General features: G+C 69.4%; 49 protein-coding genes and 3 pseudogenes (1 of these 52 only partly in view). 22 read left to right on the forward strand and 30 right to left on the reverse strand.

What is annotated here, in order from left to right; genetic code table 11:
- Positions 1–26: 26 nt before the first annotated feature.
- The 9 genes from HCN08_RS07475 to HCN08_RS07515 form a co-directional block, all read right to left on the reverse strand.
- Positions 27–710 carry a restriction endonuclease gene (locus tag HCN08_RS07475; RefSeq protein ID WP_167982121.1) on the reverse strand — a complete coding sequence of 228 codons (684 nt, stop codon included), beginning with the start codon at positions 708–710 and terminating at the stop codon, positions 27–29.
- Positions 711–1,150: 440 nt separating this feature from the next.
- Positions 1,151–2,179 (reverse strand): hypothetical protein, encoded by a 1,029-nt coding sequence (locus HCN08_RS07480; RefSeq protein WP_240969876.1) that lies wholly within the window; start codon positions 2,177–2,179, stop codon positions 1,151–1,153.
- The gene (locus HCN08_RS36445) at positions 2,173–3,195 is read right to left on the reverse strand and encodes a glycosyltransferase (protein ID WP_167982122.1); all 1,023 of its coding nucleotides are present in this window, start codon (positions 3,193–3,195) and stop codon (positions 2,173–2,175) included. The genes HCN08_RS07480 and HCN08_RS36445 overlap by 7 nt, the downstream gene beginning before the upstream one ends.
- On the reverse strand, positions 3,196–4,491 hold the full coding sequence (serS, locus tag HCN08_RS07490; RefSeq protein ID WP_167982123.1) for a serine--tRNA ligase: 1,296 nt from the start codon (positions 4,489–4,491) through the stop codon (positions 3,196–3,198).
- Positions 4,484–5,191: a histidine phosphatase family protein gene (locus HCN08_RS07495; protein WP_167982124.1), complete on the reverse strand. Its 708-nt coding sequence runs from the start codon at positions 5,189–5,191 to the stop codon at positions 4,484–4,486. Before HCN08_RS07495 ends, serS begins: the two co-directional genes overlap by 8 nt.
- Positions 5,188–6,111: an aminoglycoside phosphotransferase family protein gene (locus HCN08_RS07500; protein ID WP_167982125.1), complete on the reverse strand. Its 924-nt coding sequence runs from the start codon at positions 6,109–6,111 to the stop codon at positions 5,188–5,190. Before HCN08_RS07500 ends, HCN08_RS07495 begins: the two co-directional genes overlap by 4 nt.
- Positions 6,108–7,358, reverse strand: a complete 1,251-nt coding sequence (locus HCN08_RS07505; RefSeq protein WP_167982126.1) for a methionine adenosyltransferase — start codon at positions 7,356–7,358, stop codon at positions 6,108–6,110. Before HCN08_RS07505 ends, HCN08_RS07500 begins: the two co-directional genes overlap by 4 nt.
- Before the next feature lie 45 nt (positions 7,359–7,403).
- Positions 7,404–8,285, reverse strand: a complete 882-nt coding sequence (locus tag HCN08_RS07510) for a phosphotransferase (protein WP_167982127.1) — start codon at positions 8,283–8,285, stop codon at positions 7,404–7,406.
- Positions 8,282–8,743 carry an ATP-binding protein gene (locus HCN08_RS07515; protein WP_167982128.1) on the reverse strand — a complete coding sequence of 154 codons (462 nt, stop codon included), beginning with the start codon at positions 8,741–8,743 and terminating at the stop codon, positions 8,282–8,284. Before HCN08_RS07515 ends, HCN08_RS07510 begins: the two co-directional genes overlap by 4 nt.
- Positions 8,744–8,986: 243 nt before the next feature.
- Between HCN08_RS07515 and HCN08_RS07520 the strand changes: the two genes are divergently transcribed.
- Together HCN08_RS07520 and HCN08_RS07525 are read left to right on the forward strand one after the other, a co-directional pair.
- Positions 8,987–10,432, forward strand: coding sequence for a carph-isopro domain-containing protein (locus HCN08_RS07520; RefSeq protein WP_167982129.1), 1,446 nt, complete (start codon positions 8,987–8,989; stop codon positions 10,430–10,432).
- Positions 10,433–10,442: 10 nt separating this feature from the next.
- Positions 10,443–11,396, forward strand: coding sequence for an FAD-dependent oxidoreductase (locus tag HCN08_RS07525; RefSeq protein ID WP_167982130.1), 954 nt, complete (start codon positions 10,443–10,445; stop codon positions 11,394–11,396).
- 160 nt (positions 11,397–11,556) lie between these two features.
- Here HCN08_RS07525 and HCN08_RS07530 read toward each other — a convergent pair whose 3' ends face one another.
- Positions 11,557–11,967, reverse strand: a complete 411-nt coding sequence (locus tag HCN08_RS07530) for a hypothetical protein (RefSeq protein ID WP_167982131.1) — start codon at positions 11,965–11,967, stop codon at positions 11,557–11,559.
- A gap of 361 nt (positions 11,968–12,328) precedes the next feature.
- Here HCN08_RS07530 and HCN08_RS07535 point away from each other — a divergent pair, with 361 nt between their 5' ends.
- The 6 genes from HCN08_RS07535 to HCN08_RS07560 all read left to right on the forward strand — a co-directional run bounded on the left by HCN08_RS07535 (position 12,329) and on the right by HCN08_RS07560 (position 22,523).
- Positions 12,329–13,873, forward strand: a complete 1,545-nt coding sequence (locus HCN08_RS07535) for a type I restriction-modification system subunit M (RefSeq protein ID WP_206318511.1) — start codon at positions 12,329–12,331, stop codon at positions 13,871–13,873.
- Positions 13,870–15,480, forward strand: coding sequence for a type I restriction-modification system subunit M (locus tag HCN08_RS07540; RefSeq protein WP_167982132.1), 1,611 nt, complete (start codon positions 13,870–13,872; stop codon positions 15,478–15,480). Before HCN08_RS07535 ends, HCN08_RS07540 begins: the two co-directional genes overlap by 4 nt.
- The gene (locus tag HCN08_RS07545) at positions 15,477–16,643 is read left to right on the forward strand and encodes a restriction endonuclease subunit S (RefSeq protein ID WP_167982133.1); all 1,167 of its coding nucleotides are present in this window, start codon (positions 15,477–15,479) and stop codon (positions 16,641–16,643) included. Before HCN08_RS07540 ends, HCN08_RS07545 begins: the two co-directional genes overlap by 4 nt.
- A gap of 23 nt (positions 16,644–16,666) precedes the next feature.
- Positions 16,667–19,756, forward strand: a complete 3,090-nt coding sequence (locus HCN08_RS07550; RefSeq protein ID WP_167982134.1) for a type I restriction endonuclease subunit R — start codon at positions 16,667–16,669, stop codon at positions 19,754–19,756.
- 314 nt (positions 19,757–20,070) lie between these two features.
- Entirely contained in the window at positions 20,071–21,081 is a 1,011-nt protein-coding gene (locus HCN08_RS07555; protein WP_167982135.1) for a hypothetical protein, read from the forward strand.
- A 179-nt stretch (positions 21,082–21,260) separates the two neighbouring features.
- Positions 21,261–22,523 (forward strand): AAA family ATPase, encoded by a 1,263-nt coding sequence (locus HCN08_RS07560; protein ID WP_456319005.1) that lies wholly within the window; start codon positions 21,261–21,263, stop codon positions 22,521–22,523.
- 136 nt (positions 22,524–22,659) lie between these two features.
- Here the strand turns inward: HCN08_RS07560 and HCN08_RS07565 are convergent.
- Positions 22,660–23,747 (reverse strand): annotated as a pseudogene (locus HCN08_RS07565) (IS630 family transposase).
- Between the two features lie 330 nt (positions 23,748–24,077).
- Here HCN08_RS07565 and HCN08_RS36870 point away from each other — a divergent pair.
- On the forward strand, positions 24,078–24,596 hold the full coding sequence (locus tag HCN08_RS36870; protein WP_407648709.1) for a putative antirestriction adenine methyltransferase: 519 nt from the start codon (positions 24,078–24,080) through the stop codon (positions 24,594–24,596).
- 504 nt (positions 24,597–25,100) lie between these two features.
- Positions 25,101–25,730, forward strand: coding sequence for a hypothetical protein (locus HCN08_RS07570; protein ID WP_167982137.1), 630 nt, complete (start codon positions 25,101–25,103; stop codon positions 25,728–25,730).
- Between the two features lie 51 nt (positions 25,731–25,781).
- On the opposite strand, the gene HCN08_RS07575 is transcribed toward HCN08_RS07570, so the two are convergent.
- From HCN08_RS07575 to HCN08_RS07585, 3 genes are read right to left on the reverse strand one after another with little or no spacing between them, the layout of a single operon-like run.
- Positions 25,782–26,156, reverse strand: coding sequence for a fluoride efflux transporter FluC (locus HCN08_RS07575; protein WP_167982138.1), 375 nt, complete (start codon positions 26,154–26,156; stop codon positions 25,782–25,784).
- Positions 26,153–26,404, reverse strand: a complete 252-nt coding sequence (locus HCN08_RS07580; protein WP_167982317.1) for a fluoride efflux transporter FluC — start codon at positions 26,402–26,404, stop codon at positions 26,153–26,155. Before HCN08_RS07580 ends, HCN08_RS07575 begins: the two co-directional genes overlap by 4 nt.
- Complete coding sequence (locus tag HCN08_RS07585; protein ID WP_167982139.1) at positions 26,401–26,979, reverse strand: hypothetical protein; 579 nt, start codon at positions 26,977–26,979, stop codon at positions 26,401–26,403. Before HCN08_RS07585 ends, HCN08_RS07580 begins: the two co-directional genes overlap by 4 nt.
- Before the next feature lie 202 nt (positions 26,980–27,181).
- Between HCN08_RS07585 and HCN08_RS07590 the strand changes: the two genes are divergently transcribed.
- On the forward strand, positions 27,182–28,477 hold the full coding sequence (locus tag HCN08_RS07590) for an MFS transporter (protein ID WP_167982140.1): 1,296 nt from the start codon (positions 27,182–27,184) through the stop codon (positions 28,475–28,477).
- Positions 28,478–29,022: 545 nt separating this feature from the next.
- On the opposite strand, the pseudogene HCN08_RS07595 reads toward HCN08_RS07590, so the two are convergent.
- Positions 29,023–29,286 (reverse strand): annotated as a pseudogene (locus tag HCN08_RS07595) (hypothetical protein); the annotation flags it as partial.
- A 206-nt stretch (positions 29,287–29,492) separates the two neighbouring features.
- On the opposite strand from HCN08_RS07595, the gene HCN08_RS07600 reads away from it, so the two are divergent.
- From HCN08_RS07600 to HCN08_RS07620, 5 genes and pseudogenes are all read left to right on the forward strand, one after another.
- The gene (locus HCN08_RS07600) at positions 29,493–30,176 is read left to right on the forward strand and encodes a Type 1 glutamine amidotransferase-like domain-containing protein (RefSeq protein ID WP_167982318.1); all 684 of its coding nucleotides are present in this window, start codon (positions 29,493–29,495) and stop codon (positions 30,174–30,176) included.
- Between the two features lie 1,363 nt (positions 30,177–31,539).
- Positions 31,540–31,737: pseudogene (locus HCN08_RS07605) on the forward strand (CPCC family cysteine-rich protein); the annotation flags it as partial.
- A gap of 738 nt (positions 31,738–32,475) precedes the next feature.
- Complete coding sequence (locus HCN08_RS35125) at positions 32,476–33,678, forward strand: non-ribosomal peptide synthetase family protein (protein WP_240969877.1); 1,203 nt, start codon at positions 32,476–32,478, stop codon at positions 33,676–33,678.
- A gap of 73 nt (positions 33,679–33,751) precedes the next feature.
- Positions 33,752–35,137: a cytochrome P450 gene (locus HCN08_RS07615; RefSeq protein WP_167982141.1), complete on the forward strand. Its 1,386-nt coding sequence runs from the start codon at positions 33,752–33,754 to the stop codon at positions 35,135–35,137.
- A 16-nt stretch (positions 35,138–35,153) separates the two neighbouring features.
- Positions 35,154–36,323 (forward strand): polyprenyl synthetase family protein, encoded by a 1,170-nt coding sequence (locus tag HCN08_RS07620; RefSeq protein ID WP_167982142.1) that lies wholly within the window; start codon positions 35,154–35,156, stop codon positions 36,321–36,323.
- A 162-nt stretch (positions 36,324–36,485) separates the two neighbouring features.
- Here the strand turns inward: HCN08_RS07620 and HCN08_RS07625 are convergent, their stop codons facing one another.
- Complete coding sequence (locus tag HCN08_RS07625) at positions 36,486–37,286, reverse strand: hypothetical protein (RefSeq protein ID WP_167982143.1); 801 nt, start codon at positions 37,284–37,286, stop codon at positions 36,486–36,488.
- A gap of 218 nt (positions 37,287–37,504) precedes the next feature.
- On the opposite strand from HCN08_RS07625, the gene HCN08_RS07630 reads away from it, so the two are divergent.
- Genes HCN08_RS07630 through HCN08_RS07640 form a run of 3 tightly spaced genes read left to right on the forward strand, consistent with a single transcriptional unit; the run spans position 37,505 to position 39,720 of the window.
- Entirely contained in the window at positions 37,505–37,951 is a 447-nt protein-coding gene (locus HCN08_RS07630) for a hypothetical protein (protein ID WP_167982144.1), read from the forward strand.
- Between the two features lie 30 nt (positions 37,952–37,981).
- On the forward strand, positions 37,982–39,349 hold the full coding sequence (locus tag HCN08_RS07635; protein ID WP_167982145.1) for a DUF4331 domain-containing protein: 1,368 nt from the start codon (positions 37,982–37,984) through the stop codon (positions 39,347–39,349).
- A gap of 5 nt (positions 39,350–39,354) precedes the next feature.
- The gene (locus HCN08_RS07640; RefSeq protein WP_206318513.1) at positions 39,355–39,720 is read left to right on the forward strand and encodes a hypothetical protein; all 366 of its coding nucleotides are present in this window, start codon (positions 39,355–39,357) and stop codon (positions 39,718–39,720) included.
- A gap of 151 nt (positions 39,721–39,871) precedes the next feature.
- On the opposite strand, the gene HCN08_RS07645 is transcribed toward HCN08_RS07640, so the two are convergent.
- Complete coding sequence (locus HCN08_RS07645; RefSeq protein ID WP_167982146.1) at positions 39,872–40,825, reverse strand: anti-sigma factor; 954 nt, start codon at positions 40,823–40,825, stop codon at positions 39,872–39,874.
- A gap of 246 nt (positions 40,826–41,071) precedes the next feature.
- Here HCN08_RS07645 and HCN08_RS07650 point away from each other — a divergent pair, with 246 nt between their 5' ends.
- Together HCN08_RS07650 and HCN08_RS07655 are read left to right on the forward strand one after the other, a co-directional pair.
- Complete coding sequence (locus HCN08_RS07650; protein ID WP_167982147.1) at positions 41,072–41,647, forward strand: sigma-70 family RNA polymerase sigma factor; 576 nt, start codon at positions 41,072–41,074, stop codon at positions 41,645–41,647.
- Positions 41,644–42,609: a maleylpyruvate isomerase N-terminal domain-containing protein gene (locus HCN08_RS07655; protein ID WP_167982148.1), complete on the forward strand. Its 966-nt coding sequence runs from the start codon at positions 41,644–41,646 to the stop codon at positions 42,607–42,609. The genes HCN08_RS07650 and HCN08_RS07655 overlap by 4 nt, the downstream gene beginning before the upstream one ends.
- Positions 42,610–42,771: 162 nt before the next feature.
- Here HCN08_RS07655 and HCN08_RS07660 read toward each other — a convergent pair whose 3' ends face one another.
- From HCN08_RS07660 to HCN08_RS07715, 12 genes are all read right to left on the reverse strand, one after another.
- Positions 42,772–43,431 (reverse strand): double zinc ribbon domain-containing protein, encoded by a 660-nt coding sequence (locus tag HCN08_RS07660; protein WP_167982149.1) that lies wholly within the window; start codon positions 43,429–43,431, stop codon positions 42,772–42,774.
- A 106-nt stretch (positions 43,432–43,537) separates the two neighbouring features.
- A complete protein-coding gene (locus HCN08_RS07665) occupies positions 43,538–44,725 on the reverse strand; it encodes a coiled-coil domain-containing protein (RefSeq protein ID WP_167982150.1) in 1,188 nt (395 codons plus the stop codon).
- 19 nt (positions 44,726–44,744) lie between these two features.
- Positions 44,745–46,550, reverse strand: coding sequence for an Hsp70 family protein (locus HCN08_RS07670; protein ID WP_167982151.1), 1,806 nt, complete (start codon positions 46,548–46,550; stop codon positions 44,745–44,747).
- Positions 46,547–48,499, reverse strand: a complete 1,953-nt coding sequence (locus tag HCN08_RS07675; protein ID WP_167982152.1) for an AAA family ATPase — start codon at positions 48,497–48,499, stop codon at positions 46,547–46,549. The genes HCN08_RS07670 and HCN08_RS07675 overlap by 4 nt, the downstream gene beginning before the upstream one ends.
- Positions 48,496–49,725: a hypothetical protein gene (locus HCN08_RS07680; protein WP_167982153.1), complete on the reverse strand. Its 1,230-nt coding sequence runs from the start codon at positions 49,723–49,725 to the stop codon at positions 48,496–48,498. The genes HCN08_RS07675 and HCN08_RS07680 overlap by 4 nt, the downstream gene beginning before the upstream one ends.
- On the reverse strand, positions 49,715–50,308 hold the full coding sequence (locus tag HCN08_RS36080) for a 4Fe-4S single cluster domain-containing protein (RefSeq protein WP_322974295.1): 594 nt from the start codon (positions 50,306–50,308) through the stop codon (positions 49,715–49,717). Before HCN08_RS36080 ends, HCN08_RS07680 begins: the two co-directional genes overlap by 11 nt.
- Positions 50,309–50,543: 235 nt before the next feature.
- Positions 50,544–51,647 carry a hypothetical protein gene (locus HCN08_RS07690; protein WP_167982154.1) on the reverse strand — a complete coding sequence of 368 codons (1,104 nt, stop codon included), beginning with the start codon at positions 51,645–51,647 and terminating at the stop codon, positions 50,544–50,546.
- Positions 51,644–52,588, reverse strand: a complete 945-nt coding sequence (locus tag HCN08_RS36450; protein ID WP_167982155.1) for a protein phosphatase 2C domain-containing protein — start codon at positions 52,586–52,588, stop codon at positions 51,644–51,646. Before HCN08_RS36450 ends, HCN08_RS07690 begins: the two co-directional genes overlap by 4 nt.
- Positions 52,585–53,382 carry a vWA domain-containing protein gene (locus tag HCN08_RS36455; RefSeq protein WP_167982156.1) on the reverse strand — a complete coding sequence of 266 codons (798 nt, stop codon included), beginning with the start codon at positions 53,380–53,382 and terminating at the stop codon, positions 52,585–52,587. The genes HCN08_RS36450 and HCN08_RS36455 overlap by 4 nt, the downstream gene beginning before the upstream one ends.
- Before the next feature lie 612 nt (positions 53,383–53,994).
- On the reverse strand, positions 53,995–54,735 hold the full coding sequence (locus HCN08_RS07705) for a hypothetical protein (protein ID WP_167982157.1): 741 nt from the start codon (positions 54,733–54,735) through the stop codon (positions 53,995–53,997).
- A complete protein-coding gene (locus tag HCN08_RS07710) occupies positions 54,732–55,307 on the reverse strand; it encodes an RNA polymerase sigma factor (protein ID WP_322974296.1) in 576 nt (191 codons plus the stop codon). The genes HCN08_RS07705 and HCN08_RS07710 overlap by 4 nt, the downstream gene beginning before the upstream one ends.
- A complete protein-coding gene (locus HCN08_RS07715) occupies positions 55,304–55,471 on the reverse strand; it encodes a hypothetical protein (protein ID WP_167982079.1) in 168 nt (55 codons plus the stop codon). Before HCN08_RS07715 ends, HCN08_RS07710 begins: the two co-directional genes overlap by 4 nt.
- Positions 55,472–55,983: 512 nt before the next feature.
- On the opposite strand from HCN08_RS07715, the gene HCN08_RS07720 reads away from it, so the two are divergent.
- Positions 55,984–57,288: a hypothetical protein gene (locus tag HCN08_RS07720; RefSeq protein WP_167982158.1), complete on the forward strand. Its 1,305-nt coding sequence runs from the start codon at positions 55,984–55,986 to the stop codon at positions 57,286–57,288.
- 11 nt (positions 57,289–57,299) lie between these two features.
- On the opposite strand, the gene HCN08_RS07725 is transcribed toward HCN08_RS07720, so the two are convergent.
- Positions 57,300–57,671, reverse strand: partial view of a GTP-binding protein gene (locus HCN08_RS07725; protein ID WP_167982159.1) — the 3' portion only. 216 nt of this gene lie beyond the right edge of the window; only the last 372 of its 588 coding nucleotides appear in the window; the start codon falls outside the window, past its right edge; the stop codon is at positions 57,300–57,302.

A 57,671-nucleotide genomic window follows, 5' to 3' on the forward strand; every position in this document is an offset into this window, starting at 1 on the left:
CACAGCTGCGGCTGGCCCCGCCGCCGTCAGGAGAGCGTCGATGCCTTCCGAGGAGGCGGAAGCTCGCGGAGCACTTCCCATATGGGCTGTGATCCCGACGCCCACATTCCCAGCAGGCGCCGGTCGACCAGGTGGAGTCTCTGGGACTTGGCCAGGGGCGGGCAGTTGGCGGAGAAACGGCCGTTGGTGACCAGGACGACGACATCCGCGCCGTGCAACTGGCGGGCGGTGCCGTTCAGGACGTGCAAGTCCGGCGTCCCGACAGCGGATCCGCGGTCGCCGTCACGGCGATGCTTGCACTGGATCACCCACCGCCGCCCGAAGGGGTCGGTGGCCTTCACGTCTGCCCCGTTGTCGCCCGCGCCACCTACCTGCACCGCATCGCGGCACCCGTCCCTGCGCATGAGATCGCGTACGGCGTGTTCGAACTGCCGGTGATGCAGAACGTCGAGCTGGGAGAGGGCGTACCGCAGGCCCTGAGCGCGCACGGCCTCCCAACGGGTCTGCTGGATACGTTGGTACGCCCACGCTCTACCTGCGGCGCCCGCCAGGAGCAGCAGGAGTACGAGGATCCACACGTGGCTGAGCAGCCAACTGACCACCGTCACGACGATCGCGATCGCCACGACGGCGACTAAGAGGGCGAGGATCAGTGCGTCGTTGTTCTTCTTGCGCGTGCGCCGGCGCCTGGCCGGCTGCCTGCGGCTCATCGCTCGCTCCCCTTGGAGGGGAACCTGATCGGATAGGAGACAGTCGACCGCGGCACAGCATGCTGCGGGTGTCCCGCCACGGGCGCAAAGGTGATCGGATAGTGCACCCTGCGCGCTGGGGTAGGCCCGGTCTGTCCCGCGTCCGCGGGAGTGTGGCCGTGGTAACCCGCCGCCGCTAATAAGATCAGGCCGAAAACCAGCACCCCGGTCCCGGAACCTGCCGCAGAACGCCAGTGCGCCCGCACCTGCGTCCCATCTGCTTTCACGTACTCCTGTACCCAGGGCATGCGCCCCCCTTGTCTTGTCGCCCGCCCCCGCGCGCACTTCATGCTCGCACCCACCACTGACAATCAGTCCCGGCAAGGTCACGGGAAGTGATCAACAGGGGTGCGGGGTGCCTCCGACCTGGCATACCAGCGGACCGGGGCTTGGCGCCGACGTCACTCTCCGGTCGCCAGGGCGATCGCTCGCCGACTACCTCTTGAGACCCGGGTTCCGGCCCCGAGGAAGTCCTCCAACTGCGCTGCGATCTCTGGCCAGTTGACGGCGACGCCGCTGGTGTGTCGCCAGTACTGATGGAAATGGCGGACGGCTCGGCTCACCCCAAGGGCGGCCGCTTCCGAGGGAATGTGCTGCATGATCCGGCGCGTGATGTTGCCCGGGCCACGCGCCGAAGGGGCGATGCCACTGCCAAGCAGGAGCGTGGCCGTGCGAAGCGCGTCGAGAACGCCGAGAGGTGCTGCGTCGGCCAGGGCGCCGAAGACCAGATGGGTCCAGGAGGTTCGGCTACGGGTCCAGGCGAGGCGTTCGAGGGACGTGCCCAGGTCGAGGACGAGGCGGTCGGGGTGGGCGGCGTTCCAGAGGAGGACCACGTCGCCGAGGGGGAGGCCGGCGTGGTCGAAGCGCAGGGTGATGCCTTCGACTTGGCGGCGGCGCCAGATGGCGAGGTTGCCGCGGAAGGTGATGTGGCGAACGTGGAGGCTCAGGCGGGACAGGACCGTGAGGAGCTGATCGAAGGCGGTGGTGTAGGCGGGCAGGTCAGGGAGCAACTCGACGCGGGAAGTGTTGACGAAGGACGTCAGGAAGCCGTCCTGGAGGGTGCCGTCAGCATCACGTTTGGCAGTGAGACGTACGACGGGTTGGGGAAGGAAGCCATGGCGGTAGGGGACGGTGCCGCCGTCTTTGAGGACGGGGTCGAAGGCTTGGATGGCGGAGATCGTCAGTTCGGTCTCGCGGCCCCAGCGCAGGGGCAGGCAGGGGGCTCGGGGGATGCCCTGCTCGGCGAAGGCTGACTCCAGGCGCGCGAGCAGGTCTGGCCAGGGCAGGGTGCGGCGGGGTGGGCGGTAGGGCGTTCCGTGGTCCTGGTGGCGGATGTCGAGGTGCGGGCCGTCAAACGTGAAGTTCCAGCGGGGGCCAAGGGCCTTGCGGAGCAGGCCCGGTATGTCGGCCGCGTCGGCGGTGGTCAGCATGAGCGGCTGGCCAGGGCGTTGAAGTGGCGCTGCGGGTCGAAGCGGTCCTTGCCGATGGCCTGGATCGTGGCCGGGTCGAGGTCTTCTGTGCGGCGGATCGCTTCGGCGAGTGCCTGTGCTGCCCTCTCGTCGTCAGCCTCGGCCCCGAGGACGGTGACGGCACCGGTGTCTGGGCAGAGTGCCGCTTCGGCGCAGGTGCCTACACGCCAGGTCAGGGCAGCCACGGGTGTGCCGGCGCGTAGGGCTTCGCCGAAGACGGCCGCGCCGGCCTCTACGTAGTCGCGGGCGTAGGTGTAGACGAACGTGCCGGCGCTGTGAACGGCCGCGGTTTTGGCGGGGCCGCCGAGTTCGCCGACCCACTCGACGTGGTCGGCGGTGAGCAGCCGCTCGTGCCGCTGGACGTACTCGCGGTCGAAGACCGGGCCGACCAGCCGTACGCGGCGGCCGAGGAGCTGGGCGGCGCGGACGGCCAGGTGCGGGGCCTTCTCGCCGTCGATACGGCCCAGCCACACCAGATCGTCGCCCTTGATGGCGGGTGGTTCGGCTTCGTCCAGGCCGAGCTGGACGGCCAACTCCTGGCGGGGCCGCCAAGCCGCGTACCGCTCGATCATCTCCGGCGAGTAGCAGTACAGGCGGTGGCGTTTGCCGTCGAAGGCATCCGGGGCGTGGCGGAAGTCGGGGTTGTGCTGGAAGGTGGCGACGTCGCAGTCCAGCGTGTCCCGTATGCGACGCCAGGCGGGCAGCGTCGGGTACTCGTGACCGACGACCAGCAGGTCGTACCCACAAGCGGCGAGGTCGCGGGCCGCGGCCGACCCCCGCCCGACGTCCTCCAGCCTGACCGGCTTGCGGGTCCACCGCGTGCCGAGGTCGTCGCGCCAGGCGGGACCGAGGAGGTGTACGTCGGCGCCTGCGGCTTTCGCCCCTACTGCTACGGCCCACAGCCAGCGTTCGATCCCGCCATAGCCGGTCGGGGGGAACGCGTAGCTGCCGGGGAAGTCGCAGACGCCGACTAACACCTATGCCTCCGAGGGTTTGCCGTCCGCCGTGATGCGGCGGAAGCCGAGGTACGGGACAAGGGATTGCGGGAGCAGGACGGAGCCGTCGGGCTGCTGGTGCTGTTCCAGGACGGCGGCCAGGGTGCGGCCGACGGGCAGGCCGGAGCCGTTGACGGTGGCGGCCGGGGTGGACTTGCCGTGTTCGTCGCGGGTGCGGATGCCGGCGCGGCGGCCCTGGAAGGTGCCGAAGTCGGAGACCGAGGAGATCTCGCGGTAGGTGTTCTGGCTGGGCAGCCAGACCTCGATGTCGTAGGTGAGCCGGGCGGAGAACCCGGTGTCGCCGGCGGCGAGGGTGACGACGCGGTAGGCGAGGTCGAGTTCCTTCAGGCACGCCTCGGCGTGGCCGGTCATCTTCTCCATCTCGGCACGGGAGTCGCCCGGCGCGCAGATGCGGACCATCTCGACCTTGGAGAACTGGTGCTGGCGGATCAGCCCGCGGGTGTCGCGGCCGTACGAGCCGGCCTCGGAGCGGAAGCAGGGCGTCTGCGCGGTCAGGGCGATCGGCAGCTCGGCGGGCGGGATGATCTCGTCGGCGTACAGGTTCGTGAGTGGAACCTCGGCCGTCGGGATGAGGAACAGCTCGCGGTCCGCGACCCCTGTGGCGAACAGGTCTTCCTCGAACTTGGGAAGCTGGCCGGTGCCGGTCATGGTCTTGCGTGTGACCAGGAACGGCACGGAGTGCTCGGTGTAGCCGTGTCGGCGGGTGTGCAGGTCGAGGAAGAGCGTGGCCAGGGCGCGTTCCAGGGCCGCGCCGACACCGCGAAGGACGCTGAAGCGGGGGCCGGACAGCTTGGTAGCGCGGCCGAAGTCGAGGATGCCCATGGCCTCGCCGAGGTCGACGTGGTCCTTCGGCTCGAAGGAGAAGGACGGCGGGGTGCGGACGCGGCGCTGTTCGACGGCGAAGTCCTCCGAGTCGCCGTCAGGGGCTTCGTCGGCAGGCAGGTTCGGGACGGTGAGCAGGAGCTGGGTCAACTCCTCCTGAGCCCGCTCCTGCTCGGCCTCCGCCTCGCGGATCTGCTCCTTCAGCTTGCGTGCCTGGTCTTTCAGCGCGGACGTGTCCCCGCCGGACTTGGCGGCCTTCTGCACCTCGGCCGCGACCGTCTTGGACTCGGCGCGCAGCTCGTCGGCGATGCGGATGCTCTGGTTGCGGCGGGACTGGAGGGACTCCAGGGAGGAGAGGTCCAGGTCGTAGCCGCGACGGGCGAGGCGGCGTACCGCCTCGTCTCCCATGTCGATCAGAGCGCGTGCATCATGCATGAGGGGATCTCTCCTCGGGCGGGGTCCGTAGAGGATCGAAGTTAGCAAGGATGGGGACACCTGCTTGCGGCGATTCCGCCCGGCCACCCCCGGTCGGCGGTGCGTGAACCCCCTCGCTGGTGAGTCTGTCGATCAACCGGCTGGTGAGACCGTGCAGTCGAGTGTCGGTGACGACCAAAGGGTCCAAGCATCGGGCTTCCGGGAAGAAGAGCGGGAGCGGCTCGTCGGACGGCTCGGCCATCGTCCAGGTGAGCAGGGACAGCAACAAACCATGGGCCACGACGACCCGAGGGCCGGGATGCCGCAAGGCGTCCCTGACGGCGGCGAGCATGCGGATGACGGCTTCGTGCTGGGACTCGGCGGCCCCGGGCGGGCGGATGTACGGACCGTGCCGGCCGAGCCAGTCGGCGTAGTCGAGGAACGGCCCGCCCTCGAAGTCGCCGTAGTCGAGTTCGTTGAGGCGAGCGTCGATGCGCGGTTCCAGCTGGGCCGGACCGGCGAGGAGGATCGTGGTCTGCTGCGCCCGCGGGAAGGCGCTGGTGACCCAGGTGCGGGGGTGCCGCAGGGAGCCGGAGGCACGCAGGACGTGGCACGCGGCGACGCCCTCGGCGTCGAGCGGCAGCCGAACGCCCGGGTCCCCGTTGACCAGGTAGTGAGTGCTGTAGGAGGTGCTCGCGTGCCGGAGCAGGATCGTCGTCACGGTGTCGTCTCCTTCTCGGCGTACGAGAGCAGGACGGTCAGGACGTCGGCCATCTGCTGATGGCGAGGGTCTCGGGTGTCTTCGTAGTAGAGGAGGCCGTGCAGCCCGATGAGCAGGCACCAGGGCAGGATGCTGCTTCGTGCGACGCCCGAGCGGCGAGCGGCTTCGCGGAGCCGGTCGTCCGTGCCGTTGCCGAGCCGGTAGTAGAGCGTCCAGAACGCCCAGTCGAAGAGGGCGTCGCCCTGCATGGGCAGCGGGTCGAGCAGCATCGGGCGGCCTTGGCGGGTGAAGGCGACGTTCTCCCGGTAGAGGTCGGCGTGCAGCACCGTACGGCGGGCCGCATCGGCGGAAAGCCCGGCCAGATACGGGGTGATCTGCGCGATGTGCCGGCCGTAGCGGCTGGTGCGTCCGCGCTCCCGGATACGGGGCTCGATCTCGTTGCGGATGTGGTCGGCAAGCGGGGGAAACCTGCCGGGGCGGACGTTCCGGCCGATACCGTGGGCCTGCTGCACTGCTTCCGCGACACGGGCTGTCTCGTCGGACGGTGGCTTGTCACCGCCCGGTCGTCCGGCGATCATGCGCAGGACCGCCACGCGGTGTTCGTCATCCGCCGCCAGGAGCACGCGGTCCTGTCCCGGGCGCCAAAGGCGCAGGGCTGCGGTCTCGCGGGCGTAGCGGTCGGCGTCGAACCACATCTTCACCAGGACGGGGCTGCCCTCGCGGTCGTGAGCCGTGGCGAGAACGCTGGCGTGGCCGGCGTCGTGGTAGCCGGTGAGATTCAGGTTCCACCGGCGACCGGCGTTCGTGAGTAAGCCCGGAACTCCGTTGAGCCACGTCGTCGCCGCTGAACCGTAGTGGGCGAGCAGGCGGCTGCGGCACGTCTCCGGGAGGGGTGGCAGAGCACGGCAGGTCGTCGTCAACTGAGCAGCACCCCGTCCTGCACCAGCTCCTGGGTGAGGGCCGGGAATCCTGCGAGGGTCTCCAGGACGAGGGAGTGCACCGTCTCGACGTGGGCGTCCGGTCGCGAGAGGCGTACGAGGACGCGCCACGGCTGGTCCAGCGGTTCGCCCGTCGCGCTGACCATGTGCACCTCGGCGTGCCCGCCGGTCTCCTCGTGCAGGCGGTGGGCCAGGCGGGCGGCGGCCAAGTTGTAGAGCTTGCCGACGTGGTAGACGGGGTTCTTGCCGCTGGCGCCCTCCATGTTCATCGGCCGCAGCGGGGTGATGAGGCCGTTGACCCTGTTGCCGCGGCCGACCACGCCCTCGTCGCCGGACTCGATGGAGCTGCCGGTGTACGTCAGGTACAGCTCGTCCTTCTGCGGCACGTCGCGCACGTTCAGCCGGAAGTCGACGGGTGTGCCCGGCAGATGGTCGACCGCGATCCGGCGGCACTCGGCGAGAACCGCCTCCTTGTTCGCGAGGTAGGCAGCCCTGTCAGGTACGAACCGGCTCTTCTGCGGGACGCACAGGACGACGTCGGCGTGCTCGCCGTCGTAGTAACCCATGACCTTCACGTCGCTGCCGCACCACGGGTGCTCCCGCGTGAAGGGCGAGACGCCGGAGAAGCCGTCGGCCACCTCGCGCACGAACGCCTCGAAGGGACTGTGAGGAGCCCAACCGGTCCCTATCGAGGTGTCGTTGGCCATCAGTGCCCGCCGCTCCCGTAGGTCCTCCACCGACCGCGGCGCGAACCAACGCGTGCGTTCGGGTGCGCCGGCGTCGGTGATGACCGCGCCAGGGCTGGAGTTGGCGGTGATGTGGAAGCGGAGGTCGAGATGGTCGGCCAACTCCGGCAGCCTCTCGGCGAAGAACGCTCGCACCGTCTGCTCGGCCAGTTCCTGCACGGGGATCTCGCTGTCCCCACAGGTTCGGGCGGCCCGTCCGTTCACGAGCACGCGGACGGGCGCCTTCATCTCGCCGGCGCCGTACTCGACCCGGCTCGCGCCGCCCAGCAGCGCGAGCTTGTCGAAGTTGTGGTGGAGCACGGCCCCGAAGGTCTCCTGGGTGTAGCGGCTGTACGCCTGTGAGAGCCGTTCGGCCAAGTGGTCGGCGAGGGTGTCCGGGTGGCCGAGACCCTTGCGCTCGACGATGGTGGTGGCTTCGGGGCGCGGTGTACCGGTCTCGATGACGATTCGACTGCGTCCGGACGTGCTGACGGTGCGGTTCACGTGGGCTCCTTGAAGTCAGGGCTACGGGCAGGGGTGGTAGTGGCGCTACCGCGGAACTCGCGCTTCACGCGCGACGGTGACCAAGCGGCTGAGGCGACGAAGGACGTCGGCGGTGCTGGTGGCGCGGATCAGGCGGTTCACGTCGGCTGTGGTGAGGAGGGAGAGGTCGTCCGGTCGGCGGCGGTCCAGCCAGAGGACGAGGCGCCAAGCGGCGATCGGGCCGTTGACCGGCAGCAGGCCGATGCCGTCGAGGGGCAGTACCGACCTGTTCCCGTAGATCAGGTCGCGGATCAGGTGGAAGGCGGCGTCCGCGGTGTCCGACACGGCGGGGCCGCGTGCGGCTGCCTCCCAGTCGACGACGTGGACGGCGCTGCCGTCGTCCACGAAGTGCTCGGGCTTGATGTCGCCGTGTAGGTAGGCAATCGGTTCGCCGTTCAGGGAAGTCAGGGCGTTCGACAGCCGATGCCACCACGGCCGTTGCGCACACCGTGCGGAGAGTTGGGCGAGAAGCGCGTGGCTGTTGGTCGGGAAGCTGCTGCCGCTCGGCAGCCACCCGGGCCCGGGGTTGATCGGTGCGGGACGCTGCTGGAGGGCTTCCGTCAGCGTGAGGGTTCGCTGGACGAAGGCGCCTACCGGGTCGTCGGGGGGCGCCGTGGACCCGGCCGTGCCGACGGCGTCGAGCAACAGCCAGCAGCACCCGTCTTCGTCACCGCTGTCCCGTACCGCCGGCGCGGGCAGGCCCCAGCCGCGGGCCAGGCCGAGCGCCTGGGCCTCCCGGTTGCGCCGCTCGGCAGGCGCGATGCCTCGGTAGACTTTCAGCACGGCCTTGTCGCCGTACGCGCGCCACATCGCGGACAGGGGCTTGTCGTGAAGGGGAATGAGAGGCCCGAAGCGGTGGCTCAACGCTTCGCCGACGGTCGCCGTCACGCCAACCGCCCGGCGCAGGCGAGAAGTTCGGCGTCGACAGTCGCCGGCCCTTTGGGGACATCGTCGTCAGCCACGAGGAAGAAGACGGTCTTACCGGGGTCCCGCGGAACCCAGCCCCAGTCATGGGACAAGCACTCGACCAGAGCGAGACCCCTGCCGCCGGTGGCGTCGGGCAGCGCGGCGGACAGCACGGGCGGTCGCGGGGAACGGTCGGTGACCTCGATCTGAAGGAACCGCCCCGTCCATCGCGTACGCACCCAGCACTCGTCACCGGCGTGCGTGAGGGCGTTGGTGATCACTTCGCTCGCACACAACTCGACGTCGGACAGCGCCGAGTCCGAGAGGGGGACGCTCCAGCGCTGCGCAGTCCGGACGATTCTCTGCCGGGCTTCGCCGATGGCATCGGTGTCGGCCTGGACGTGGAACTCGTCCGGGGCCGGGAGCTGCTGGTGGTTCATGGGGAGCCTCTCCTCAGCCTGCGGGTGGGAGGTGACGGCCGATGCCTGACGGGGGAGGCAGGCACCGACCGTCGGTCTGGTTGCCCTCTGTCGCTGTCCCAGCACACCCGATAGCGTGCGGACCGCAGGAGCCCATCGAGCGGTCAACTCGGTCAACTTCGCTGCCGCATTGACCACCAGCCCTTTCGCGGCGGCATCATGGGATGGGCGAAGGCGCACAGCAACGCGGGGGTGGACCGCTGCATGAGCCGACGTCCCGAGGGACCGAACCTCCAACTCGCGACGTGCCTGGACGAATTGGGCTGGAGTCCCAAAGTCCTCGCACGGAAGATCAACCGGACGTTCGGCGACGGCACCGTCTCCGAGAGCGCGCCCTACCATTGGCGTGACCAGGGCGCACTTCCCCGGTCTCCGCTGCCGACCGCCGTGGCGCACGTGCTGTCACAGGAGCTGGGCCGGACCGTGACCGTCGAGTGGCTGTGGCAGGCGCGGTCGACGCCGTCGCCGGTCCTCGTGCCGGCCGACAGCGAGTTGGCGCGGCCATGGACCGCACGTGAGCTGGGAGGCATCGTGGAGGACTGGGTGGCCAGCGGGTTACGTGACCGCCGCCGCTTCCTCGCCGCTTCCGGTTCCGCGCTCCTCGCGCTCGTTTCGCAATACGTGGACGGTTCGGCCGGCCGCGGCGGGCTCACCGGTCGTGTCTCGCAGCCCACCGGCTCGGACCCGCTGATCGACCAGGTCGAGCAGAACCTTCCCCTGCTGCAACTCCTCGACGACGAGCACGGCGGCGCACGGCATCTGGCCTACGTGGGCGCGCAGTTCCGCGCCGTAGCGCTTCTGCTGCACGAAGGCGGACACTCGGCGTACGCCACCACCAGGCTCTTCCACGCGCTGGGCGAGGTAGGGCAGTTGGCCGGGTGGATGGCCTTCGACGCCGGAGACCACGGCTTGGCCCAGCGCTACCTCGTCACCGCTCTGCGCGCCGCGCATCAGGTCAACGACCGCCCGCTGGCCGCGCACATCCTCGCCGACCTCGCCTTCCAGGCTGCCGGCCGCGAACACCCGGCCGATGCCGTCGTTTTGGGCGAGGCTGCTGTGCGGACGAGCGAAGGCGCGCCGAACGGCGTGCGTGCATCGGTCCTGTCCCGGCTCGCCTATGCCTATGCCACCGCCGGCCGCACAACGGACTTCGACCGCACGCGGGAGACCGCCCGCGAACTGGTCGAATCCTCCGCCCCGGACGGCTCCGAACCCCACTGGATGTACTACCTGACCGGCAACCACCTGGACTGCCAAGCCGGTTACGCCCTCATCCATCTCGGTCGCGTGCGACGCGGCGAAGGCGCCACCGCACAGGGCCGCCGATTCGTCACCCGCGGAACGGCGCTGCTGGCCACCGGCGCACACGAAGTACCCCTCGACGACCCGAGCCAGCGGCGGGCCCTGTTCGAAGGAGCATGGCTCGCCCTCGGCTACACCAGCTCCGGCGAGACCGAGCTGGCGTGCCAGATCGCAGCAACGGCCACACAGCGGCTGGCCACCGTCCGCTCACCGCGCAGCACCGCGGTCCTCCAGCAACTCGCCGGGGATCTGCGGCGTCGGCAGCGCAACCCGCACGTCCGCGGCTTCCTCCCCGAACTCGAAAACCGCCTCGCTGAGCACCCGGCAGGTGCGATCGCCGGACGCTAGGGTCGCTCCCGTGGCTGCAACCGAGCAGGTGACCGTGATCGGGGCCGGCGTCTCCGGCCTCACCACTGCCGTCGTCCTCGCTGAGGCCGGACTGCGGGTGCGGGTGATCGCCGAGGACATCCCCGGGCGTACGTCGCTGGCCGCGGGGGCCATGTGGGGGCCGTACCTGGTCGAGCCCAAGGACAAGGTCGACGAGTGGAGCTGGCACTCGCTGGGGGTCTTCCGCTCGCTCGCTGGCGATCCGACGACCGGCGTACGCATCGCCTCCGGCATCGAAGCCTCCCGCCACGCCGACGCGCCGCCGGAGTGGGCCATGACGCTGCCGGGCTTCCAGCCCTGTCCCGTGAGTGCACTCCCACCCGGCTTCACCGCCGGCTACCGGTTCGAGGTCCCCCTGATCGACATGCCCGTCTACCTCGCCCACCTGCGGGACCGTCTTCTCGCTGCCGGCGCGACCATCGAGCAGGGCACGGTCACCGACCTGGATGACCCCGACCTCGGCCGCACGGTCGTCAACTGCACCGGCCTCGGCGCCCGCCACCTCGCCGCCGATCACGACCTCCGCCCGATCCGCGGCCAGCATGTCGTCGTCACCAACCCCGGCCTCACCGACTTCTTCTCCGAAGACACCGGCACCTCCCCCGACCTGCTCTGCATCTACCCCCACGGCAACACCGTCGTCCTCGGCGGCACCGCCATCGACGGCCAGGGCGACCTCGCCCCCGACCCGGCCGCCGCCGACGCGATCCTCCACCGCTGCACCGCGGTCGAGCCTCGCCTCGCACAAGCCCGCGTCCTGGCCCACCGCATCGGCACCCGCCCCACCCGCCCGGCAGTCCGCGTCGAAGCCGAGCCGCGCCACGACGGCCGGCTGGTCGTGCACAACTACGGCCACGGTGGCGCTGGCGTTACCCTCTCCTGGGGCTGCGCTCAAAAGATCGAAAAACGCTACCTTCGTATTTGAAATTCGGCGGGCGGGAGGGGCGAGTCCGCCCTTTGACCTGGGCAGACATGGGTGTGGCGCCTGGTGGGTGTTTCTCTCGGCGGTGGCGTTCATGTTGGTCAGCGGGTTGCGGGCTAGAGGGTGACGACCTGCTTGGGCGTGGCGATCTGCAGCCTCGGGATTAGGTCTCGCCGGGCTTGGTCAGTGCGGTGACCTGCTGAAAGGTTCCGGTGGGGCGGTGAAGATGGATTACAAGGAGATCATCACGGAGTTGTCCGACGGTCTGGCCCGGCCGAGCCGTTGAGATTCCGGCTGGGAGGTCACCGGCAGCGGCGCGGTCGCGCGGGCCCGGCAGCGTCTGGGCGATGCGGTGTTGGCTGACCTGTTCGACACCGTCGCGCGGCCGGTTGCAGAGCTGCTCACTCCCGGCGCATTCCTGGGCGGCTGGCGGCTGATGGCCGTCGACGGCTTCGAGCAGGACGCTCCCCACACGGCCGCCAACGCCGACGCCTTCGGCTACGCCGGCGGCAGCACACATCCCTCGGCGTTCCCCCAGGTGCGACTGGCCACGCTCTCGGAAGTCGGTACGCATGCCGAGACCGGGGCGGCGATGGGGCCGGTGACCGGCACCGGCTCGGCAGATCTTCGCTGCCTGCTAGAAGGACACCCCCGGCGACGACGTACGGGAGCCGGGCCCGGTCTTCGACCGGTGCGAGCAGGGGACCCTCATGTGACGGAACTGTTTCTCCAGGCAAGCGTCATTGCACGCGGCACGTTGCTTACCACCGCCTCACCAGGACCTCTTTGGTGGCGGGCTGGTCTGTGTTCGTTTGCCGACATGCCAGCCCGTGCAGAGCGGGGGCGAACGACTACACGACTGCTGCTGTCACTCAGCGCCCAGACGGTACGCTTGTCCGGCTAAGCAGCTGGAGTAGAGATCGGAGTCGGCGACTGTGACCCACGAGGACGTGGCCGAGCAGCTTGAACTGCTACCGAGGACGCCGGCCCCGCTCACTCTGGGGGAGCTCGAATCGCATCTGTGGGGTGCCGCCCAGATTCTTCGAGGGCTGATTGACCAGGCTGACTTCAAGAGTTATATTTTTCCGCTGCTCTTCTTCAAGCGGATCTGTGACGTATATCTGGAGGAGTTCCAGGAGGCCCTGGACGAGTCCGGAGGCAATACTACGTTCGCAAGTTATGCCGACCAACATCGCTTCGACATCCCCCACGAGCACATGTGGCACAAGGTTGTGGAAGCAAAAGATGAGGCACTCGGACAGGCTCTGGCCACGGCACTCCGAGAGATCGAAAAGGCAAATCCAGACACCCTCGCCGGGATCTTCGGCGACACCCCTTGGACGAACAAGGACCGGCTGCCTGCCAAGGTACTGCGCCAACTGCTCAACCATTTCTCAGGGCGCCATCTCGGCAACTCCGTCGTCGAAGCCGATCTGCTGGGTCAGGCATACGAGTACCTGATCAAGAAATTCGCCGACCTCTCGAACAAGAAGGCAGGGGAATTTTACACTCCTCGCGAGGTAGTGCGTCTCCTTGTCGACATCCTTGATCCGCAGAAAGGCGAGACTGTCTACGACCCGACCTGCGGGACGGGCGGGATGCTGATCGAGGTCGTTCATCACTTCGTTCGCCGTAAGGATGATCCAAAATACTTGAGGGCGAAGATGTTTGGTCAGGAGAAGAACCTGACCACCTCCGGTATCGCGAGGATGAATCTCTTCTTGCACGGTGTTGAGGATTTCTATATCGAACGCGGAGACACTCTGCGCGACCCGAAGTTCCTCGACCAGGACGCCCTGCGCCAGTTCAACTGCGTAATCGCCAATCCTCCTTTCTCTCTACAAGCCTGGGGGGAGGAGGATTGGGGCAACGATCTATTCCAGCGGGGCCTTACAGGCGTTCCCCCACGGCGCTCGGCCGACTTCGCCTGGGTTCAGCACATGATTGCCTCGATGTCCCGGGACGAGGGCAGGGCGGCAGTAGTACTCCCGCAGGGGGCGTTGTTCCGCGGCGGGGCTGAAGGAAAGATTCGCGACAAGATCGTGGAGTCCGACGTCATCGAAGCGGTCATCGGCCTGGGTACCAACCTTTTTTATGGCACTAGCCTCGCCGCGTGCATCTTGGTGCTTCGGCACGACAAGCCTGCCGGTCGAAAGCGCCAAGTTCTCTTCGTAAATGCAGCGGACCAGTTTCGTAAGGGGCGCAACCAGAACACCTTGGAAGACCAGCATGTGTCCCGCATCCACGGTTGGTACCGAGCCTTCGCCAATATTGCTGGTCGCAGTCGCCTCGTTGACCTGGCAGAGATTCACGATAACGGCGGAAGTCTCAATATTCCGTTGTATGTAGCCGAGGACACCCGCGCAAACTTCGCGCCCCTCGTTGAGGCAGTCGCCTCGTTGGAGGGGGCATTGGCCGACGTAGCCATGACCGAGGACGCTCTACGTAGGCAGCTCAAAGAATGGGAACTGCTCGGATGAATCACCAGGAGACCATCGTCGTTCCTCGCCAGAGCCAGTCAGACCAGGCGAATCACAAGAGCGGGGCAAAGCAGGCTGGTATCGATGTCCTGCCGGGGCTCGAACTGCGGGAACCGCAGCACCTCGAACAGCGTGAACTGGAAAGCTATCTCTGGGGAGCCGCGACCCTGCTGCGTGGGCTGATTGATGCCGGTGACTACAAGCAGTTCATCTTCCCGTTGCTATTCTTCAAGCGCATCAGTGATGTGTACGACGAGGAGCGGGAAGAGGCGATTGCCGCCTATGGTGATCACGATCTGGAGACCGTAGCCAAGAGAGAGAACTACCGTTTCCAGATTCCGGATGGAGCGCACTGGGAAGACGTACGATCAGCGAGTGCAGACCTCGGCAAGGCCCTCAAGCAAGCCATGCAGCAGATCGAGTCTGCCAATCCAGACCAGCTGACTGGTGTCTTCGGCGACGCGCAGTGGACCAACAAGGAGCGTCTTTCTGACGAGACTCTGCGGAACCTGCTGGAACACTTCTCGACGCAAGTGTTGTCGCTGTCCCGGGTACCGGAGGACGAACTAGGCCGGGCCTACGAGTTTCTGGTCAAGAAATTCGCCGACGACTCCGGGCACACGGCCCAGGAGTTCTATACCAACCGGACGCTCGTCCGGTTGATGGCGCGTATGTTGCGGCCACAGCCAGGCGAAAGCGTGTACGACCCGACCTGCGGCACGGGCGGCATGTTGGTTACCGCGGCAGCGGAAGTCAAGGACCAAGGTGAGGATCACCGACGGCTGGGGCTCTTTGGCCAGGAACTCAACGTCATGACCTCGTCGATTGCCCGCATGAACCTGTACCTCCACGGAATCGAAGAGTTCAGGATCGAGCGCGGCGATACGCTCGCCGATCCATTGTTCTTCGAAGGGGATAGGCTGCGCCGTTTCGACGTCATCCTGGCTAATCCTCCCTACTCCATCAAGCAATGGAACCGGGACCTTTTCACCGAGGACCCGTACAAGCGCAACATCTGGGGCGTCCCGCCACAGGGACGAGCGGACTACGCCTTCTTGCAGCACATTGCAACTTCTCTTAACCCGGACACAGGACGATGTGCGATCCTCCTCCCGCACGGCGTGCTCTTCCGCGCGGACGAGCGCAAAATGCGACAGAAACTCATCGAGTCCGATCTGCTTGAGTGCGTTCTGGGCCTTGGGCCGGGCCTATTTTACAACTCTCCAATGGAGGCGTGCGTCGTCATCTGTCGCACGCGGAAGCCGGCGAAACGTCGAAAAAAAGTCCTATTCATTGATGCGATGCACCTGATCGAGCGCACTCAAGGGCAGTCCTTCCTGAGCGAAGAGCACATCGCGGAGATCCTCGTGGCGTACGAGGGCTTTGCTGATATTCAGGGCTTGTCAGCAGTAGTGAGCTTGGAATCTCTTATCGCAGCAAAGGCTGACCTCGCAATCAGTCGGCATGTCGAAAAGATCCCCACTGGGGAAATGGTCGGCGATAGCATCCCGCTGCCGGAGGCCGTGTCACAGTGGGATGGTTCAATGCGTGACAATATGCAGGCCGCGAAACGGGCCATCGCTAGAATTCGGGGAGACGAGGAATGACTGCGAACCGTGACGTTTGGTCTGTGGTCACCTTCGGCTCGGTAGTCCGGCAGATCAGAGATGTAGTGGACCCAGTTGCGGATGACGTGGAGCGTTTCGTAGCAGGCGAACACATGGAGTCGGGCCAACTCACCATAAGGAAGTGGGGGCTGGTCAAGGATACCGATCTGGGCCCCGCGTTCTACCGCAGATTCCGGCCGGGGCATGTCCTCTACGGCTCGCGGCGACCCTACCTGCGTAAGGTAGCACGCGCAGATTTTGCGGGCGTTTGTGCCGATAAAACTTTCGTCGTGGAGAGTGCAAACCCGCAGGAACTACTGCCCGAGTTCCTGCCTTTGGCCATGATGGCCGAAACATTTCATGCCCACTCGATCACCTGGTCTAGGGGTTCGATCAACCCCTACGTGAACTGGTCCGATGTTGCGAAGTATGAATTCCGGCTACCTCAGTTGAGTGAACAGCAGCGAATCGCTGGCCTGATGTGGGCATTCGAGGAGACGGTGCTGGCTAAGAGGTCGGCGCTGGAGGCTGCTCAGAAAGCAGAGGTTTCTGCGCTGGTTGAGTTGTATGACGAGCCGGCATGGCCGGTTCGGCGCGTGGATGAGGCTGGAGATGTTCAACTTGGGCAAGGGCTCTCTTCCCAAACGCGTTCTGGTGGAAGAAGTCGCCCCTATCTTCGGGTAGCCAATGTGGGGGACGATGAACTGTTCCTCGATGATGTGCGGGCGATGACTTTTGATGAGACTGGCTTTACCAAGTATCAGCTCCGCGACGGGGACGTTCTACTCAATGAAGGGCAGAGCCTAGAATACGTGGGACGCTCCGCTATCTATCGTAGCGAACTTAGCGATTGCTGTTTCCAGAATTCTTTGCTTCGGTTCCGAAGTAGCGGCGACATCCTGCCCGAGTTCGCCCATGGATGGTTCCGCCGGTGCCTGCACATGGGACAGTTCGCGCGAGTTGCGAAGCGAACCACGTCGCTAGCCCATCTCTCAGCCGGCTTGCTCTCGTCCCAGCCCATCCCTGTCCCGCCCAAAGCGGACCAGCAGCGCGTGGTGGATCGCCTCGCCGCCGCCCGTGAGCTGCGGCAAACCTTGGAGCAGGGCTTGGAGGAAACCCGTACCCTCATGTCACGGACACTGAACGCGGTGCTGAACGGCTGAGGAACAGGAGACGGGAGCAGCGGATGTTCGACGAACGGACCACAGTTCAGGCTTTCGTGACCGATGTTCTGTCTGAATTGTCTGATACCTTCCCAGGTCAACTTGCCTGGGCCCACGTCGCCGGATCTGCGCTGGACAGGGTTGAGACGGACGTCCTGGTCGAGTCTGAGGTTCGCGACGCCCTGATCCGGCTCAACCCGGAGATTGCTGCCGATTCCGATCATGCCGACGAGGTGATCTACCGACTCACCGGACTCGTCCTCTCTGCCCGCAGCACAGGGGTTGTGAAGGCCAATGCGGATTTCCGCTCATGGCTACTCGGTGAGCGGTCCATGCCATTCGGGACGGATCACGAGCACGTCACAGTGCAGCTGGTCGACTTCAATGATCTGACGCGCAACACCTACAGAGTTGCCACGGAGGTGACCTTCCGCCGTGGCGGCGTAGAGGTCAGATTCGATCATGTGTTGTGGGTTAACGGACTACCTTTGGTGGTTGGCGAAGCAAAGTCGGCTACCCGACGGGGTGTCACCTGGGCTGACGGCGCACTTCAGATAGACGTGTACCAGCAGGATGTACCCGAGTTTTTCGTCCCCAACGCCTTCTGTTTCGCTACGGATGGTAGGGATCTCCGCTATGGAGCTGTACGGACGCCACTCCAGAAGTGGGGGCCTTGGCGCGTTGGTTGGGACGTAGGCGAGCCCAGAACGCGGCAGTCTAATGCCGATCATGTCGATGAGGGATCCGGTTTCCTCGACGAATCTGAGGACGTTCCGTCACTCATCTCCGCCAGTGACACGGAATCCCTCTCGAACGAGCACCGTTCGTCGGGCACCGGCCCTTCAGCACTCCGCCGTGCCGTGGAGGGGCTCCTCGCCCCGGACACCGTGCTCGACATCCTGCGCAGCTTCACCGTTTTTGGCACCGACAAGAACCACCGCAAGACTAAAACAGTCTGCCGCTATCAGCAGTACGAGGCCGGCCGCCGCATGGTGGACCGGGTGGCTGATCCAGATGCCCCCCGAAAGGGTTTGATCTGGCACTTCCAGGGTTCCGGCAAGTCCCTGCTGATGGTGTTCACTGCTCAGGCGCTGAGGGCACATCCTCGGTTGCCGGCTCCTACTGTGCTCATCGTCGTGGACCGCCAGGACCTCGATACGCAAATCACGACGATCTTTAACGAAGCCGATGTGCCCAACGTCGTCTCTGCCAATGGTGCTTCGGAACTACGCGAGATGTTGGCCAGTGGCCAGCGGAAGATCATCGTTACTCTGGTCCACAAATTCCGGAGAGAAGAGCTCAGTGATGTGATATCCACGCGCGGTGACATTGTGTGCCTGGTGGACGAGGCCCACCGGACGCAGGACGGCGACTTCGGCCTGCGCATGCGCCACGTCCTGCCCAACGCCGTCTTCTTCGGTCTCACCGGTACACCGATCAACCGCAGTGACGTCAACACCTTCAACACCTTCGGTGCCGAGACGGACAAGGGTCGCTACCTGTCCAAGTACTCCCAGGCTCAGTCCATCCGCGACAGGGCCACCTTGCCACTGCACTTCGAGCCGAGGGATTCGCGGTTCCAGATCGACCGGTCGGTACTGGACGCCGAGTTCGACCAGCTTACCGAGGGGCTGGGCGCGGCGGAGAAGGCCGCTATGCAGCGGCGTGCGGCTCGTATGGGTGCCCTGATCAAGGCGCCCGACCGGATCCGTCGCGTGTGCGACGACATCGCCGAGCACTTCTCTGCCAAGGTCGAGCCAGAGGGCTTCAAAGCGCAGGTGGTGGTCTTCGACCAAGAGGCATGTCACCTCTACAAGCAAGAGCTGGACAAGCGGCTCGGCCCCCAAGCATCCGAAGTTGTTGTCTCCGCTTCGGGATTGCCTAAGCCACTTAAAGATCGCTACAGCCGTACCAAGGTCGAGGAAGCCGCTCTGTTGGAGCGGTTCGGTGACCCAGACGACCCACTGAAGATCCTCATCGTCACCGCGAAACTTCTCACTGGCTTCGACGCTCCGATCGTGCAGACCATGTACCTGGACAGGGCGTTGAGGGATCACACGCTGCTCCAGGCCGTGTGCCGCGTTAACCGTCCGTACCGTGCACCTGGCAGCGACCAGGAAAAGACTCACGGGCTAATCGTGGACTATCTCGGTGTCTTCGGTCCCTTGAGTAAGGCGCTGCGGTTTGATGAGCAGTCAATGGAGCAGACAGTCCAGGACATCCAGAAGCTGTGGGACAAGTTGCCCCAGGCATTGGAGGACTGTCTTGAGTTCTTCCAAGGGGTGGATCGGACGGAGGACGGCTACAAAGGGCTCTTCGCGGCCCAGCAGAAGCTGCCCGACGAGGACACCCGGGAGCAGTTCGCTATCGCGTTCGCAACGCTGTCGCGTCTGTGGGAGGCGCTGTCTCCCGATCCTAGGCTGAACGACCACCTCGCCGACTATCGGTGGCTTGCGCAGATCCACCACTCAGTCCGCCCGTCTACCGCGACGACGCCGCTCTTGTGGCGCTCACTCGGACCTAAGACCCGGGAACTGATCAACCGGAACATCCACGCCGATGCTCCGCCGGGACACCTGGAAACGCTCGTGATCGACGCCGAGCTTGCGGAATACCTTGAGAGGCAGCCGGCAGACCAGGGGGTACGCAGGCTCCAACCGAATCTGGCTCAGAGGATCTCCCGGCACAGAGGGAAGGCATCGTTCGACTCTTTGTCAGAGCGGCTGGAGCGGTTGCGCTTGCAGTACGAACAAGATCAGCTCGACAGCGTCAAGTACCTCAAGGCGCTGCTGGTCCTCGCTCGCGATGTCGCTGCTGCCGAGCGGGACGCAGAGCAGGACCGGAAGACACAGAGCCCGGAGGAGGAAGGACGCACCGCCCTGACGACGTTGTTCGAGACCTCCCGTACTGCGGAAACCCCCGTGGCAGTTGCCAAGCTAGTCGAGGAGATCGATGACATCGTCCGGAATGTGAGGTTCCCTGGGTGGCAACGGACCGTCAGCGGTGAGCGCGAAGTGAAAAGGGCGCTTAGGCGCACGCTGATGCGCTATCAGCTGCAGAAGGACGAGGAACTCTTCCAGAAGGCGTACGACTACATCCGCCAGTACTACTGAAACGAACTGCCGGACTCTGGAATGTCAGTGCCGTCCAGTACGCTCCATACCGTTCTGACCTGCGCAATCGCAGAGAGGAGGCGATCGCCTTGGCTTCACCGCGGGTACTTCGCTCCGCCGCGCGGCCCACGGTCATGACCGTGCGGGAGGCGGTCACCGAGTTGCGTGGCGGACGACTGCGCTTGGCGGCCGATCCTGGCGGTACAGGTGAGTGGCCCAAGCGACGTAAGCACCTGTTGCTGGACTCCGTCCTCCGTGGCTGGCCCATTGGGTCCCTACACGTGGTGCAGGGACCGGACGATGTACGCACTGTCATGGACGGCCAGCGTCGGCTGGCAACGTTGTATGAGTTCGTCGATGGCCGCCTCGACCTGGATGGTCGGATCACTCCCCACGACCCGGTGCTTCGTGAGTCTGACGGGAGGCTATACCCGAATCTGCCGTCTGGCCTTCGCGCGGCGATCGACGACTACCCCTTGGTTGTGCTCGAAATCGAGGGGATGCCCGCCGCCGATCTGCGCTCGGCTCTCCTGCGCTTGAACGACGGCACAGGTCTTTCCGAGACAGGGCGCAAGCTGGTGGAATCGGGCTCCTTCGGAGCACAAGTGCGCGACTTGGTCCTGAATGCCGTTGACTGGGGACTGACTGAAGAACGGGTCAGCTTCGGCAACGTCGGTCTGGCATACGACGACCTGATTAGCAGGGCGCTCGTCGCCGTGGAGGAGGGAAGCGTCCGCACCGCCGCCGCGGATAGCAAGGAGCTCGCTGATCGGTTGCAGTCCGGGCACCCTGTCTCCCCTGAGACACTGAATGAGGTGTCCGAAGCGCTAAAGGAATTGCTCTCTCTACCCGCGCTCGACCTTCCCGCCGTCCGCTTTGTCAAGCCCACACTATTGAGCTGGCTGCTTGTCATGATTCACGCCCGAAGGTGCCTCGGACCGGGCTCCGAGCACCATCTCGGGCATCTCCTGGAATGGTTTGAACCGCAACGCCTCAGGCTGGCCGCCCGCCTTAGTCTCGACATGCGACCACCGTTGCGTTCCGGGATGAAGGGCCTTCCCTACGAAGCTCTCCTCGCCAGATTCAACGAATCGTCTGCCGTGGCAGCCCACGGCCCCGACGCGACCATTTTGCGTGACGCGATCCTCTGGCTGTTTCTGGTTGCGACGGGCGGCGCCCCGTCGCGTCGTACGGAACCGGTGCCGGCTGTTATGCGGATGTTTGAAACGCTTACGCGACCGGACGCCGCCGCGCTCGAGGACGAAGACCTGGATGAGCTGCTCTGGGCCCACGGCAGCCTCGGTTCCTGGGGGGAATGGCGTTGAGAGAGGCCGAGGTCCGAGAGGGGTACCGTCAACTCGCTGAAGGTAAGGCGCAGTCGCCCCTGCGTGAGGTTTACATCGACGGGCATGCCCATCTGGGTACGGTGCTGGCTGAGATGGCGCCAGGTGTCACGCTGCTGTGTGGTGTAAGCGGTGTGGGGAAGACCCAGTTCCTGCGGACGATGGCGCACGAGCTTGGCACATTCTCGGTGGCCTATGACGGACAAGTGCCCTCAGTACGGATCACTGGCCGTGTACTGCACGGCCCGTCGGCGAAGAAGGGCGCTCCGCCGCCACTGGACGACACGAATCTTGCCGTAGCCAACACGCCATGCTTGTACATCGACACCGCGCGCGAGTGCTTCGACGTGTTGACCCAGGTGCGACGTACCTCGGACGACGAGTTGGAAGCCCTTCGTGCTTCGGCGGCCAAGTCCCCGCCCCACCGCTGGGCGGACGCGGCACTGCGCTACATCCTTGGCCGGGAATACGAGGACATCTCCTATCAGGAGTTGGACCGGCAGAACCCCGAGAGTGGCGAGCCGCGCACCTGGTTCTACCACGAGCTGACCTACGCGAGGACGGCATACGGCCCTGACAAGATGAGCTTGGGAGAGCTGGCTGCCTGCGTCATGCTCCAGGCGCTGCGCAGGGCTCCCAGGGGAAGCATCGTGCTGCTCGACGAGCCGGAGAACTTTCTGTCCCCCAAGTCCCGGCAGCGCCTACTGCACGAGATCATCGGGTGGTCGCTCAAACAGCAAATTTCCGTCGTCGTCGCCTCTCACTCGCCGGAGATCGCGCAGATACTGCCACCCGCATCGCTGCGAACGATCCAGCGAGGTCCTGGGGATCAGGGAGTGGTGATCTCCGCTGGAGGCATTCCGGCGCAAGTTAACAGGGTTCTGGGGCTGAAACCGCGCCCCGAAGCAGTGCTGCTGGTAGAAGATGGCTTCGCCAAGGCGCTACTAGAGGCCGTCCTTGCCCGGTGCGCACCGAATCTGCGCCATCACGTTCTAGTCCAGGACGTGCGAGGCGCTGACCAAGTCACGGCGGTCGCCGGTGCCCTTGGGCCAACACATCCGGGCATGCATTTCCTCGGGGTATTGGATGGTGACATTCGAACGGATCCCAAATACCAGGGGCCGTGGCTCGCATACCTGCCCGGCGACGGTGATCCCGAGGCTGTAGTCATGGAGGCTATTACTGCTGATTTAAAGAAAGCAGCAAGGGGCCTCGATATCGCCTGGGAGGAACTAGACCAGGCAGTCGCCGATACCGAGGCGAGCGACCCTCATGACCAACCCAAGATCGTTAGTGAGTCTGTCGGCGTTCCCTTGCCTCAGCTGATCTCATACACGGCGCGGTGGCTCGAGAAGGGCAGCCCGTACCGCAGAGAAGTTCGGCAACTCGTGGAGCGGATCGAGGCGCTTATGTCTCCCGAGTGATCGAGGATGGCGGAGGCGAGGTCCTCGGGCTCATGGTCGGCGACAGTGAGGCCGAAGCCTTCTGGAGAAAGTTCCCACCCAGTGGAACTAATTTCCTGCCCGACTCCACTGCCGTCGAGGCCATGTCTGCCACTTGCTAGTGTCCTGAGTCGTTAATTCGTGTGCAGTATGCGGCGAGGGTTTCGAGGATGTCGTCGGCGGTCTTCGTCCAGCCGAACGGCTTGGGGCCCTTGTTCCACTCGTTGATCCAGCCGCGGAGGTCCCGTTCGAGTTCGACGACGCTTCGGTGGGCTGAGCGGCGGAGTTTGCGGCAGGTCAGCTCGGCGAACCAGCGCTCGACGAGGTTGAGCCAGGACGCCGAGGTGGGAGTGAAGTGCAGGTGGAAGCGGGGGTGTCGCAGCAGCCACTTCTTGACCGGCTCGGTCTTGTGGGTGGCGTAGTTGTCCAGGATCAGGTGGAGTTCGAGGTCCTTGGGGACGGCTGCGTCGATGACCTTCAGGAAGCGGAGGAACTCCTGGTGGCGGTGGCGGCGGTAGTGCTGGGCGATGACCGAGCCGGAGGCGATGTCCAGGGCTGCGAACAGGCTGGTCGTGCCGTGCCGGACGTAGTCGTGCGTCATCTTCGCCGGCGTGGCCGGCGCCATCGGCAGCACCGGCTGGGTCCGGTCCAGGGCCTGTATCTGCGACTTCTCGTCCACCGCCAGGACCAGGGCGTTCTCCGGCGGGGACATGTAAATGCCCACCACATCGCGGACTTTGCCCACGAACTGCGGGTCAGTCGACAGCTTCCACGTCTCCACGATGTGCGGCTTGAGACCGAACGCCCGCCAGATCCGCGAGACAGCCGACTGCGACATGCCGGCCCGCCTCGGCCATCGACCGTGTCGACCAGTGCGAATCACCCGTCGGCGGCGACTGGCCGAGCGTCCTGGCGACCAGGGCCTCGACCTGCTCGTCCGTGATCTTCCGCGGCGCCCCCGCACGCGGCCGGTCCACCAGGTCCCTCCAGCCGGTCCGCGACGAACCGGGCCCGCCACTTGCGCACTGTCTCCCGAGAGATACCCAGGCCATCCGCGACCTGCGCGTTCGACAGGCCCTCCGCACACGCCAGCACGATCCTCGATCCCAAAACCAGCGCGTGGGAAGCGGTCTGCTTGCGCAACCAGCCCCGCAACACCCGGCCTGCGCGATCGGACAACTCCAACGGCAAACGGCTTCGGACCAGGCACCGGCCCGCCTACAACCGCAAGAGAACTAACGACTCAGGACACTGACGGTCAGAGCGAAGTAGTTGCCGTAGACGACGTGGCGCCACCTGTACCCCGTTTTGAGCGGGAACCGCCGCATACACCGACTCCAATACCGCCTCGACGTCCTTGAGGGCTGTCTCACCGGCACCGGACTCGCGCTCGCACCACCATGACGGCACCACCCTTTGAGGGTCAGTAGGTTTCCAACGTGACGCCCGGTTCGGCACGCCGACCGGGCGCCACGACGGTTCGTCCTCCGCGTGCTTCGGAGGCGAGAATTGTTGCAGGTCACCAACCCCGGCCTGATGCGCGTCGTCGTGCGCGAGACGGCCGCGGCCTGGCCGCAGGGTCCGGCCTATGTGTGGTGCTGCGGGAACTTCACGAGCGAGAGGTTGTTTGCTGGGCTCGGCTTCGCGCCGCACTCTTCTGATGTGTCCAGTTACACCACGGCGATCACCTGGTGGCTCACCAGTCAGCCGACCGGCCCTCTGGACGACGGTGTGGGCACTGTCGCCACCCTGATGCTGGGCACACCCGCTTCCTGGGCAGCGTGGACCGCGATGGGCTCTGGCGTCAGCGTGTTGTGCGTACCTGCTGAGACCAGTGGAAGGCCAAGCACGCCGAAGACCGTCGAGAGGGACGCCATCTCCCGCTGCAAACGTCCTCGACCTGAAGCGTTGCGAGGAGGCCTCGTGCCGCCACCTTGTCGTCTGCGGATCTCCTCGTGGCGGGTACCCTCTCACGGCTGCTGCGGGTCAGGCACGTGCTCTAATGTACAGGTGAAAGCGGCCACAGAGCCTCCCGGATGCGTGAGCGATGCGTGAGCGGACGGGGCAGCATCCGGCATTCCTCGCCGGACGGCGCGGCAACCGCGAACCCGCTGGCCTGGGGGTTTCGGACGGCCCGCAACCCGCTACCACCAACCGGCAAGCCTCCACCGGCCCTCGTAATGCGTAGGTCTCGGGTTCGAATCCCGAAGGCGGCTCCACGAAACCCCAGGTCAGACACCCGCTGACCTGGGGTTTTGCTTTTCCCCCGCGCCTGGCCGGTTCTCCCGCGCGGCAAGTGACGCGCGCAGAGGCCAAGGGGAGCGCGAGGGGAGCGCATTCGGACAGGCGAAGGACATCGGGCTGCTCCCGGGGAGCGCGGCGGTGCGCGCCGCAGAAGGCTCGGCCTGGGGCTGCCGGCGCAGTGGTCCGGCGACGGCCCCGGACGCTCTCGACCGGTCGTCGGGCGGCGCCCGGAGCGTGGACGGCTCTCGTGCGGAGCGGTGCCTTGTCTCCGCCGACTTGTCGCATCCCGACAACAGGCAGCCCGTACGCTGATGAGTGCCGGACATCCAGCAGAGCGTGGACTTCAAGGCGATCGTCGCCCAGACGAGCGCGGTGCTGCTGACCCGCGGAGTCGAGGTCGAGCCGGTGGCGGTACGCGATGTCGTGGCGCTGATGGTCCGCTCGGTCGCCGAGCGCATGAACATGGACGCGGAGGAGGCTCTCCACCTGGTGCGGCCGGAGGCGGTCGCCGAGGCGATCACCGCCGCTGCGGACCCCGGCCGGGAAGGCGCGGAGCACATATATGCGGTGCGGCCGGTACGGGTCGATGCCAGCACCGTTGCGGTGCCGGTACGGACGCTGGGCCGCCTGGTGATGGCCGCCGCGCAGGCCGGGAAGTACGCGACGCTGAACGGCGACGGCCGCACCGCCTCGCACGCGCTGGACCTGGCGACCGAGATCGGCGCGGCGCTGACCACCGAGGGCGTCGGTGACGAGGCCGACCTGCCGGTCGGTGCACTGACCGAACTCGCCGACGCCACCGAGGCCGTAGCCCTGCGCGTCGAAAATGACGGCTGGAGCATCTGCCCCTGCGGCGAGCAACACGGTCAGGACGAAGTGGACGCGGGCATACCCGCAATTCTGCGCGCAGATGCCGCTCTGGCCCGCCATTGGAGCGACTGCTGAAGGCACGCGCCTTCGTTTGCCGACAGACGGCTCGGGATCGGCCGTCGGTGGTCAGCTCAAGAGCGCGCGGGCGAAGGCGCCGGTGAGGTAGGCGGTGCCGAGGCCGGCTGCGACGCTGACGAGAGCGTTGGTGGCGGCGAAGTATTTCGCGCCGGTCTCGGTCAGGCGCAGGTTCTCGAAAGAGAAGGTGGAGTAGGTGCTGAGGGTGGCGCACAGGCCGGGGCCGATGAGGTGCTGCACCTGGGTGGGGACGGTGGTGGCGGTCGCGGCGGCGGTGAGGAAGCCGAGTCCGGCGCAGGCGGCGATGTTGACGCTGAAGGTGCCCCAGGGGAAGACGGTGTCGTGGCGGGCCTGGACGGCGCGGTCGGTGAGGTAGCGCAGTGGGGCGCCGATGGTCGCCCCGGTGATGACCATGAGCCAGTTCACGGCTGCTCCCGCTCGGCGCGGGCGCGTGGGAGGACGGCGAGGCGGGTCAGGGTCGCGGTGGCCCATATCGCCGCGAAGGCGGCCAGCAGGGTGGCCGCTGCGTACAGCAGTCCGGTGCGCGGGCGGCCGTGGTCGAGGAGACGTTGGGTGTCGATGGTTGAGGTGGAGAAGGTGGTGTAGCCGCCCAGGACGCCGGTGCCGAGGAACGGACGGGTCAGGGGGTGGGCGGTGAAGCGTTCGGTGATCAGAAAAGACCACGAGGATGCCCATGGCGGCGCTCACCCAGCTCCAGCTCGGCGTCGGCCACGTCCTGGAAGAGGTCGCCTTGGAGCTGGACCCGTTTGCTCGGGGTGGCATGGTCGATCGGCGCCTGGTCCAGCGGCACCCGGCTGCGGTGGAGGAACGCGGTGCCCAGCAGCGGCTTGCCGTCCGCGTTCGCCCGCGCATTGCCCGCACGGATCGCCTCGTCGAACGCGACCACGTCCGCCCACTCCTCCGGGCTGCCGTCGCGCAGCGCTCGCCACTGGGCGTTGCCGTGGTACGGGCACCCCAAGCACGCCGACTTGGGCGTCGACCCCAAGCCCCGCTCGCGCAGCAGGCGTTGGCCGTCGGCCCGGGACAAGCCGAGGTCCATCAGCGGGAACCGGTTGCGCATGTACGCCACGTCGGCGTCCTTGGCCCGGTGGAACTCGTCGGTAGAGATGCCGATCCACTGCTCGACGAACACGCCCTTGGGGATCCGCTGGGGGTAGGGGTGACCGAGAAGCTCGCGGACCTGGATTTTTATCGGCCAGATCTTGTACTGACCGGTGCTTCTCTGCACGTCACTCTCACAGGTGAGGGAGCTGAGGCTGGTGATCCTTGCCCTCCTGGTTCTGCGCCTTGGGGGGCTCCTTCCGGTCAGCGCTGGACGTGACTGCTGGCCGGCAGGTGGGGGCTGTGGACGCTTCCTGTGCGGGTCGACGGTGTTGCCGGGCTGGCTGGATGCAGGTGGCGGAGCGGTTCGGGCCGTAGGGTCTGGGTTCATGTCCGTCGCCGTGGATCGGTTGCCGTTGTGGCACAACCGGCGCTTTTGCTTTCTTGCCTCCGCGCGGGTCATCTCCGTTCTGGGGAACGGCTTCGCGCGGGTGGCTCTGGCTTTCGCCGTACTTACGCTGCCGGGTGCCAGCCCGGGACGGCTCTCGCTGGTGCTGGCCTGCCAGGCGGTCCCGCAACTGGTGTTCATCCTGGTAGGGGGCGTGATCGCAGACCGGATGTCGCGCTCGCGGTTGATGGCGACCGCGGACGTGGTCGGCGTCGTTGCCTATGCGGGACTGGCCGCTCTCGTGGTGTCGGGACGGGCGCCGCTGGTGCTGATGTGCGTGCTGGCGGTGACTGCCGGCTTGGCCACTGCGCTGTTTTCCCCGGCGATGGACGGTGTCGTGCCGCTGGTTGTGCCGGCTGACCAGTTGCAGCAGGCCAACGGGATACTCCGGGTGGGAACGAATGTCTCCTTGCTGATGGGATTGGCCCTGTCCGGGGTGGCGGTGAGCTGGCTCGGCGCGGGCTGGGCCCTGGCGTTGAACAGTGCCTCCTTCGTAGTCAGCGCTGTGCTGACGTCCTTTTTGGGCCTGGGGGAACCTCGCCGCGCGAAGTCCTCGGGCTGGACGGAGCTGCGCGAGGGATGGCGGGAGTTCTCGTCCCGGCAGTGGCTGTGGGTCGTGGTCTGCCAGTACATGGTCGTGGTTGCCGCGCTGAACGCGAACGCCGGTGTGCTCGGTCCACTGGCTGCGGAGGATCACTTGGGCGGTGCCCGCGCTTGGTCGGTGATCGTGGCGGCGCAGGCTCTCGGGGCGGTGGCCGGCGCCGGGCTGGCGGCCAAGGTCCGGGTCGACCGGCCGATCCTGGTGGCGGTCTTGGCGACGCTGCCGTCGGCCGTGCCGATCGTCATGCTGGGTACTGGCGCGCCCGTCTGGGGGATCGCAGTAGCGATGTTCCTTTCGGGGATGTCCTCGGATGTCTTCGCGGTGCTGTGGTCGACCACGATCCAGCGGGAGGTTCCCGAGGAGGCCCTGTCCCGGGTCAGCTCGTATGACTGGTTCGGGTCGCTGGCTTTTGCTCCGCTCGGCTTGCTGGCCGCCGGCCCGGCAGCACAAGCGTGGGGCGCCGATCGGATGCTCTTCGTCTGCGGTTCACTGATTGCAGCGGCAACCCTGGCTGCGCTGCTCGCCCCGCAGGTCCGTACTCTCCGTGCTCCTGCCCAGCGCGTTCGCCGAGTGGAGGAGGAGACCAACGAAAGTGTTGACGCTCCACCGGCCACCGGCGGGCAAGCGGCACGGTGATACCGCTCATACAGCGGGCCCACGTCGTGGTTCTGGCAGGCCGAGGTCGACTGGGCGGCCCTGAGTTCGCCGTTGGGTCTCGTCCCGTTTGGCGCGGAGGAAGGTCAGGGCCAGATCGATGCTTTCGGTCTCGCCGACCGCAGGAGCCGGGTTGGACCTTGCGGCGGTCGACGTGGTCCTCGAATTCGCTCCACTCCTGCACGGTTGCCTCGCGGTATTCGCCCTCCGGCCGGGACTGTCGGCGTTGGTGCAGATGTGCTTGGTGGTGCCGGACGACGTCCTCGTCGAAGACGGCGACGTGGCCGCGGGTTGTCTGGATGTTGAGGTGCCCGAGCAGTGCGGCGCCGATGTGATGGGCGGGCCGCTGTTGACGAGTTCGGTGGCGAAGATCCTCCGGAAGTCGTGCGGGGGTGAATTTCAGCCCGCGGAACCCGGGGCAGCTCGGCCCGCCCCTCGATCAGTTCCTGTCGCAGTTCCAAGGTGTTCCTCCTCATCAATCGCACTGACCATCACGGCGATCGACGAGGGGAGTTGGTGCAGATAACTGTGCACTGGCGTCGTGACATCCCGTTGCCGCCGTCGGGATTGAGGATGTGCGGCGGCATGGACGCGAACCGCATGCCCGGGTCGAGGGCGTCGGTTCGTATGTTCCCGGAGGACACCCGCAGGACGGGAATGCCGGCGGGCCGGGCGACTTGGCGTTCGATCGGGTCGAGGTGTTCGTGGACCGCGGCCGGTTCCCAGCCGGTGTCGGCGAAGATCGCCGCGTCCAGCTTCGGCAGACGGCCCGGTGCGGCGAGAAGCAGCAAAGTGGTAGACCGGACCCCGGCACCTCTGTCACCTATTCGGGGTTGTTGCATCCCTGCTCCGGCGGGGAGCACCGGAGGCTGGCCTTGCTCACGTCGGGCGCCATCGCCTGCGTACGAGTTCCGGTGAGGCGGGTGGTCACACCAGGCTCGGTCAGATCACCTACCGTCTTCTGAACACAGCGACGACGTTCCTCGGGAAGGACATGATGAAGCTTCTCCTCACCGACTCCGGTGTCAAGAACGCGAGCATTGAGGATGCGCTGGTCAGCCTCCTGGGCAAGCCGATCGCCGAGTCCAGCGCCCTGTGCATCCCGACCGCGGGATATGGGGGTCTCGGCGCCGATCCGGGCGGGCCGTGGCGGTTCATCAGCGGGCGATCTCCCAGCCCCATGACCGAGCTGGGGTGGAAGTCGGTGGGCGTGCTGGAGCTCACGGCGCTGCCCAGCATCGACGAAGCCCTCTGGATCTCCTGGGTCCGGGAGGCCGATGTCCTGCTGGCCAATGGCGGTGACGCGCTGTATCTGTGCCGATGGATGCGGGAGTCCGGGCTCGCTGAACTCCTGCCATCGCTGCCCGACATGGTCTATGTGGGACTCAGCGCCGGGAGCATGGTGATGACTCCCCGCATCGGGGAGAAGTTCATGGACCTGAAGTCGGCCGCCGGCGGTGACAGCGCGCTGGGCGTGGTTGATTTTTCGATCTTCCCGCACCTGGATCATCCGGCGTTTCCGGAGAACACCATGGCCGAGGCAGAACGATGGGCGGCCGGGATCGAGGGTCCGGCCTATGCGATTGATGAGCAGACCGCAATTAAGGTGACCGACGGAGCTGTCGAAGTGGTCTCCGAGGGCCGCTGGAAGTTGTTTCACTGCCGTGGCCGCGTCGCGTGAGGAATTCGTTGTGGGAATCTTGACCAGCTGAGCGTGTATAACTGCCGCCGCCCGGGAGGACGGCGGTCGCTGCATCGACCGCGACGCCAGCCTGGCGTCGGCGCCAAGATCAGGCCCGCAGCGGTGTTGTGGCTCCGGTCGGGAGGCGGCGGACGTTCGCTGAGAGGGGCCTGTCCTGCCGCTTGCGTGCCTGTCCGCGAACTCCGCAGGCTCTCTTCGAGAATCGAGCTACAGTGTGATCAGTTCCTGGGGGGGACTTATGGTGCCTGTTCGACGTTTAGTGAGCCTGCTCGCCACCACGGTCGCGGGGGTCCTTTTAGCCACCTCGGGTCACAGGTACGCAGCTCAAGAGCGAAAGCCTTAGCTGTGGAAGCAGCGGGTCGCTGTACACGATGTCGGCATTGCCGAGAGGGACCTACACGGTGCTGGTCGTGCCGACCGGCCCCGTGTACGGCACGCTCGGACTACGGGTGGCCAAAGCCTGATTCCGCGTCGCCGATCGGGCCGGGCCGCCCTCAAGGGCGCGCTCGGTCCGTTCTGTCGTCAGTATGCTGCGCCACGGCATCAACTACGCCCGCATCGCGCGAACTTAGAACGACGCACCGTTCTTCCGGTCGTCAGCAGCCGGCCGACCACGCAACCTGCACCGCGCCGGGCTCGCGTGGATCCTCACCTCGATCGCGGCGATCCTGCAACTTATTATCGGATCCCGACAAGCGAGGGGGCTCAACTGGGCGGAAAGCCCTTTGCCTTGCCAGCGAGGCAGTAGCTTGTCACTACGCGACGACCGACGGGACGTGCCGGTGGACAAACGCCTTTGGACTGTGCATCACGGGGCGGTACAGGTTCAGCCTGTCCCCACCTGATCAGGCAGAACAACACCAGGCGCTACGACCGGATATCATGCGTCACAATCGCTTATGGTCTCGTAGTGCGTAGGTCTCGGGTTCGAATCTCGAAGGCGGCTCCAGTAAGGCCCAGGTCGTATAGTCGCTGACCTGGGCTTTTTGTCTTTTCGGGTCTTCCGCTTCTCGGTATAAGGGCCTTCAGTCAGCCTTGCGGGTGAGAGGTGTGGCCGAAGTGCGGGCATTTCTGCATGGTCGTTGCAGTCGTGGGTTCGGTGCAGCCCTGCTTCGGGGCGGGACTCCGCAGGGGATTTTGTGGGGTTGCTACAAGGGCACATGAGGCGGCACGTGAGCCGTCGACAAATGGGCGAAAGCCTATGGGATGGAGCCAGAAGAATGGGAGGGCAGGTGGATATCGCATGATCGAGCGCAACATCGTCATCCGTCCGGCTCACGGGGTGCGCCACGCGTGCCCATGCTGCGGATTCCTCACTTTGTCGTGACGCGGATGGCACGAGACGTGCCCCGTCTGCTACTGGGACGACGATGGCCAGGATGACCACGACGCGGACGTGTGCCGGGGAGGCGCTAACTTGGTCTCGCTCACGGAGGCGAGGAGGAACTTCAAGGCGTTCCGCGCCTCCGACCGCCGCAGGACGAAGTACGTGAGGGACCCGCTGCCGGCGGAAGTGCCCGCGCAGTCCACGCCGCAGTGATTCGCCAGGTCCGCACCCCGAAGGATTTTCCTCCGAACGTGTACTGCCTGGGGGTGTGGGACCTGGAGCGCGCCTCGGAGACTCTGTGCCTGGACAGTGGATGCGCCGGCTGAGCCGGCTCGGCGCATCTCCTTCGGCTCGCCTGCTGGACCGGCTGGGGGTTCGTCACCCCGAACTGCCTCTGCCGCCTTGCGGAGATGACAGTGCTTCTTGTGGTCAGCTCGGCCGGCCGGTGGCCGAACGTGCGGATGGCGGGCAGTGGCGGTGGTGGGCGGCCGTTTCTGGGGCGGCGTGGCGGACGTGGCGGACGAGCCGTCGGGTCGGACCGCAGGGGCCGTGCGCGATGGCCGGATCGTCGGGGTGGGCTCCGGGGTCGACTGTGAGGGCGCTGAGGTTGTCGTGTTCGGTGACCGGCTGCTCATGCCGGTGCTGCACGACTTCCTCGACCGTCGTTCGGGTCACCCCAAATCGAACGGAATCCCACTCTACGGGGTGAAAAGCGTACCGATAACCGCAAGAGCGGGCTCGCTGCCTGGGCGGATCTGCTGGGATGACGTCGAAGCGTCCGCACGAAGGCCGCGCCCGGCAGTGCGGCCGAGGTCGACGGGGAAGCAGCTATCCCGCCGGGTTCCTGCGCGGTGCCGGGGCGGATCACAGGCGAGGTGTTGCGTGCAGAGTCATGCGGTGTCCGGACTCATCGGTGCGCGCTCGGGTGGGGGGAGCGGTTCGGGAGGCCGGATGAATGCGGTGGACCGTGCGTTCGCGCTGTTCTCCTCGGGCGCGTCCGGGCCCCTGATGGTGGGGCATGTGCTGGACTTCGCCGCCGGCGCGTTCTCGCTGGAGGACCTGCGCACACGTGTGGCCGAGCGGGTGGCCGGCCTGGAGGCCCTGCGTACCGCCGCGGTCCCGGGAGCCCGCTCATGGGCTCGGACCGCTCCGCCCGATGTCGCGCTGCACGTCGACGAGGCGCGGGGGGACGGCTCGCTCGGTGAGGAGACGGACGAGGCGCTGCGCCGTCCCCTGCCCGGTGGTCGTGCGCCCCGGTGGGACCTGCGCGTTCTGACGTGCCCGGCCGAAGGGGTGCAGCGGGTCTGCTTCCGGGTCGACCACGCCGTGGTGGACGGCGTCGGTACGGCTCACCTGGTGGCCGCGCTCCTGGCCGACGAACCCGTTCGCGGGCCGCACCCCTACCGGCCGCCGGGGGCCGGTCGCGGCTCGGCGGCGTGGCTGCGCACGGTGCCGTACAAGAGGTTCGCCCCGCACGAGACCGTTCCGCCGGGGTGCGGTGCGGCCCCGAGCGGACGCGGGTCCCTGGCCTACGCGGACGTCCCGGACTCCGTGCTGCGGGCGCTGGCAGCGCGGTGGGGGGCGACCGTCAACGACATCTGCCTCACCGCCGTGACCGGCGCGCTCGCGGCGTGGCAGCAGCGGCACGGGGGAGGAGTCCGCGACCTGAGGGTGATCATGCCCATGTCGGTCCGCGAGGCCGGGGCGGAACTCGCCACGGGGAACGCCGCGCTGTCGGCCGTCGTCCGGCTTCCGTGCACCCTGCCCACCCCCCGGGACCGGCTGCGCTCCCTCACCGGCCAGTCCCGGCAGCACAAGGTGTCCGGGCTGCGTGAGGGCGGCTGGGGAAGCGTCCTGCGCCTCCCGCCGGGGCTGCTCGGCCGGGCCATGCTCCGGCCCGGTCTCCGGCTGGCCGTCAGCCACATCAGTATCAACGGCAGCTATCGGGTGCTGGGCGCTCCCCTGACCGCCGCGAGCATCATCGCCCTGAACAGCCCCGGCCTGCTCGGCTACGTCTCCCTGACCCGGACGACGGAGACCGCCCGTATCGGCGTCCTCCATGACCGGGCCCACGCGGCGGCGGCCGAACTTCCCGCGGCGTGCGTGAGAGCCCTCGAAGAACTCGAGCCGCCGGTGGCGGCCGGGCGCGCATGACGTCGCCCTCGTCCGGCTCGTTGTCGCGGAGGCAACAGCCGTGGGCCGTCGAACCCTGGGAGGCCTGACACATATGACCGATGAGACCGGTACCGGGCAATGCCCGCTGTCACGGGAGGAGCCGCGCGTCGCGCACTCCCGGACGCTGCGATTCTGGCTCGACCCGGCGAACATCGCGGTACGCCTCGGCCAGGCGGGTCCCGTCGCCAGGACGAAGGCAGGACCGGCGGTCGCCTTCCAGGTCAACGACCCCTCGCTGCTCCGGAAAGTCGGCGGCGGGGAGGACACCTTCCAGTTCTGGACCGCGGACCCGAGCCTTCGGGACTTCACCGGGAACGGTTTCCCCGGCGCCGAGGGCCAGGCTCACCGCGACCGGCGCGCGCTGATGAAGCCGGCGCTCGCGGCACCCCGTCTCACGGCTCTGGGCCGGTCCGTACGGGACAGCGCCGACGGCCTGCTCGCCGGGCTTCCCGCCGACCGCCCCGTCGACATCCCTTACGAGATGAGCCGCCTCGTGGCCGGACTCGTCATCGAGTCGGTCCTGAACAGCGACATCTCCCCGGACACGCTGGCCGAGCTCGCACGCGCGCGTTCCGTCCTGTCCGCGGGGGTGTTCTGGAAGTACGCGCTGGCGCCGTGGCCCTGGGTGCCCGTACCGCGGCGGCGCGCCTTCCGCCGTGCCCTCGCGACGCTGAACGAGGCCGCCCGGGAGGTGTACGCACGCCACCGGCCGGACGCGGACGGCAGCGACGTCGTCTCCCTGCTCAAGCGCGCGTCCGACGACCGGCCGGACGTGGCGCTGCACGACCTGCGCGCGCTGCTGTTCGCGGGCATCGAGGCCACGTCCTCGACACTCGCCTGGGCCTGTTACGAGTTGGGCCGGCACCCCGGCCACCAAGCGGCCGTCCGGGCCGAGGCCGACGCCGTCCTGGCGACAGACGCCCCGGCCGACGCCATCCGCCCCGGCCTGATGCCCCGTAGCGCGGGCTTCGTCAGGGAGGTCACGCGGCTGCACGGCATTCCGTTCCTCGTCCGCCGCGCCCGCCATGCGACGTACGTGGGCGACCAGCCGGTGCCGGCCGGCGCCCTGGTGACCCTTCCCCTGGGCGCGCTGCGCCGTGATCCCGCGCGGTACGCGCGGCCGGAGGAGTTCGACCCACTGCGCTGGTCGCCCGAGGCCCGGCCCCCGCTCTCGCCCGCCGCCCTGCTCCCCTACGGGCTCGGCCCCCGCTACTGCCCCGGCGCCGCGGCTTCCGACATCCTGGTGCCGGTCGCGCTGGCGAGCCTGGTCCGCTCGCGGACGCTCCGTACGGCATCGACCGGCAGGACCGTCCGCGTCAGCCTGGACCTCACCCCCATGCCCAAGGGCCTGACCATGGTCGCCGCACCCCGTGAGCCGCACCCGCCGGCTCCTGGGCGACCGCGCCATGAGCAAGCCGCACCCGCCCGACGGCACTGAGCGAAAGCGACCCTTCATGCACGGAGCCCTCCTGCACCCCACCGACGCACTGCCCACCCCCCGGACGGCCCCCGACAGGCTCCAGCAGCACATCGACCGCATCGTCCCGCGCATCGACGCCCACATCGACCGGCTCTGCCCCGGTACACCGGCGAACGCCTGCGCCACATGGCTCCCCGAAGGCCATCTGACCGACGCCGAGCGGACGAGCACCGCCGGCCTCGGCCGCCGGCTCCACCACGCGCTGAGCGCACCCGTCCGCCACCTGACCGGCGCCGCGGGCCGCAGGTGGCGGCCCGTCATGTTGTGGGAGACCGTCGACCTGCTCGGTGGGGACAGCGAACGCTGCGGACCGCTGATCGCGGCGTTCGAGATGCTGCACACCGGCTCCCTCATCGTCGACGACGTCCAGGACGCCTCACCGCTGCGCCGCGGCCGGCCGGCCGTCCACACCGTCTTCGGCGCGCCGACGGCCCTGAACGCCGGGACGGCCGCCTACTTCCTGTGGGACCGGGCCGTCCGGCTCTCCTTCCCCGGCGACGCGGGGTGCGGCGGGGAACTGCGCGCCCTGCTGCTCGATGCGCTGCGGGCGGGGCACGCCGGTCAGGCCCTCGACCTGCAGGGGCATCGCGAGGAGATGGACCGCGCCGTGGCCGACGGCGACCGGGACACCGTTCTGGACGTCGTCCGCCTGACACACCGGCTGAAGTCCGGCGCCCCGAGCGCCGCGGGGATGGAGACGGCGGCCGTGGTCACCGGCGCCGAGCCGGAACTGCGTGCCGCGCTCGCGGCCTTCGGCTCGGCCGTGGGCACGGCCTATCAGATCGCCGACGACATCGCCGACCTGCGAGGGGTGACACACGCCGGGGAGCCGACCAAGCTTCCCTCCGAGGACCTGCGGAACGGCAAGGTGACCATGCCCCTGGCCCACGCCGTGGGCCGGCTTCCCCCGCCGCACCTGAGGCCGCTCTGGCGGGAGATCAAGGAAGGCCCGCTCCACGGCCCGGCGTTGGACCGGGCACGCGCGCAGCTGGAGGACTGCGGAGCTGTGCGAGCCTGCCGAGAGGAGGCCGACCGCATCGTCGACGACGCCTGGAAGCGGCTCGCTCCCCTCCTGCCCCCCACGGACCGCCACCTGTTGCACGAACTGGCCCTGCTGATCGTCCGCAGCAAGCAGGTCGCGTGAACGCCGCGGTCCAGCGCGGCTGTTGAACCGGTCACCGGCGGCAACATCCCCCGCGACCTCCGCGTCCACCGCACCCCGCCGGCCCTGCGGCCCGACCAGGACCTCTACGCCATCCCCGCGTGCAACTCCTCGGGGGCCGGGGTGAGGTGGGGGTGACGGGCGTCAGGTCTCGTGCGTGGCCGGGGGCTGGTGGGAGGCGTGCTGCTCGGCGGCGTACCGGGCTGCTGCCTGGTATGCGGCGGCCTGTTCCGCCGCGGTGCGTGCGGCCTGTTCTGCTGCCGCCTGCTGCGCCGCGGCCTGTTCCGCTGCCGCCTGGAAAGCCGCTGCTTGCTGCGCCGCGGCCTGCTGGGCCGCGATCTGCTCGGTGGCGGCCTTTTGCGCCGCGGCCAGTTGCGCGCGTGCCTGCTGCGCCGCTGCTTGCTGTGCCGCCGCCTGCTGTGCGGCGGCTTCGTACGCCGTGGAGAGCTCCCGTTCCAGCGAGCCCCTGGGTGCTGCGGCCGGAGCGGCCGGAGCGGCCGGAGCCGCAGGAGCCGCCGGAGCCGCCTCGCCGGTCGGGAAGCTCCGGGGCTGGGTCTGGGGCTGGGGCTGGGGCGGGCGGGGCGGGGCGTATTGGTAGTCGGTGATCACGCTTACGGCCAGTACGGCCAGCCCCGCCGCGACGTAGAAGGCCGTCAGGTGGGGGTCGGTGTGCGTGAAGCGCAGGGAGAAGGGGGCGGCGAGCAGCAGTGCCGCCGCGAGGTAGTCGCCGGCTGAGTGGACGGTGAAGGGGAGCACCTTGACGACGCCGAGCGGGTAGCGGGTCAGGGCGCTGAGGAGGGCGACGAGGGCGCCGACGGTCACGCCGACGGCGACGGCCGTCGCCGAGCCCTTGAGGACGACAAGCGGCACCAGGAGCAGCAGGGCGGCGACCGCGTAGTCCGCGAGGGCGTGGAATCTGGCGGGCAGGAGACGGATGAGCGACATGGAGGGGGAGCCTTCCTGGCGGAGCTGTCGTGGGCCGGTCCTCACCGGTGTCCTCCATTCGCGCCGGGCCGCTCCCCGGATCGCCCGGCGGGGCAAGTTTCTGCCGCGCCCGCCCCGTAGATAACGCTTCGGTAAACCTCCCGGCCGGGTCCGTCCGCCCCGCCGCGCGCTGCGAAGAGCCGACGTAACGCGTCGTCATTTCGTGCGGGAAGGACACCATGCCCCCTCAGAACCAGAACCCTCAGAACCAGCCCCCCGAGTACCGGCCTCCCGAGTACCAGTCCGGGCAACCGCCCACCCAGGGCTACGGCATCCCCGCGCAGGAACCCCTGCGCACGCCCCCGGCGGCAGCCGCCGGGCCCCAGCCCGAGGTCTCCCGTCGCTCGCTCCTGCGCAGCGGACTCCTCGGTGGCGGCATCGGGCTCGCGGTCGCCGCGGGCGCGGGTACCGCGGTCGGGCTCACCCACCACTCGTCCGGGACCTCCCTCAAGCCCGCGAGCAAGCCGGTCGTCATGGCCCCGATGCCGCCGCGCGCGGTGCAGGGGCCGCTCGTCGTCTACATCAGCGACTCCGCCAGCGGAGTGCTCGACGTGTTCGCCGGCACCGGCGCGACCCGGATCCACAACCCCGGGCTCGTCACCCAGCTCCTGGACAACCTGAAGTAACCGCCGGCCGGATCGAACCTGGAGAAAGCCATGTCGTCACACCGCGAGGCACCGGAGATCGCGCAGGACCCGGTCGCCGACAGCACCGACGTTTACGCGTTCGTCAGCCCGGACACACCCGGGACGGTCACGCTGATCGCGAACTACATCCCGCTCCAGGGCCCGGCCGGGGGCCCGAACTTCTACAGCTTCGGCGACGAGGTGCTCTACGAGATCCACGTCGACAACGACGGCGACGCCCGGCCCGACATCACCTACCAGTTCCGCTTCCGGACGGAGCTGCGCAACCCGGACACGTTCCTGTACAACACCGGGCCGATCACCTCGCTGGACAGCCCCGAATGGAACAGCCGGCAGTCCTACACGGTCTCCCGCGTGCAGAACGGGCAGACCAGGGTGCTGGCCTCCGGGCTGAGCTGCCCGCCGTGCAACATCGGCCCGCTGTCGACCCCGAAATACGCGCAACTGGCCGAGCACGCGGTGCACAGCATCCCCGGCGGGATCAAGGTCTTCGCCGGCCAGCGCGCCGAGGGCTTCTACGTCGACCTCGGCGCGGTCTTCGACCTCGGCGACCTGCGGCCGTTCGAGCACCTGCACAGCCAGTACGGCATGCACGTGTTCTCCTCCGCCGCGCCGGGCGTCAACGCCACCGCCATGCTGAACGTGCACAGCATCGCCCTCCAGGTGCCGATCGCGCAGCTGACGACGAGCGGCCACCCGGTGATCGGCGTGTGGACGTCCGCCAGCCGGCAGACGGCCCTGCTGTGGGACGCGCAGCAGGGGAGGAAGGTGCACAGCGGCCCCTTCCGCCAGGTGTCCCGGCTGGCCAACCCGCTGTTCAACGAGGTCCTCGTCCCGCTGGGGAAGAAGGACCTGTGGAACACCCGGCCCCCCTCGGACGACAAGCTGTTCGCGTCCGGTGTCACCGACCCGGAGCTGGCCCGCCTGCTGCCGGCCCTCTACCCGGGGGTGTTCCCGAACCTGGCGAAGCTGAACAAGGCCGGCAAGCCCCGGGCCGACCTGGCGGCGATCCTCCTCACCGGCATCCCGGCCGGCGTCGTCCCGGGGTTCACCAACTACACCGGGTCCGTCCAGGCGGACATGATGCGGCTGAACACGTCCATCCCGGCGTCCACCAACCCGCACCCGCTGGGCGTCATCGCCGGCGACCTCGCCGGCTTCCCCAACGGCCGGCGGGTGTTCGACGACGTGGTCAGCGTGGAGCTGCGCGCCATCGCCGGGGCGACGGTGCCGCTGGTGGACAAGACGTTCACCCCGGACGCCGCGGCCGGGCAGGTGACCGACGGCCTGACGGCCGACAGCGTCCCGGCCGGGTTCCTCGACTGGTTCCCCTACCTCGGCACGCCGTACAGCGGCTTCGAGACGCCGGCCAGGTGAGGGCCGTGAGCCACCCGAGGGACCATACGCACGGCGTTGCCGGCGCGGCGGCGGCAGGGCACGGCACCGGCCCCACCGGCGCCGGCAGCGTGCTCCTCGAACTGGGCGGGGACATCGGCGCGTTGGTGCTGCACACGCCGGCCCGGCTGCACGGGACGGAGATCGAGATCAGCCCGAGCAGCGCCGGCCCGCACAGCCGCCGTACCCATTCGCTGGTACGGGAACGGGTCACCGCCGCCGGGGTCGGTTACGCGGCCGTCTACCCGCAGGTCCCGGCGGACCGCTACACCATCTGGGGGGAGGACGGCCTTCCGGTGGGGACGACCGTCATCTCGGGAGGGCAGGTGACCAGCTTTTTCTGGCCCGAATAGTCCTGCGGCGGCTGGGGGCGAACTGCCGTTTGCCGTTTGCTGCTTGCCGCCGTCCGTCCGTCCGAGCCGCGGGGCACGGGCGGGCGGCGCCGTGCGCGCGGACTTTTTCCCTTCCGGGGGGCCGGGTCCGGCGGGGCGTCAGGGGCGGGGATCAGGCGGGCAGGGGCAGGAGCACGATCGGGGTCGTGGTGGGCGCGCTCGATCCGCCCGCGGGCTCGACGGTCACGCCGATCCTGTCCCCGGCGGCAAGACCCGAGGCGAGTACGGGCGTTCCGCCGGGCGCCGCCGGGAGCGTTCCCGCCGGCCGGGCGGTCGCGCCGATGAACCACAGCTCGTAGACGCGTGACGCGGGCAGGGGGCGCAGCCCGGAGCCGGTGAACACCAACCGGCCCTGGCGTACCGACACGACGGCGGTGGCGGTGCCGCCGGCCGAGGTCGGCGCCGTCACCAGCCGGGCGTCGGGCGCGGACAGGACGGCGGCGATCGCCCGGGCCCGCTCCTGCGCGGCGGACTGCGCATTTCGGGCCGACACCGCGGCGTAGCCGAGCACCACGGAAGCGGCGAGCCCGACCGCTGCCGCGACCGACGCCAGCCGCGGCAGCCACACCGGTCGCGGCACCTGGCGCGGTGCCGGACCCGGCGCCGGGCGCTGCTCCGGGCGCCCCGGGGGCTGCTCCGAGCGCGGCTCCGGACGTCGCCCAGGGCGCGGCTCCGGGCGTCGCCCCGGGCCCGGCTCCAAGCCCGGCGCCAGGCGTCGCTCCGGGCGCCACTCCCGGCGGCCCCCGCGCCACCCGCGCCGTCCGGCCCGCGCCGGAGCCTCGCCGGCCAGCGGCCGTCCGTCCCGCGCAGGCGCTTCGCCGGGCAGCCGCCCGCCCGCGGCGACCGCGCCCAGCACCTGGTCCCGCAGCCCGGCCGGCGGCACCACCGCGGCGGTCTCCGCCAGCGCCGCCGCCACCGCCGTGAAGCCCGGGACCTCGCTCCGGCAGGACGCGCAGCCGCGCAAGTGGCGCTCGAACACCGCCCGTTCGGCGCCGTCCAGCGCGTCCAGGGCATAAGGCGCGGCGAGGGCGTGCGCGGACGCGTACCGCCGTATCGGACGCCTCACCGGCCCGCCCCCGGGCGGTCCCGCAGCCGGGCGCGCCCGCCCCGGGCACGCGTCACGGACCTGCCCCGGCGCCGGAAACACCTCGTCTGATACGGCTTCACGCCCGGTATTCGAAGCCGCGGCCCCGCCGGACTGCCGGCCGCGAAAACCGGCGGAGCCGCCGTACCCGTCGCCGCCGCGCCGCCGCCGGGGCGATCCTCGCCGCGCGACTGGCGGGGTGCGGCGGTTCGTCGTACCGTCAGGCGGGTGGGGATAGCCAGCGACCGCGACGCGCTGCTGTTAGCGCGTGTCCGGGCCGGTGACGACGCGGCGCTCGCCGCCGTCTACGACGAGCATGCCGGACTTGTGTACGGGCTGGCCCGCCGGGTGACGCGGGACGAGGAACTCGCCCGGGACATCACCCAGGAGGTGTTCGCGTACTTCTGGGAGAAACCCGACCGGGTCGACCTCGCCCGCGGGGCGCTGCGCAGCTACCTCGCGCTCCTCGCGCACCGGCGCGCCGTCGACGAGGTCCGGCGGTCCGAGGCACGCTCGCGGGCGGAGTCCGCGTCGGGGGCGCCGGACGAGGAGGAGGGGCCGGAGGCCCGGGTCGTCGCCGAGGCCGCGCGCAGCTGGGGCGGGCAGCGGGTGTCGGAGCTGGTGGGGACGCTGCCGGCCGAGCAGCGTGAGGCGGTGCAGCTTGCGTACTATGAAGGTCTGACATATGTGCAGGTCGCCCGCGCGCTCGGTATCCCTGAGGGGACGGCGAAATACCGGCTGCGGGCGGCGCTGGCGAGACTGCGGACGCACCTGACCGACGAGGCACGGGAGGCGATCTCATGACCGACATGTCGTTCGACGACGAGATCGCGGCCCTGCTCGAACTCGACGTCCTCGGGCTCGCGGAAGAAGAGCCGCGCTCCCAGGAGCCGCCGTCGGGCCCGGTCCGCGCCACCGCCCCGCCGCCGCAGCTGCGCGCCGGCACGCTGGCCCGGGCCGTGTCCGGCCGCCGCCCCGGCCGGCCCGTCGACGCGGCGCAACCGTGCGAACCGGCGGTCGCGTTCGACCGGACCGTCGCCGACATGCACGACCTGCTGCGCTCGCTCGCCGACCCGGAATGGCAGGCGCCGGCGCATGCCGAGCACGGCCGGGTACGCGAGCTGGTCGCGCATCTGGTCGGTGTCGAGCGGCTGGTGCTGCGCTGGCTCGACCCGGGCGACACCGTGCCGAGCCTGCCGGACCACATCGCGGCGACGCTGCCCGTGGTCGCCGAGCTGGCCGGTGCCGAGCCCCGGGACATCGCCCGCCAGTGGCACGAGGCCGCCCGCGCGGTCGCGCTCGCCGCCGGCGGCGACCGGAGCCGGCCCGTGGCCTGGCACGACTTCACCCTCAGCGTCGACCAGCTACTCGTCACGCGCACCGGCGAGTTGTGGACGCACGCCATCGACATCTGCGCGGCCACCGGGCGCCCGCTGCCGCGTATGGACATGGAGCGCATGGCGCTGCTGTGCAATGAGCTGCTGGCCGCCGTGCCGCTGGCCATGGCCTACCGGGGCACGACCGCGCCGGGACGCTCCGCCCGTGTCGTCCTCACCGGTCCGGCCGGCGGTACGTTCGTGGTGCCGCTCGCGCAGCAGCCGCCGCGGGCCGCCGGTCCGGACGTCACCGTCGTCGCCGACGCCGTGGACTTCTGCCGGGTCGCCGTGCGGCGGCTGCGGCCGGACCAGTTGGACGCGGCCGTCGAGGGCGACCGGGCCCTGGCCGACCTCCTCCTCGGCTCGATCGACGCCCTCGCCCGGGACTGACCGGCCCCCGGTCAGCCCCGCGCGAGCGCCCGGTTCACCACGACGCCCAGCACCCGTACCCCGCGCGTGGAGCCGGGAGGGATCCCGGTGAGCTGATGCACCCGCTGGAGGCGGTAGTCCAGCGTGCCCGCGGGAGAGCCGGCCGGGCGGGCTTCGGCTCGGTCAGCGGCGGGTGCCGCAGCCCGGGCAGAAGGCGGAGCCGGCCGGAACCTCCGAGCCGCACGAGCCGCAGTGCTGCTGCTGGGCCAGGCGAGTGCCGCAGCCGGGGCAGAAGGGAGTGCCGCGGGTCTCGGTCTGGCAGTGCGGGCAGACAAGTTGCCGCGGGGCGGTGACGTCGAAGCTGCTGCCCGCCGCCTGCCCGACCTCGTACGCCCGCTGCGTCACGGTGTCGTTCAGGCCGCGTTGCTGCGCGGCGACCGCCTCGGCGGCGGTGTCCGGCGAGCAGGTCAGGCATAGGCCCTGGCCGGCGTTCCAGCAGCGGTTGCACACGTACTGCGTGCAGCGCGGGCAGCGGTTGAAGTGTCCCTGGGCGTTGTCGATCGCGCGCTTGAAGGCGGTGTCGCGCGACGACCCGTACGTCGCTCCTGCCAGCCCGTCCGCCGCGCTGGACACGCCGCTGCCAGTGCGGCCGAGCAGCCCGTAGGCGGCGTTGACGCCCTTGCCGACCCAGCTGGCCAGCCGGCCGCTGTTGTATGCCTCGAACGGGGAGCGCCAGGTGTCGGAGCACCGCCCGCAGGAGAACTCGAACTGAAACCCCGCGCCCGTGCCGTGCTCCTCGCACAGATCACGGTAGTTGTTGCTGAAATAGATTTCGGCAGTCATCGAACGCCTCCCCGAGCGCCCCGGCCGGGCCCCCTGCCCGGCACCCATACTTTGTCATAGTGCCGCTGCGCCCGTCCCGCCGACGATCCTGCCGGTGGGGACCGTGTCAGCTGCCCGGAATTGGCCCCGGGCCCTTGCCGGCCAGCAGCGCCAGCAGCTCTTCCCTGTCGCGGACATAGGCCCAGTCCGAGGCGCGGTTGTCGGGCGATTCGACCGCCACCTGGCACGTACTGTCCGGGTTCTTGCCGCGGAGCCATGTGACGAAAGCCGCGACCTCGTCGACCGGGCCCGCCATGCGGAGGACCGCTCCGCCGCCCTCGACCGGCGCCTGGGTGATGCGGATCTCGGTTCCCGGACCCCTCGCCACCACGAGGGAGCGGGACGAACCGGCACCCCTGCGGCTGAGCGCCTTGAACTCCGCCTGCACCTGGGGATGGTCCTTGTGCAGCGCCTCGGCGAGGAGGCCGAGATCCGGGGCGGCCGGTGCGGATACGCCCGTGTCGTTCAGGGAGAGGTTTATCAGGGCGCTGACGGGCTCCGCCGGGGCGGCCGTGGCGTGACCGGCGGGTGCGGCCGGCGCCGTCTCGGTGAAGACGCGCTGCTTCACGTAGACCTTGCCGTCCACGACATAGCCGGGCATCACGACGAAGGCGGCGGGCGCCCCGGCGTCGCACCGGCTGAACGGCCGCTGCCGGGCGCTGTCCAGACGCGCCCCCTCGGCCAGGTCGTAGTCCCAGGTGACGGCGTGTCCGGTGGCCGCGGCCCGGCTGCGGATACCGCTCGCGGCCACGCAGGCCGACCGCAGGTCGTCGGGGCCGACGCCGGGGTGTCCGGCCTCGGCCATGTGCCGCGCCAGTTCGTCGGCGGCGGGCATCTGGTCGCCCGGTTGCAGCAGCTGCCGGGCCAGCCGGCCGATCACCGCCGCCTCCTCGCGCTCGCCGTCCGCCTGGACGAAGCGGGCGGCGATGTCCGTGAGGATCTGGTCGGCCAGGTTGTCGATCTCAGCGCGGATCTCCTGATGGGCCAGGTAGGCGTCGGACACCAGCCGGTCCTGGGTCTTGGCCCGGCTCAGCGCGGTGAGCCGCCTTTCGTGCTCGTCGAGGCGCTGGAGGATCTGCGCCTGCGCCTCGCTGCTGCGCTGCTGGAGTTCGGCCACCTGCCGGTGCAGGCGGTTGATCTCGTTCTGCAGTTTGTCGATCTTCCTGCTGTTCGGCGCGAGCAGTTCGTGGAACCCCTGCAGCACATGCCTCGCGGCCGTGGCATCCTCCTCGTGGCCTCCGCCCGGATAGGACATCGTCACACCCTCCTCGTTCTCAGTAGCCGCCGTCGAAGCGGAGTGTCGTGTCCAGCTCCTGGCCGGAGTGCTGGTTGACGGCGCGGACGCTGATCTCCGCGTCGCCGAAGCCGAGATGGACCAGGACGTTGCGCTGCGCCAGCGGCAGGGTCATCGCCGATCCGAGCTCGACGGTGAGGGTGCCGATGGCCTCGCACCCCGGCTCGTCGATGTAGCGGGGCTGTTCGGTGAGCGTGCGGAAGAACTGGAAGACGACCGATTTCATGTCCGCGTACAGCGGGCTGAAGGACTTGGGCTCCTCGACGCTTCCGGTCTCCACGGTGTCGCCGTTGCGCACGAAGATCATGAACCGGTTGCTGCACTTGGCGTTGCCCTCCGGGTCGTAGATCCGCTTGGACACCGGGTCCCGGCCCGGCTCGAAGTCCCAGACGACCGCGCAGCCGTAGGTGTAGCGGCTGCGCCGGGAGATGATCAGCTCCGGGTCGTAGCCGAGCAGGACGGCGCCGCGCAGGACGGCGGCGGCCGGCTCGGTGGTGCGCATCATGACGACGCCGTCGCCGAAGTGCGCCAGCAGCCGCTGCTTGAGGTACGGCGAGCTGGACAGGCCCCCGACCAGCAGCAGCCGCTCGGGTCCGTCGGGTGCGCCGTCCCGGTTGCGCATCTCCTTCAGCTGCTGCTCGACCAGCTCGGCCAGCGACTTGAGCACGGTGTCGAAGAGGACCCGCACCTCCTCGGGCGAGACCACGATCCGCGACTCCGACCCGCCGGGGAAGCCGCGCAGCCGGGCCCGGGTCTCGTCGCTGATCAGCGGGTCGACCGCCCGCGGCAGCGGTACGTACACCGGCCGGTCGATGGTGAGCCGTCCGGCCGCGTCCATGGTCGCGGTGACCGCGATCTTCCCGCTCTCCCAGTGCTGCATGAGTTCCCGCAGCGCGTGCGGTCGCTCGCGGCGGATCCGCTCGACCACCTGCGGGCCGCCGAGCCGGTCGGTCAGGACCCGGTCGGCGAACGCCTGGTTGATGAACTCCGAGCCGATCTTGCCGCCGGACACCTTGCCGATCTCGATGAGCCGCCGGCGCTCGCCGGAGTCGGCCGGCGCGACCCGGTAGGCGGTGATGTCCACCGTGCCGCCACCGCAGTCGACCACCATGAACCGGCTGCCGCTGCGGGTGAGTTCCGCGGTGCCGTCCTCGTCGCGGGCGGCGATGACGCGGGCCAGGTGGATCTGGCAGTACAGCGCGGCGGCCTCCGGCTCGCGGGCCAGGATCAGCCGGTCCTGCTCGGCGGGCATACCCGCCTCGACGGCCGCGTCGCGCATCAGCTGCTTCTCGGCGTCGTCCCAGATCGCCGGGATCGTCAGGCACCAGCGGATCTGGCGTTCCAGGTATCCGCTGCCCTCGATCTCCTCCAGGGTGATCCGGTACATCCGGCGCAGGTAGGCGACGACGAGCGGATACGCCTTCGCCGGTGTGTCGATGCTCGCGGCCTGGTCGCCGAGCGAGGACATGGTGAGCATCGCGCCGGGCCGCAGGGCCATCTTGAAGCCCTGGGCGTAGGTGTAGCCCTGCTGATCCCCCTCCTCGCACCGGCGCGCCCACTCCTCGCCGGCCTCGTGTCCCCACGCCGCGGGCTGCCCCGACGGGTCGAGCAGGACGGCGCTGAGGTCCTTGGGGTAGTGGCCGAGGGTGCCGGGCCACTGCTCCCGTATCTGCATGGTGAGCCGGGCGGGGCCCGGTCCCGACTCGTCGCCGACCTCAGTCCAGGCGTAGCCGGTCCCGTGGGTGCCGAAGTCGATCGCGGCCACCACCGGGTAGGGACTGATCATCCGATCCTCCTGTCGGGCGTCCGGCTGACCACCGCGACCGCGCGGCCCTCCGGGAGTTCCACATGGAAGTGCCCGGTGCGGCTGCCGCTCTCCACCACGCGGTCGATCAGCGGGGCCCGCACCGAGCGGTCGAGGATGTTGCGGATCTCCCGGCCGCCGAGCGCGAGCGAACGGGGGTCCGCCATGGCCCGCCTGACCCCATCGGTGACCGACTCCCGCTCGACGTCCAAGGCGATGCCGGCCCGGGCCGCCGACGCGATGAGCTGGTCGAGGAACTTCGCGGTGATCGCGGGGATGTTCTCCGGTCGCAGCAGGTCGAAGGCGAGCACGCCGTTGCCGATCCGGCCGAGCAGCTCGGGACGGTTCAGCGTGGTGGCGAAGTGGTGCGAGACCTCGGTCTGGAACAGCTCGGACACCTCCTGGTACGAGGGCAGTTCACCCTGCTGGAGCCGCTCGTAGAGCGGGGCGGCCCCCAGGTTCGAGGTGAAGATGATCAGGCTCTGCGAGAAGTACGCGGTACGGCCGAGGCCGTCGGTCAGCCGGCCGTCCTCCAGGATCTGCAGGAACTTGTCGAAGACGGCCACATGGCCCTTCTCGATCTCGTCGAACAGCAGCACGCTGAAGGGCCGGCTCATCACCCGGTTGGTGAGCTCGCCGCCGCGCTCGTGCCCCACATAACCCGGGGGCGCGCCGGTGAGCCGTTCGGCGGAGTGCTCCTCGGCGAAGGTGGACATGTCGAACCGGGTGAGGGCCGTCTCGTCGTCGAAGATGACATCCGAGAGCGCCCGGGCCAGTTCGGTCTTGCCGACCCCCGTGGGGCCGGCGAAGAAGAAGACGCCTTTGGGCCGGGCCTCGGCGCTGTGCGGGTCGGCCACGAAGTCGATGTTCATGGTGCCCGCGGCCAGCGCGCGGCTGACCGCCCGTACGGCGTCGGGCTGGCCGATCACCCGCCGGCGCAGGTCCTGCTCGGCCCGCGGGATCCGGTCGACCAACCGCAGCCAGGGGTCGTCCTGCTGGCCGAAGAGCGCCCGCTTGACCAGCTCCTTGGGCTCGGACAGCGGCACCTTCTCCACATGGCTGGTCTGGCTCAGGCCGCGCAGCTCGGTGAGCGTCATGCCGTCCGTCAGGTTCGCCAGGGTCGGCAGCACGTCGTCCAGCGGCGCGGCGGGGTCGCGGTGGAAGCGGGTGACGATGCTGCGGAGATATCCCAGCCGCTCCTGATGGCTCGGGCGGTCCACCTCCACCGCCCGTACGAAGGGCTCGTCGCGGTGCAGCCACGGCGGGACGGACGCCAGGTCCGGGACGACCAGGATCAGCAGGTTGCCGACCTGGGCGCGCTCGGCCCGGCCGGACTCCAGCATCATCTTCTTGGTGAGCAGCAGCAGGTCGCGGTCCTGCCGGTCGTGGTGGTCGGGGTCGAGCAGCAGCAGCTCGGCGAAGTCCAGGACGAAGGCGACCGGCCGGGTCTGCTGGGCCAGCCCGCGGCGGATCGCGGCGAGCGCCTCGGCCGGCTGCCGGTAGCGCGGCGCCGCCTCCGCGCCCGCCCGCAGCGAGCCGCGCATCCGGCGCTGGAGCTCGGCCGCGCGGGCCCGCCGGCCGGCCGCGGCGGGGTCGCCGTCGGCCGCCTCCTCCTCGGGCGCGGCCGGCTGGTCCTCCTCGACGGGCGCCGGGCCGCCGATGAGCTCGGCGAACCGCCGGTGGTCGTCGTCGGCGGCGAAGGTCAGGCCGTCCACCTGGTCGTACCGCCCGACCAGCTCGTACGACAGGGCGGTCAGGATCTCGCCGAGCGCCGTGCGCAGCGACACGAAGCCGCCCTGCCAGCGCACCATGTCGTGGACGTTGCCGTGCAGGATGACATGGCGCCCGCGGGCTATCTCGGCGACGAGGCCCTTGACCCACGGGGACACCCGCCGGGCCGGCCGCGGGTCCGCGGCGCGCGGGGTCGTCATCTCTGCTCCCTGCGGCGCGTGCCGGGCAGCTGCTTGGCCTCCCGGGCCGGCGGCCGTTCCGGCTTGCCCTTCCAGTCCAGCTCGCCCGCCGCGACGCCCTCGGGCTCCAGCGCCTGCTGGAACTGCTCCAGCACCTCGGCCGTCAGGTCGCACGCGGCCACGGTGCCGTCCGCGGTCACCCTGGTGGTGAAGTCGTTGCCCTCGGCCTCGTAGACCAGTTGGGCTCCGCCCGCGCCGTCGGGGACGACGGCCAGCACGACCCGTTCGCCGCCGGCCCGGACGGCGGTGAGCATGCTGCCGGTGCCGACCTGCTGGACGCTGCCGGCTTCCAGCCGCAGGCCGGCCTGCGGCAGGGCGCGGCTGATCGCGTCCAGGATGATGCCGGTGCAGGCCAGTTCGTCCAGCCAGCCGTCGAACGCCGTGGCGAGCGCGGCCGTCGTGCTCGCCGCCAGCGCGGTCAGCCGGTCCATCGCGGGCACGTCCGCGGCGCGGCTCGCCGCCGCGAGGTCGCGCAGCAGCTCGGCGGCGGCGGCCCGGCCCGCCAGCTCGGCGGCGGACTCCTCGGCTTCGGTGAGCAGCGCGGTCAGCGCCTGCTCGGCCTGCGCGGCGGCCCGGCGGGCCCGGGCCAGCTCCTCGCGGCGCTCGCGGGCCCGGGCCAGGTGCGACTCCACGGCCGCCGCCAGCCGCCGGTGCGCCGCGGGGAAGCGCTCACCGGAGCCGACCTGCCGCTCGGCCTCGGCGAACGCCAGGTCGGTGTCCCGGGCCCCGGCGGGGTCCATCTCCGCCCGGTCGGGCACCGCGTCCGCCGAGGCCCGCAGGGCGGCCACCGCCGCGCCGCGCTGCTCACGGGCGAGGTGCGCGCTCACCGCGACGGCCAGCGCGGCCGAGTCGGCCTCGGCGGCCTCCACGCCGTTACGGGCCGCCGCGAGCCCGGCGTCGTCGGAGGCGGCGGCGATGGCGGCGGCCAGCGCCGACAGCGCGGCCGTCAGGTCGGTGTGCCGCCGGGCCAGTCCCGCGTCGGCGGCGCCGGCCCGCTGGGCGGCGGCGCGGGCCGCCAGCGCGGTGTGCCGGTCGCGCAACGCCGCCTGCTCGGCCCTGACCCGCCGTACGCGCTCCTTCTCCTGCTTGCGCAGGGCCGCCTCCTCGCGGCGGCGCCGGGCCTCCGCCAACTGCTGCTGCCTGCGCTGGTCGAGCTGCGCCCGGGAGTATTTGGGGCTACCTGACATCGGTCCTCCGAGAGATGGGTAGGTCTATGCCCTCCTGCCGCAGGGCGCGTTCGAAGCTCGCGCGGAAACCGGGGACAGGGGGGACACCGGACCAGTGCACGGTGCCGTCCTGGACGTCGAACTGGAGCCCCGCGCTGCGGTCCTGCGCCGGCGGGGTGTGGCGGTCGGTCAGGTAGTGCACGCGCTGGTTGTCCGAGCCGCGCCACAGCAGGGCGCCGTGGCGGTCGGGCAGATACGGGCCGTCGACGAGGATGTCGAGCCGGTCCAGCAGGTCGCGCCGCGCCGGGTCGCCGTGGCGCAACGCCTCCAGGGTGAAGCCCGAGTAGGACATCACCGACCAGTCCCGGCTCGCGCGCAGCCGGTCCACCAGCGCCGCGAGGGCGGCGGGCTGGGCCATCGGCTCACCGCCGGAGAAGGTGACGCCGGTGACCTCGGCGGGCAGCGCGTTCAGCCGGGCGGCCAGGGCGGCGACCGGCCAGGTCTCGCCGCCCTCGAAGGGCAGCCCTTCCGGTGCGAGGCATCCGGTGCAACGCAGGGGGCAGCCTTGCACCCAGACCACTGCGCGTACTCCCGGGCCGAGCACGGTGGTGGACTCCGCGATGCGGCTGAGGGTGAGGGCGGGGGCGGCGGGGGCGGCTCCGCCGTTGCGGTGGTGTCCGGCTCCGTCGCGGTGGTTGCGCGCCGGTCGGGGGGCGCTTCCCGCTTCTCCGCCGTCATGTCCCGCTGCCTGGCGGTCACTTCCCGCTTTGCCGCCGTCGTACCCTGCCTCTTCGCCGTCGGGTCCCGCTTCTTGGCGGGCACCTTCCGCTTCGTCGCGGTCATCTCCCGTACGGGTCATGCGCGCTGCCTCCTCTGGCGTCGGCGCCGCTGAAGGGGTCGCGTCCGGTGCGGCCGGCCAGCTCGCACCACGGGCAGGCCGCCGCCTCCCGGGCGAAGACGTGCAACTCCCCGGTCGGGCACAGCCGGACGGTGTTCTGGACCCGGGTCAGCTCGGCCACCCAGTCCTGCGGCAGCGGCCGGGCGTCCGGGTCGTCGTAGCCGGCGGCGAAGCAGCGCTCCAGCAGCCGGCGCAACGGCCCGGCCAGCACCAGATCCGCGTCGGCGGCGTGCGCCGGCTGCCGCAGCGTGGAGCCGAGCAGGACGCTGCGCCGGTTCTCCACGTTCGCCTGGACGTCGAAGGGCGGCTCGGCGTCCGGCGGTACGCCCGCGAAGGGGTGCGCCCCGAGCCGTAGGATCTCCGCCAGCAGCACGGCGAGCGCCCAGCGGTCCGCGGACGGGGCCCGCAGCTTGCGCGAGGCCGGGTCGGCCAGGTGCTCGGGCGGGGTGTACTCGGCGCGGGAGAACGGGCTCGGCAGCGACAGCCCGGTGGCCTGGTCGTGGATCTGCCAGCCGTCCACGTCGACGAACCCGACGGCCGCGCCCGGGGTGGCGAACAGGTTCTCCGGGGAGAGGTCGGACACCACGTGCCCGGCGCGGTGGATCTCGGTCATGGTGCGGGCCAGGTCGAGAGCCAGCTCCAGGTACCAGCGCCAGGTCGCCCGGCGCGGCGCCAGGGTCCGGCCGCCGCGCAGCGCCTGGTGGAAGGGGCCGAAGTCCGGCGCGGTCAGGGCGGGCTGCACGTAGCCGAGCAGGCGGCCCCCGCCGACCGCGCGTACCCGGGCGAGCGGCCAGGCGACCCGGACGATGCCGTCGCGTACGGTCATCCGCGCCGGCCGGGAGGCGAGCATCGCCTCAAGCTTGTCGGCGAAGTTCTCCGCCTCGGGGTTGCGGATGAGCTTGACCACCAGCCGCGGGTGCCCCCGTACCAGCCGCACGGCGCCCTGCGAGCCCGGCGGCCCCACGCGTGCGCCGAGCGTGACGGTACGCCGCCGGCCGTCCGCGGACTCCAGCACGACATCGAGATCCGGCGTGGCAGTGGTCATGGGCGCGCCACCGCGACCAGCAGGGTCTTGTCGTCGCCGGTCAGCGCGCACAGCCGCTCGGCGGCCAGGAAGCGGGCGAGGAAGGTGTCGCCGGCCCCAGCCTTGTCCGCGTGGCCGAACAGCGGCGCGAAGAAGGCGTCGTACGGTGCGGTGGCCCGCGCGCGCTGCGACATCAGGCCGACCTGCCGCAGGCCGTCGGTGCTCACCGCGATCCCGGTGAGGTCGGGCAGCCGCGCGACCAGGCGGCGCGACCGGTCGGCGGCGTGCGGGGAGAGGAGGAAGACGGTGCGGCCCGGTTCTTCGGGTACGAACGGGGCGTCATTGCCGGGGTCGGTGGCGTCGGTGGGGTCGGTGGGGTCGGTTGTGGCCTCGGTGGTGGTGTCGCCGGCCGTGGGGTCGGCGGGCTCGTCCGGGGCGGCGGGGTCGTCGTCGGGCGGCAGGAGCAGGTCGAACTGCGCGTCGCCGCAGCGGGTCACGACGAAGCCGTCGCCGACGGCCGCCGCCACCAGCCAGGGCGGGTCGGCCACCACCACGGTCAGCGTCGTGCCCCACTGCGCGGGCCCGTAGTCCTGCGGATCGCCCAGCGCGGTGGAGCACGCCTGCGCGACGGCGGCGAACTTCCCCACGACCGCGCGCACGACCTCGTCCAGGTAGGCCGACCAGCCGGCCGTCCCCTCGGCGGCTCCCCATGAGCCCCGGTCCGCCGGCAGCCGGTCGTGCGCCTCGTCGGCGGCCAGGGTGGCGGCCAGCGCCGAGGCGGCGCCGGCCAGATGCGCCCGGCCGCCGCCGTCGGCGGCCACCAGGATGAGGGGCTCGCCGCCGGACCGCCGGACGCGGAATCCGTCCTGGCAGTCGGTGGCGGTGCGGGCGTGGTCGGTACCGAGCACCGAGGCGGCGGCGGTCACCCAGGGCGCGGCCCCGGTGCCCGGCGCGGCGTTCACTCCGCTCCGCTCTCGCCGGAGGGCTGCCCGTCGGTTCCCCAGCGCGCCTGTTCCCACACGGCGGCATAGGGGTCGTCCGCGGAGGTCGCCACCAGCACGAGGTTCAGCAGCTCGTTGAAGTCCAGCGCGGACAGCGGGAAGTAGCCCTTCTCCGGGGCGAGTTCCCGTAGGACGTGCTCGTCGGCCCCCGGGGCGCCGAAGGCGAGGAAGAGCAGCCGGCGCTGCTTGCGGCGGGTCCGGATGAGGTCGGCGGTCGAACGCCAGGCGCCGGCCGGCAGGTTGTCGTCGTTGGGGCCGCCGTCGCTGAAGAGGATCATGCGCACCTGGCCGGTCTGCAGGCCCTGCCCCGCCAGGTACTGGACCCGCTGGTCGCCCAGGTTCAGGGCGAACTCCAGGGCGGCGACCATGGGGGTGGTCCCGGTGGCCGTCAGCGGGGCGATCTCCAGCTCGCCCGCCGGTACGAACGCGCCGCCGTCGGCGTGCAGCCGGTCCGGCGGGCAGCGCAGGTCGCCGGTCACCGTGCGGACCCCGTCGCCGCCGAATGTCACGACGGCGAATTCGACCCCTCTGAGCGGCCCTTTTCCCTGGCTGCGGACTTCGGGAAGCCATGACTCGATACTGCTGTTGAGATCATCGATAGGGCGCTTGCCGTTTTCCGCGTACCCCATCGAGCCGGATACGTCGATAACGATGACGACCACCCGGCGCTGGTACGTACCTTCGTTCAGGCCGATGTCGTCGGTCGCGTCCGCCTTCTCGTCGAATAAGGACGCCAATTCATCGAATACACTCACCCGTCGCCTCTTCCCCCAGGCCGCTCTTCTTCCCCGCCGTCCCCATGCGGAACAGCGCCGACCGGCCATGCGTCCCATCCGCAGCCGCCGGCCGCCCGTACGACGGCGACGGTGCCGCCGCGTCCCGGCGGCTCCCCCTCGACCCCGCGCCAACAGGCCGTTTCCACAAGGCCGTTGACCTTCACCAGCCCGCGCGGACGCAGCAGCGCGTGCACCGTGCCGGTCCCCGCGGGCGCCTCCTCCCGCGGCGCGGCGGCCCCCTCGGCCCGATCCGGAAGACCCGGCTGCCCGGAAGGGCCCGGCACAAGCGGAACGGACTCGGACCCGTCATCCGGCACACCGGCGGCGCGCCGGCGCCAGAAGAATAAGCGCGCGCGACACCTGCGACCGAAGCGACGGATGAGACCGCGAAAACCGCTGTGCCGAATCCGATCATGTTCACGTGACATGCGGAAGCACCACGACAACCCCCTAGTTCCCCCCGGGCCCCCAGCCTCATTCGGCTTTCCCTGGGATTGACGATAGCGCCCCCGTGCGACCCGGGGCGCGGATTCGCGAGAAGACATTTTCCGGAATTTGCCCGGAGGCTGGGGTCCTGGTGGGGGTGGGGGGTCAGATGATGGCGGCGATCTCCTCCATGCGCTGGGCGAAGCCGGCGTCGGGGAGGGGGAGGTCGATGTCGTCGTCGACGAAGCGGACGGCGCTGCGGACGTAGGCGAGGGCGGCGTTGGTGGCGTCGGTGAACTCCTTGTGGCGGGCGACGATCTGCAGGCAGGTCGTCCAGCCGAGCGCGAAGGCGTAGTGGTCGGGGTCTTCGGAGCCGAGTTCGCGGCCCCGTATGGGGTCGACCTGGTCCTGCCACCAGACGGCTTCCTCGGTCTCGCCGAGGGCCATGTGGTGCAGGTAGAGGCAGTAGGAGGCGGCGACGTCGTCGGCGCCGGCGGCGTACTGCCACCAGAAGCGGGCGCTGCCCTCCCGGCCCGCGAGGTGCAGGACGCAGGCCAGGACGCGGGCGCCGGCGGGCTCCAGGATGCGGTCGCCGATGAAGGTGGACATCGCCGAGAGGGCGTCGGGCTGGCTGATGACCAGGTGGCACAGGCCGAGCAGGTCGGTGCCGGCGCGGTGTATGCAGTCGTCCGGGTCCGCCGGGCCGGGGTGGGCGCTGCTCCGGGGGGCCGGCCGCCGGTAGAGGTGGTGGGTGGCGTCGTCGAAGGTGATGGCGCCGGTGACGATCCGGTCGGCCGCCTTCGCGGCCAGCCGGGTCTCGGCCGCGGCCGTCTCCTCGTCGGTGTACGCGGGCGATGCCAGGCGGGCCATCGCCAGTACGTCGGCGATCGTCGTCGGGGCGGTCATCGGGGGGTCCTTTCGTCGAGAGCGACACCCAGGGTGCGGGCCAGGCGGCGTTTGGCGTCGCGGACGGTGGAGCGCACGGTGGCCTCGCTGACGGCCAGCAGGTCCGCGGTCTGGCGGGTGCTGTAGCCGAGGCTGAAGCGCAGCACGAACACGTCGTACTGCCGCTCCGGGAGCTGTCCGATGGCCTTCTGGATGGTCATGTTCGTCAGCAGCTGGTCGGTGGGGTCGTCGGCGGAGTGCACCGCGAGCGCGTCGAACGCGGTCAGGTCGACGACCTCGGGGCGACGGCTGCGGGCGCGTTTCGCGTCGATGGTGCGGCTCTTGACCACCGTCCAGGCGTAGGCCTCCGGCGCGGGCTTCTGCGCGACGGCCGGCCACTTGGACAGCAGCTCCAGCATCGCCTCGTCGACGGCGTCCTCCGCGTCGGCGCGCGATCCCAGGACCACGCCCGCCCACCGCACGTAGGCGCCGCGGTTGCGCCGGTGGAAGTCCTGGAAGTCGAGGGGCTCGCCCTCGATCACCCGGCCCCTGGACACCTGGGGACGCGGTACGGGCAGCTCACGGGCGTTCACCGGCCGCCCTCCCGGTGGCCGCGCCCGGATCGGCTCAACTCCGTCGCGCCGAGCCGCACTCCGGCCGCCAGCACCCGGCGGACCACCTTGCGTACGTCCGGCCCGAAAGCACGGGCCGCTGCCAGGACGGCGAGCGCGGTCTCCGGCGATTGAGGGTTCGTCACGGACCTTCGGGTCCTCTCGCGTTGAAGGAGGAGACACAGCCCCGTGCCGGCGCTCCCGGACCACTTCGGTGCGGTCTTGCCTAGATAGCGTTCACCGACGCGTAAAAGTGCGGAGGCAAGCGGCACAAAAAACTACACGCTGCTACTGAGCAGTCGCTTGGGTAATCAGCGAACTCCCCTCACACCCCTGGAGGTCTGGTCCACTGCGGCGCGTCCACCTGCGGCGCGCGGGCGCACGCGGGCGCGCCGGTGGCTCCGGGTGGAGCGGCGTGGTGGCGTGGTGCGTGCGGGTGATGTGATCAACACCACACACCGTCAAGAGGCGGAACGATCAGCTTCGATGTCCAAATGACTGTCGATACGGTCAGCCGCCGCGGAGATGCCGAGGGCTGCACCTGCTGAGGCCGAGAGCCGAGGCGACGCCCTGTGATCTGCGTCGCCGAGGGTTGGCAGGATCACGAGTGGGCCGCAGTCCGCACCGCTATCGTGTGGCGCGATACCGAGGGGGAGCGATGAGCGACAAAAACACCAATGTCGTGCCCGTGTGGACGCTGTCGACGGCAGGCGGTGCGCCGGTGCCCGCCATCACCGGCAAGAAGGGTCTCACCGCCGAGCGGCTGGTGGAGCTGCGGGCGGCTCTCGCGGCGTTCGCGGAGGCCCCCTTGGTCACGGTGGAGGCTCACCCGCTGACGAACAAGCACAGCCGGTCCGCCGGCCTGCTCGTGGGGGCGGTGAGTCCGCTGGCCCAGGAGCTGTCGCGGCTGGTCACCGAGAACGCCGGCAACGTTCCCGCGGTCAACAAGATCGCCGAATCCGGCGAGGTGCTCTACCGGATGGTCGTGCCCGCGAAGGTCGCAGCCCAGGTCGGCAAGGGCCTCGTCGGGCCGATGGTGTCCAAGGCGGCGCCGAACGGCGTGTACAGCGCGTTGGTTGACAAGTCCACCGGACTGATCGCCGCCAAAGCGGTGTTCGTTCCCGTCGAGGCCGCAGGAGCCGCAGGTGCCGCGGGCGCTGCCGCGGGAACGGCCGTCGCGGGTACGGCGTTGGCCGTGGCCGCGCCGCTGGTCCTCATGGCGATAGCGCTGGGGGCGAGTGCGTACGCCGACCAGCAGCGGCAGGGGGCGATCCGGCACATCACCGAGCTGCTGGAGAAGCTCCGTGACGAGGCGTTGGAACAGGAGCGGAGCGAACTGGCGGGGTGCCGCGACGCGATCGACAAGGCCACCGCGGTGCTTCTCGACCAGGGAAAGCTCGGCGCGTCACTCGGGCTCGACTCCGCGGTGCACGCGATAAGCAAGGCGACCGAGCGGGCCGAGCTCCGGCTGGAGAAGTGGGAGGCCGGGCTCGACGCGCTCGGGGACGGTCGGGCCGACGTCACCGACCTCGAAGCGACGTTCGCCGGCATCGCCGAGGACGGCGGGGAGTTCCGTACGCACCTCGAACTCGCGGCTCTTGCCATCGCGCTCAAGCGACGCGTGAACGTCCTCCAGGGCGTGGAGGCCGGTCAGAACGCCCCCGACAACCCGTTTGAAAGCTTTGTGCGCAGCCTGGACAGCGACCAGCGGCGCATCGACGAACTCGAGGCCCGCATCGCGAACGTGCTGCTGCGGCTCTCCTCGTTGGAGCTGTGCCCGCCGAAGCGGCTGAGCGGCAAGGTCATGACGCGGGGGCAGGTCGACGCGCTGCTGGAGACGTCGTACCGGCTCCGGGCCCTGGCGGACGGAGTCGCCGCTGCCGGGACGGCCACGGAGGTCGTGATCGACATCGAGAAGCACAGCGACGGCAGTCTCCTGGTGCTCCCGGCCCACGCGGCGTGACCCCGGAGGGGTCAGTGGAGGGCGTGGGGGTGGGTGGTCATGGTGTGGTTGAGGAGGGCGATGAGGACGTTTTTGGTGGATTCCAGGGAGCGGGCGTCGCACATCAGGATGGGGACGTCGGGGGCGAGGTCGAGGGCGAAGCGGACGTCGGAGGGGGCGTAGTCCCAGGCGCCGTCGAAGCGGTTGACGGCGACGACGAAGGATGTGCCGCGGTGCTCGAAGTAGTCGACGGCGGGGAAGGAGTCCTCCAGGCGGCGGGTGTCGGCCAGGACGACGGCGCCGATCGCGCCGAGGGCCAGCTCGTCCCACATGAACCAGAAGCGGTTCTGGCCGGGGGTGCCGAAGAGGTAGAGGACGAGGTCGGCGCTGAGGGTGACGCGGCC

Origin of the sequence: Actinacidiphila epipremni (genome assembly GCF_012034175.1) — a bacterium.
GTDB classification, from domain to species: domain Bacteria; phylum Actinomycetota; class Actinomycetes; order Streptomycetales; family Streptomycetaceae; genus Actinacidiphila; species Actinacidiphila epipremni.

Bases quoted from the DNA above. Each gene is read 5' to 3' on its own strand.
- HCN08_RS07655 (WP_167982148.1), top strand. From the start codon at position 41,644: ATGACCGACATGTCGTTCGACGACGAGATCGCGGCCCTGCTCGAACTC.
- HCN08_RS07530 (WP_167982131.1), bottom strand. From the start codon at position 11,967: ATGCGTACCGACTTCCGAGAGCGTGGCCAGTCGCACCTGGGGGAACGC.
- HCN08_RS07615 (WP_167982141.1), top strand. From the start codon at position 33,752: ATGACCGATGAGACCGGTACCGGGCAATGCCCGCTGTCACGGGAGGAG.
- HCN08_RS07555 (WP_167982135.1), top strand. From the start codon at position 20,071: ATGGACGGCCAGCGTCGGCTGGCAACGTTGTATGAGTTCGTCGATGGC.
- HCN08_RS07670 (WP_167982151.1), bottom strand. From the start codon at position 46,550: ATGATCAGTCCCTACCCGGTGGTGGCCGCGATCGACTTCGGCACCCAC.
- HCN08_RS07540 (WP_167982132.1), top strand. From the start codon at position 13,870: ATGAATCACCAGGAGACCATCGTCGTTCCTCGCCAGAGCCAGTCAGAC.
- HCN08_RS07625 (WP_167982143.1), bottom strand. From the start codon at position 37,286: ATGTCGCTCATCCGTCTCCTGCCCGCCAGATTCCACGCCCTCGCGGAC.
- HCN08_RS07600 (WP_167982318.1), top strand. From the start codon at position 29,493: ATGAAGCTTCTCCTCACCGACTCCGGTGTCAAGAACGCGAGCATTGAG.
- HCN08_RS07690 (WP_167982154.1), bottom strand. From the start codon at position 51,647: ATGACCACTGCCACGCCGGATCTCGATGTCGTGCTGGAGTCCGCGGAC.
- HCN08_RS07550 (WP_167982134.1), top strand. From the start codon at position 16,667: ATGTTCGACGAACGGACCACAGTTCAGGCTTTCGTGACCGATGTTCTG.
- HCN08_RS07635 (WP_167982145.1), top strand. From the start codon at position 37,982: ATGTCGTCACACCGCGAGGCACCGGAGATCGCGCAGGACCCGGTCGCC.
- HCN08_RS07660 (WP_167982149.1), bottom strand. From the start codon at position 43,431: ATGACTGCCGAAATCTATTTCAGCAACAACTACCGTGATCTGTGCGAG.
- HCN08_RS07720 (WP_167982158.1), top strand. From the start codon at position 55,984: ATGAGCGACAAAAACACCAATGTCGTGCCCGTGTGGACGCTGTCGACG.
- HCN08_RS07515 (WP_167982128.1), bottom strand. From the start codon at position 8,743: ATGAACCACCAGCAGCTCCCGGCCCCGGACGAGTTCCACGTCCAGGCC.
- HCN08_RS35125 (WP_240969877.1), top strand. From the start codon at position 32,476: ATGAATGCGGTGGACCGTGCGTTCGCGCTGTTCTCCTCGGGCGCGTCC.
- serS (WP_167982123.1), bottom strand. From the start codon at position 4,491: ATGCATGATGCACGCGCTCTGATCGACATGGGAGACGAGGCGGTACGC.
- HCN08_RS07520 (WP_167982129.1), top strand. From the start codon at position 8,987: ATGAGCCGACGTCCCGAGGGACCGAACCTCCAACTCGCGACGTGCCTG.
- HCN08_RS07665 (WP_167982150.1), bottom strand. From the start codon at position 44,725: ATGTCCTATCCGGGCGGAGGCCACGAGGAGGATGCCACGGCCGCGAGG.
- HCN08_RS07475 (WP_167982121.1), bottom strand. From the start codon at position 710: ATGAGCCGCAGGCAGCCGGCCAGGCGCCGGCGCACGCGCAAGAAGAAC.
- HCN08_RS07480 (WP_240969876.1), bottom strand. From the start codon at position 2,179: ATGCTGACCACCGCCGACGCGGCCGACATACCGGGCCTGCTCCGCAAG.
- HCN08_RS07620 (WP_167982142.1), top strand. From the start codon at position 35,154: ATGCACGGAGCCCTCCTGCACCCCACCGACGCACTGCCCACCCCCCGG.
- HCN08_RS07545 (WP_167982133.1), top strand. From the start codon at position 15,477: ATGACTGCGAACCGTGACGTTTGGTCTGTGGTCACCTTCGGCTCGGTA.
- HCN08_RS07680 (WP_167982153.1), bottom strand. From the start codon at position 49,725: ATGTCAGGTAGCCCCAAATACTCCCGGGCGCAGCTCGACCAGCGCAGG.
- HCN08_RS07560 (WP_456319005.1), top strand. From the start codon at position 21,261: ATGGCGCACGAGCTTGGCACATTCTCGGTGGCCTATGACGGACAAGTG.
- HCN08_RS07675 (WP_167982152.1), bottom strand. From the start codon at position 48,499: ATGACGACCCCGCGCGCCGCGGACCCGCGGCCGGCCCGGCGGGTGTCC.
- HCN08_RS36870 (WP_407648709.1), top strand. From the start codon at position 24,078: ATGCGCGTCGTCGTGCGCGAGACGGCCGCGGCCTGGCCGCAGGGTCCG.
- HCN08_RS07590 (WP_167982140.1), top strand. From the start codon at position 27,182: ATGTCCGTCGCCGTGGATCGGTTGCCGTTGTGGCACAACCGGCGCTTT.
- HCN08_RS07630 (WP_167982144.1), top strand. From the start codon at position 37,505: ATGCCCCCTCAGAACCAGAACCCTCAGAACCAGCCCCCCGAGTACCGG.
- HCN08_RS07705 (WP_167982157.1), bottom strand. From the start codon at position 54,735: ATGACCGCCCCGACGACGATCGCCGACGTACTGGCGATGGCCCGCCTG.